49 protein-coding genes and 1 pseudogene (1 of these 50 running past the window's edge) are annotated in these 57,519 nt (G+C 70.6%); 14 read left to right on the forward strand and 36 right to left on the reverse strand.

The window, feature by feature from the left end; genetic code table 11:
* The 17 genes from AB0E85_RS09520 to AB0E85_RS09600 form a co-directional block, all read right to left on the reverse strand.
* Positions 1 to 33, reverse strand: the 5' portion of a protein-coding gene (locus AB0E85_RS09520) for a cytochrome P450 (RefSeq protein WP_361924328.1). It extends 1,521 nt beyond the left edge of the window; the window shows 33 of its 1,554 coding nt (coding positions 1-33); the start codon lies at positions 31 to 33; the stop codon falls past the left edge of the window.
* Positions 34 to 97: 64 nt separating this feature from the next.
* Positions 98 to 718, reverse strand: a complete 621-nt coding sequence (locus AB0E85_RS09525; protein WP_062925886.1) for an ATP/GTP-binding protein — start codon at positions 716 to 718, stop codon at positions 98 to 100.
* Entirely contained in the window at positions 699 to 1,097 is a 399-nt protein-coding gene (locus AB0E85_RS09530; protein WP_361924331.1) for a DUF742 domain-containing protein, read from the reverse strand. Before AB0E85_RS09530 ends, AB0E85_RS09525 begins: the two co-directional genes overlap by 20 nt.
* Positions 1,094 to 1,501: a roadblock/LC7 domain-containing protein gene (locus tag AB0E85_RS09535; protein WP_031141974.1), complete on the reverse strand. Its 408-nt coding sequence runs from the start codon at positions 1,499 to 1,501 to the stop codon at positions 1,094 to 1,096. Before AB0E85_RS09535 ends, AB0E85_RS09530 begins: the two co-directional genes overlap by 4 nt.
* Positions 1,498 to 3,141, reverse strand: coding sequence for an ATP-binding protein (locus AB0E85_RS09540; protein WP_361924333.1), 1,644 nt, complete (start codon positions 3,139 to 3,141; stop codon positions 1,498 to 1,500). Before AB0E85_RS09540 ends, AB0E85_RS09535 begins: the two co-directional genes overlap by 4 nt.
* Before the next feature lie 399 nt (positions 3,142 to 3,540).
* A complete protein-coding gene (locus tag AB0E85_RS09545) occupies positions 3,541 to 6,390 on the reverse strand; it encodes a DEAD/DEAH box helicase (RefSeq protein WP_361924335.1) in 2,850 nt (949 codons plus the stop codon).
* Between the two features lie 56 nt (positions 6,391 to 6,446).
* A complete protein-coding gene (locus AB0E85_RS09550; RefSeq protein ID WP_361924337.1) occupies positions 6,447 to 7,337 on the reverse strand; it encodes a diacylglycerol kinase in 891 nt (296 codons plus the stop codon).
* Between the two features lie 31 nt (positions 7,338 to 7,368).
* Positions 7,369 to 8,331 carry a twin-arginine translocase subunit TatC gene (tatC, locus tag AB0E85_RS09555; protein ID WP_361924339.1) on the reverse strand — a complete coding sequence of 321 codons (963 nt, stop codon included), beginning with the start codon at positions 8,329 to 8,331 and terminating at the stop codon, positions 7,369 to 7,371.
* A gap of 47 nt (positions 8,332 to 8,378) precedes the next feature.
* Positions 8,379 to 8,660, reverse strand: coding sequence for a Sec-independent protein translocase subunit TatA (gene tatA, locus AB0E85_RS09560; RefSeq protein ID WP_033311911.1), 282 nt, complete (start codon positions 8,658 to 8,660; stop codon positions 8,379 to 8,381).
* A gap of 258 nt (positions 8,661 to 8,918) precedes the next feature.
* Positions 8,919 to 9,113, reverse strand: a complete 195-nt coding sequence (locus AB0E85_RS09565) for a hypothetical protein (RefSeq protein WP_033311910.1) — start codon at positions 9,111 to 9,113, stop codon at positions 8,919 to 8,921.
* A 72-nt stretch (positions 9,114 to 9,185) separates the two neighbouring features.
* Positions 9,186 to 9,479: a hypothetical protein gene (locus tag AB0E85_RS09570; protein WP_107458206.1), complete on the reverse strand. Its 294-nt coding sequence runs from the start codon at positions 9,477 to 9,479 to the stop codon at positions 9,186 to 9,188.
* A 100-nt stretch (positions 9,480 to 9,579) separates the two neighbouring features.
* Positions 9,580 to 10,656: a WYL domain-containing protein gene (locus tag AB0E85_RS09575; RefSeq protein ID WP_361924342.1), complete on the reverse strand. Its 1,077-nt coding sequence runs from the start codon at positions 10,654 to 10,656 to the stop codon at positions 9,580 to 9,582.
* Between the two features lie 15 nt (positions 10,657 to 10,671).
* Positions 10,672 to 11,649: a WYL domain-containing protein gene (locus tag AB0E85_RS09580; protein ID WP_361924344.1), complete on the reverse strand. Its 978-nt coding sequence runs from the start codon at positions 11,647 to 11,649 to the stop codon at positions 10,672 to 10,674.
* 129 nt (positions 11,650 to 11,778) lie between these two features.
* A complete protein-coding gene (locus tag AB0E85_RS09585) occupies positions 11,779 to 12,150 on the reverse strand; it encodes an FKBP-type peptidyl-prolyl cis-trans isomerase (RefSeq protein ID WP_010045336.1) in 372 nt (123 codons plus the stop codon).
* 56 nt (positions 12,151 to 12,206) lie between these two features.
* Positions 12,207 to 13,187, reverse strand: coding sequence for an FKBP-type peptidyl-prolyl cis-trans isomerase (locus tag AB0E85_RS09590; protein WP_361924346.1), 981 nt, complete (start codon positions 13,185 to 13,187; stop codon positions 12,207 to 12,209).
* Between the two features lie 192 nt (positions 13,188 to 13,379).
* Positions 13,380 to 14,741, reverse strand: a complete 1,362-nt coding sequence (pafA, locus tag AB0E85_RS09595) for a Pup--protein ligase (protein WP_104778656.1) — start codon at positions 14,739 to 14,741, stop codon at positions 13,380 to 13,382.
* Between the two features lie 9 nt (positions 14,742 to 14,750).
* On the reverse strand, positions 14,751 to 16,010 hold the full coding sequence (locus tag AB0E85_RS09600; RefSeq protein WP_361924348.1) for an MFS transporter: 1,260 nt from the start codon (positions 16,008 to 16,010) through the stop codon (positions 14,751 to 14,753).
* A gap of 46 nt (positions 16,011 to 16,056) precedes the next feature.
* On the opposite strand from AB0E85_RS09600, the gene AB0E85_RS09605 reads away from it, so the two are divergent.
* Positions 16,057 to 17,109 (forward strand): LacI family DNA-binding transcriptional regulator, encoded by a 1,053-nt coding sequence (locus AB0E85_RS09605; RefSeq protein ID WP_361924350.1) that lies wholly within the window; start codon positions 16,057 to 16,059, stop codon positions 17,107 to 17,109.
* 392 nt (positions 17,110 to 17,501) lie between these two features.
* Here AB0E85_RS09605 and prcA read toward each other — a convergent pair whose 3' ends face one another.
* The 6 genes from prcA to arc all read right to left on the reverse strand — a co-directional run bounded on the left by prcA (position 17,502) and on the right by arc (position 23,646).
* Positions 17,502 to 18,245 (reverse strand): proteasome subunit alpha, encoded by a 744-nt coding sequence (gene prcA / locus AB0E85_RS09610; RefSeq protein WP_361924352.1) that lies wholly within the window; start codon positions 18,243 to 18,245, stop codon positions 17,502 to 17,504.
* A gap of 67 nt (positions 18,246 to 18,312) precedes the next feature.
* Positions 18,313 to 19,158 carry a proteasome subunit beta gene (prcB, locus tag AB0E85_RS09615; protein ID WP_361924354.1) on the reverse strand — a complete coding sequence of 282 codons (846 nt, stop codon included), beginning with the start codon at positions 19,156 to 19,158 and terminating at the stop codon, positions 18,313 to 18,315.
* Positions 19,110 to 19,712, reverse strand: a complete 603-nt coding sequence (locus tag AB0E85_RS09620; protein ID WP_361924356.1) for an endonuclease VII domain-containing protein — start codon at positions 19,710 to 19,712, stop codon at positions 19,110 to 19,112. Before AB0E85_RS09620 ends, prcB begins: the two co-directional genes overlap by 49 nt.
* Positions 19,713 to 19,736: 24 nt before the next feature.
* Complete coding sequence (locus tag AB0E85_RS09625) at positions 19,737 to 19,955, reverse strand: ubiquitin-like protein Pup (protein WP_361924358.1); 219 nt, start codon at positions 19,953 to 19,955, stop codon at positions 19,737 to 19,739.
* Positions 19,956 to 20,133: 178 nt separating this feature from the next.
* Entirely contained in the window at positions 20,134 to 21,645 is a 1,512-nt protein-coding gene (gene dop, locus AB0E85_RS09630) for a depupylase/deamidase Dop (RefSeq protein ID WP_344517937.1), read from the reverse strand.
* 234 nt (positions 21,646 to 21,879) lie between these two features.
* Positions 21,880 to 23,646: a proteasome ATPase gene (gene arc, locus AB0E85_RS09635; protein WP_062925901.1), complete on the reverse strand. Its 1,767-nt coding sequence runs from the start codon at positions 23,644 to 23,646 to the stop codon at positions 21,880 to 21,882.
* Positions 23,647 to 23,891: 245 nt separating this feature from the next.
* Here arc and AB0E85_RS09640 point away from each other — a divergent pair, with 245 nt between their 5' ends.
* Positions 23,892 to 24,197, forward strand: coding sequence for a ferredoxin (locus AB0E85_RS09640; protein ID WP_161369720.1), 306 nt, complete (start codon positions 23,892 to 23,894; stop codon positions 24,195 to 24,197).
* Positions 24,198 to 24,256: 59 nt separating this feature from the next.
* On the opposite strand, the gene AB0E85_RS09645 is transcribed toward AB0E85_RS09640, so the two are convergent.
* The 3 genes from AB0E85_RS09645 to AB0E85_RS09655 form a co-directional block, all read right to left on the reverse strand.
* Positions 24,257 to 24,835, reverse strand: a complete 579-nt coding sequence (locus AB0E85_RS09645; RefSeq protein ID WP_361924361.1) for a hypothetical protein — start codon at positions 24,833 to 24,835, stop codon at positions 24,257 to 24,259.
* Between the two features lie 318 nt (positions 24,836 to 25,153).
* Positions 25,154 to 26,056 (reverse strand): tRNA (adenine-N1)-methyltransferase, encoded by a 903-nt coding sequence (locus AB0E85_RS09650; protein WP_107458194.1) that lies wholly within the window; start codon positions 26,054 to 26,056, stop codon positions 25,154 to 25,156.
* Between the two features lie 53 nt (positions 26,057 to 26,109).
* Entirely contained in the window at positions 26,110 to 28,374 is a 2,265-nt protein-coding gene (locus AB0E85_RS09655) for a site-2 protease family protein (protein WP_361924363.1), read from the reverse strand.
* Positions 28,375 to 28,560: 186 nt separating this feature from the next.
* On the opposite strand from AB0E85_RS09655, the gene AB0E85_RS09660 reads away from it, so the two are divergent.
* Entirely contained in the window at positions 28,561 to 29,580 is a 1,020-nt protein-coding gene (locus tag AB0E85_RS09660; RefSeq protein WP_361924365.1) for a RecB family exonuclease, read from the forward strand.
* A gap of 54 nt (positions 29,581 to 29,634) precedes the next feature.
* Positions 29,635 to 30,306, forward strand: coding sequence for a response regulator transcription factor (locus AB0E85_RS09665; protein WP_062925905.1), 672 nt, complete (start codon positions 29,635 to 29,637; stop codon positions 30,304 to 30,306).
* A gap of 101 nt (positions 30,307 to 30,407) precedes the next feature.
* Here AB0E85_RS09665 and AB0E85_RS09670 read toward each other — a convergent pair whose 3' ends face one another.
* From AB0E85_RS09670 to metH, 4 genes are all read right to left on the reverse strand, one after another.
* Complete coding sequence (locus tag AB0E85_RS09670; protein ID WP_361924368.1) at positions 30,408 to 31,991, reverse strand: ABC transporter substrate-binding protein; 1,584 nt, start codon at positions 31,989 to 31,991, stop codon at positions 30,408 to 30,410.
* A 107-nt stretch (positions 31,992 to 32,098) separates the two neighbouring features.
* Positions 32,099 to 33,703 (reverse strand): ABC transporter substrate-binding protein, encoded by a 1,605-nt coding sequence (locus AB0E85_RS09675; RefSeq protein ID WP_361924370.1) that lies wholly within the window; start codon positions 33,701 to 33,703, stop codon positions 32,099 to 32,101.
* A 409-nt stretch (positions 33,704 to 34,112) separates the two neighbouring features.
* Entirely contained in the window at positions 34,113 to 34,814 is a 702-nt protein-coding gene (locus AB0E85_RS09680) for an HAD family phosphatase (protein WP_361924372.1), read from the reverse strand.
* Positions 34,815 to 34,989: 175 nt separating this feature from the next.
* Positions 34,990 to 38,505 (reverse strand): methionine synthase, encoded by a 3,516-nt coding sequence (gene metH / locus AB0E85_RS09685; RefSeq protein ID WP_361924374.1) that lies wholly within the window; start codon positions 38,503 to 38,505, stop codon positions 34,990 to 34,992.
* 302 nt (positions 38,506 to 38,807) lie between these two features.
* Between metH and AB0E85_RS09690 the strand changes: the two genes are divergently transcribed.
* The 6 genes from AB0E85_RS09690 to AB0E85_RS09715 all read left to right on the forward strand — a co-directional run bounded on the left by AB0E85_RS09690 (position 38,808) and on the right by AB0E85_RS09715 (position 45,846).
* Positions 38,808 to 39,581 carry an IclR family transcriptional regulator gene (locus AB0E85_RS09690; RefSeq protein WP_361924376.1) on the forward strand — a complete coding sequence of 258 codons (774 nt, stop codon included), beginning with the start codon at positions 38,808 to 38,810 and terminating at the stop codon, positions 39,579 to 39,581.
* Positions 39,582 to 39,853: 272 nt separating this feature from the next.
* A complete protein-coding gene (locus AB0E85_RS09695; RefSeq protein ID WP_361924378.1) occupies positions 39,854 to 40,648 on the forward strand; it encodes an MIP/aquaporin family protein in 795 nt (264 codons plus the stop codon).
* Between the two features lie 83 nt (positions 40,649 to 40,731).
* Complete coding sequence (gene glpK / locus AB0E85_RS09700; protein WP_361924380.1) at positions 40,732 to 42,270, forward strand: glycerol kinase GlpK; 1,539 nt, start codon at positions 40,732 to 40,734, stop codon at positions 42,268 to 42,270.
* Positions 42,271 to 42,278: 8 nt separating this feature from the next.
* Positions 42,279 to 43,895, forward strand: coding sequence for a glycerol-3-phosphate dehydrogenase/oxidase (locus tag AB0E85_RS09705; protein ID WP_361924382.1), 1,617 nt, complete (start codon positions 42,279 to 42,281; stop codon positions 43,893 to 43,895).
* A gap of 137 nt (positions 43,896 to 44,032) precedes the next feature.
* Positions 44,033 to 44,704, forward strand: coding sequence for a FadR/GntR family transcriptional regulator (locus AB0E85_RS09710; RefSeq protein ID WP_361924384.1), 672 nt, complete (start codon positions 44,033 to 44,035; stop codon positions 44,702 to 44,704).
* A 158-nt stretch (positions 44,705 to 44,862) separates the two neighbouring features.
* Positions 44,863 to 45,846 carry a PAC2 family protein gene (locus AB0E85_RS09715; protein ID WP_361924386.1) on the forward strand — a complete coding sequence of 328 codons (984 nt, stop codon included), beginning with the start codon at positions 44,863 to 44,865 and terminating at the stop codon, positions 45,844 to 45,846.
* Positions 45,847 to 45,914: 68 nt separating this feature from the next.
* On the opposite strand, the gene mshC is transcribed toward AB0E85_RS09715, so the two are convergent.
* From mshC to AB0E85_RS09735, 4 genes are all read right to left on the reverse strand, one after another.
* Positions 45,915 to 47,144 (reverse strand): cysteine--1-D-myo-inosityl 2-amino-2-deoxy-alpha-D-glucopyranoside ligase, encoded by a 1,230-nt coding sequence (gene mshC / locus AB0E85_RS09720; RefSeq protein WP_361924388.1) that lies wholly within the window; start codon positions 47,142 to 47,144, stop codon positions 45,915 to 45,917.
* A 94-nt stretch (positions 47,145 to 47,238) separates the two neighbouring features.
* Positions 47,239 to 48,069 carry an SCO1664 family protein gene (locus AB0E85_RS09725; protein ID WP_361924390.1) on the reverse strand — a complete coding sequence of 277 codons (831 nt, stop codon included), beginning with the start codon at positions 48,067 to 48,069 and terminating at the stop codon, positions 47,239 to 47,241.
* The gene (locus tag AB0E85_RS09730) at positions 48,033 to 48,620 is read right to left on the reverse strand and encodes a DUF3090 domain-containing protein (RefSeq protein ID WP_033311881.1); all 588 of its coding nucleotides are present in this window, start codon (positions 48,618 to 48,620) and stop codon (positions 48,033 to 48,035) included. Before AB0E85_RS09730 ends, AB0E85_RS09725 begins: the two co-directional genes overlap by 37 nt.
* A 78-nt stretch (positions 48,621 to 48,698) precedes the next feature.
* Positions 48,699 to 49,385, reverse strand: coding sequence for a histidine phosphatase family protein (locus tag AB0E85_RS09735; RefSeq protein ID WP_361924392.1), 687 nt, complete (start codon positions 49,383 to 49,385; stop codon positions 48,699 to 48,701).
* Between the two features lie 61 nt (positions 49,386 to 49,446).
* Here AB0E85_RS09735 and corA point away from each other — a divergent pair, with 61 nt between their 5' ends.
* On the forward strand, positions 49,447 to 50,442 hold the full coding sequence (gene corA, locus AB0E85_RS09740; protein ID WP_361924394.1) for a magnesium/cobalt transporter CorA: 996 nt from the start codon (positions 49,447 to 49,449) through the stop codon (positions 50,440 to 50,442).
* Between the two features lie 10 nt (positions 50,443 to 50,452).
* Here the strand turns inward: corA and AB0E85_RS09745 are convergent, their stop codons facing one another.
* Positions 50,453 to 51,241 (reverse strand): ferritin-like domain-containing protein, encoded by a 789-nt coding sequence (locus AB0E85_RS09745; protein WP_361924396.1) that lies wholly within the window; start codon positions 51,239 to 51,241, stop codon positions 50,453 to 50,455.
* A 339-nt stretch (positions 51,242 to 51,580) separates the two neighbouring features.
* Positions 51,581 to 52,636 (reverse strand): LLM class F420-dependent oxidoreductase, encoded by a 1,056-nt coding sequence (locus tag AB0E85_RS09750; protein ID WP_361924398.1) that lies wholly within the window; start codon positions 52,634 to 52,636, stop codon positions 51,581 to 51,583.
* Between the two features lie 225 nt (positions 52,637 to 52,861).
* Between AB0E85_RS09750 and AB0E85_RS09755 the strand changes: the two are divergent.
* From AB0E85_RS09755 to AB0E85_RS09765, 3 genes and pseudogenes are all read left to right on the forward strand, one after another.
* A pseudogene (locus AB0E85_RS09755) lies at positions 52,862 to 53,962 on the forward strand (pectate lyase); the annotation flags it as partial.
* 112 nt (positions 53,963 to 54,074) lie between these two features.
* Positions 54,075 to 55,061 (forward strand): aldo/keto reductase, encoded by a 987-nt coding sequence (locus tag AB0E85_RS09760; protein WP_361924400.1) that lies wholly within the window; start codon positions 54,075 to 54,077, stop codon positions 55,059 to 55,061.
* Entirely contained in the window at positions 55,058 to 57,460 is a 2,403-nt protein-coding gene (locus AB0E85_RS09765) for a helix-hairpin-helix domain-containing protein (protein WP_361924402.1), read from the forward strand. Before AB0E85_RS09760 ends, AB0E85_RS09765 begins: the two co-directional genes overlap by 4 nt.
* Positions 57,461 to 57,519 lie beyond the last annotated feature (59 nt).

A 57,519-nucleotide genomic window follows, 5' to 3' on the forward strand; every position in this document is an offset into this window, starting at 1 on the left:
CGTACCGGTCGGGGCGTGGGATTCAGGCGTCACAGTGATCGCTCCGAAACTGAGGTATTTCAGGTCTGGGGGGAAGGTGTGGGCCGGGTGATGCGGTTCAGGTGAGCGAGCCCGTCATGGCGAGCGAGTGCAGGAAGCGCATGAGGGTCATCAGGACGTCGCGGCTGGAGGCCCGCCGCCGCGCGTCGCACTCGATGATCGGGATGTCCGGTGTGAGGTCGAGGGCCGTGCGCAGCTCCTCGACGTCGTAACGAGGGGCGTCGGGGAAGGAGTTGATGGCGACCACGAAGGGCACGCCGCGCTCCTCCAGCCGCCCCATGACGTCGAAGCTGACCTCCAGCCGCCGGGTGTCGACCAGCACGACCGCGCCGAGCGCCCCCTCGAACAAGCCGTTCCACAGGAACCAGAAACGCTGCTGGCCGGGCGTGCCGAAGAGGTACAGCACCAGCTGGTCGGTGATGCTGATCCGGCCGAAGTCCATGGCGACGGTGGTGGCCGTCTTGGACGCGGAGCCGAAGTTGTCGTCGACACCGATGCCGGCCTGCGTCATGGTCTCCTCGGTGGTCAGCGGTGTGATCTCGCTGACCGACCCGACCATGGTCGTCTTGCCGACGCCGAAGCCGCCCACGATCACGATCTTGGCCGCGGCCTGCGCCGTGTGGGGCAGCTGGTCCTCGGTCCGGGGGCCCGGGATGGTGTCAGAGCCGTTGAAGTCCATTCATCACCGCTTCGAGGAGGGAACGGTCGGAGCGCGCCTTGCGGACGATCGGGGCACGCGCCTGTACCAGTTCCGCCGTCAGCAACTCGGTGAGCAGCACGCCCATCGCGCTGAACGGCAGGTGGAGGTAGGCCGACAGCTCGGCCACGGACAGGGGGGCGGCGCAGAGTCGGAGCAGCGCCGCCTGCTCGGGAGAGGCTGACGGCGGCGGGTCCGTGGCACGCGCCACGATTAAGGTCACGAGGTCGAGCTCGGCCCGTTCACCGTCCGGGCCCGCCACCACGTACATCCGCTCCGGGTTGCCGGGCTTGTCCTCGCCGGCTTCGGGCGTGGGCGGTTCCGGGAGGACATCGCGCCTCTGGCGTTGCGGAGGCGTCATACGATCTGCCCGTTCCGCCGGGGCGGACTGGTGAGATGGCCGCCGATCCGGACGACCAGGTCGCGCATCATCGCGCTCATCCGTCCGGGCTCGCACCGCACGTCGGACAGCACCGCGAGGAAGGCGTTGGCGCCGGCGGACATCAGGTAGAAGTAGCCGCGGTCGATCTCGATCATGACGAGCTTCATCTCGCCGTCGCCGACGGTGAGTTCCTGGCAGACGCTGCCCGCGAGGGACTGAAGGCCCGCGCAGGCCGCGGCGACCCGGTCGGCCGCGTCGGGTTCGCCGCCGTAGCGGGCGATGCGCAGGCCGTCGGCGGAGAGCACCACGATCATCTCGATGCCCGGCACGCCGTCGGCGAGCTGCTTGAGCATCCAGTCGAAGTTGCCTCGCTGCTGGATCACTTGAGGTCCCCCTCGTCGTCGGCCTCGGTGGGAGCCGGGTCGTTGATCAGGTGCAGGTACTTGTGCGGGTTCCGGATGAAGTCGGTCGGGTGGGTGCCGGGTTCGATTCCCTGCTTGAGTCCCTCCCAGAAGGCCTCCAGACCCTTGCCGGGGGCGTCGGGCGCCGACATGTCGCGCAGGGGCTTGGTCTCGGGCTCCTGAGCCGCCGCCCAGGGGTTGTACTCGCCGCGCTCGGCGGCCTCGCGGTCGGCCTTCTCGTTGGCGGCCTGCTGGGCGAGCCGCTCGGCGAGGGGCATCTTCACCCGGCTGCGGCGCTGCGGCAGTCCGTTCGCCGTCCACTCGGTGACCTCGGGGACGTCGTCGTCCTCCAGGGAGACCGTGGCGGGGATCTTCGGACTGGTGGGGCGGCGCCTCTTGGGGGCGCGCTTCGGGCCCTCGGGGATGCCGACGGTCATGGGGATGCCGGTGGCGCCGATGCCGTGGGCGAGTCCGACACCGGGCTCGTGGGTGATCATCTCGCTCGGCACGATGAGGATGGCGCGGACGCCGCCGTACGCGGAGGCGCGCAGCGAGACCTGCATGTTGTACGCCGTGCACAGGCGGCCCACGACGGCGAGGCCGAGGCGCGGGTGCTCGCCGATGTCCTGGAGGTCGATGCCGGCCTTGGCGGCCTCCAGCATGCCCTCGATCCGGGCGCGGGCCTCCTCGTTGAGGTTGACGCCGCCGTCCTCGATCTCGATGCAGACGCCGGTCTGCACCTCGGTGGCGGTGACGTGCACCTTGGTCTGCGGCGGCGAGTAGCGCGTGGCGTTGTCGAGGAGTTCGGCGGCGGCGTGGATGACCGGCTCGACGTAGATGCCCTTGACGCTGACCTTGGCGATGGAGGACAGCTGGATGCGCCGGTACTCCAGGATGCGGGACATGGCGCCGCGCAGGGTGCTGTAGAGGGACACCGGCTGGGGCCACTGCCGGCCGGGGCGGCCGCCGCCGAGGACGGAGACGGAGTCGGCCAGGCGGCCGATCAGGGCGTTGCCGTGGTCGATGCGCAGCAGGTCGTCGAAGACCTCCGGGTTGCGGCCGTGGTCCTCCTCCATCTCCCGGAGTTCCTCGGCCTGCTGGTGGATGATCGCCTGGACGCGGCGGGCGACACTGACGAAGGAGCGCGCGGCGGCGTCACGCATGGTCACTTCGCGGTCGACGATCTTGAGGACGGTCAGCAGCGTCTCCGCCTGCGGGGCGGGGAGGTCGCGGAACGCGGGATGGGCGAGGCCGAGCTTGCGGATCACCTCCCTGGGCGATTCTCCGGTGCGCAGCAGATCGAGCGAGGCGGGCACGATCTCCCTGGAGAAGCGGACCAGTTCGTTCTCGTGGGCGGCGATCCGCTGTTCCAGATGCTCGGTGTGGCGGGCGTGCTCCGCACGCTGGTTGCGCAGCGCGCGGCCGCGGCGCACCGCCTCGGCCGCCGTCGCGAGCACGAGTGCCGTGGCGATGCCGCCGCACCAGCCGACGGCGCCCCGGGCCGGCTCCGCCACCAGGGCGACGGCGGCTCCGGTCGCCGCGGCCATGACTATGGCCGGCAGCAACAGCACGCGCGCGTAGGGAAGTTCACGGCGACCGGGAGGGGATTGAACACTCACCATGTGGGCCTTCTGACAGGAGTCGACTGAGGTTCGGGAGGACTTGCAGGGGGGTATGTCATGAAGCTGTCGGGATCTTCCACACATTGGGGAACAAGCGCACGAATTCATCTCAAGCCGGTGCGCTGCGGGCGAGCTTAGTCCGACCGGATCATCGCTGTGTCATATTCAGCAACTGCCGGAAACCGGACGCGAAGGGATAGTACGCTCAGTCGTTTACACGCTGCGACATCGTTCGAATGCGCTACGTGACGGCGTACAGGCATACGAAAGCCCACTCACCGTGACGGGTGAATGGGCCTCAGTACGACGTCTTTCTCGGGGGCGCGGGGCTGTGTCATTGTGCGGCTCCGCCGCGTGGGCGCGAACAACCGCCGACGGCGGTCACCCGCGCAGCAACCGTCACCCCACCGACGAGTAGGCGACAACACCCCGCAGCAACAGATCCACGGCCTTACGGGCGTTCTTCACCACAGAGGATCCCTGCGGAGCCGCCGCCGCGATCTGCCCCAGCACGTCGATGACCTGCTTGCACCACCGCACGAAGTCGCCCGCCGGCATCTCCGCCTCCCGGAGCACCTCGTCGAGCCCCTTCCCGGAGGCCCACTCGTACGCGGCCCAGGCGAAGCCGAGGTCGGGCTCACGCTGCCCGACCCCCTCGGTCTGGGTGATCCGGAACTCCTCCTCCAGCGCGTCCAGCCGCCCCCAGATCCGCACCATCTCGCCCAGCGCGGCCTTGGCCTTCCCGGACGGCACCTTCGGGGCCATCGCGTCGTCGGCGACACGGGACTCGTACACCAACGCCGAGACACACGCGGCGAGTTCGGCCGGTCCGAGCCCCTCCCAGACCCCCTCGCGCAGACACTCGCTGGCGAGCAGGTCCAGCTCGCCGTAGAGCCGCGCGAGCCGCTTGCCGTGCTCGGTGACCTCGTCGGCGCGCAGGTAGTCCAGCTCGGTCAGCAGCGCCACGATGCGGTCGAACGTCCGGGCGATCGTGTTCGTACGGCCCTCGATCCGACGCTCCAGCTGCGAGGTGTCGCGCAGCAGCCGGTGGTACCGCTCAGCCCAACGGGCATGATCCTCACGGTCGTTGCAGCCGTGGCAGGGGTGCGCGCGCAGGGCGGTCCGCAGCCGGGCGATCTCCCGGTCGTCGGCGGCCTGGGAGCGCTGCTTGCGGTGCCGCTCGGCGGGGATGTGCCCGGCCTTGGTGCGCAGCGCCGACGCGAGGTCCCGACGGGACTGCGGCGAGCGCGGGTTGAAGGACTTGGGGATCCGCATCCGCTCCAGCGGCTCGACCGGCACCGGGAAGTCCATGGACGCCAGTCGCTTCACCTGCCGCTCGGCGGTCAGCACCAGCGGGCGCGGCCCGTCGTGGTGATCGAAACCGCGGTGGCCGTTGGAACGGCCCGCCGGGAGCCCCGGGTCCAGTACCAGCGCCAGGCCGGCGTACTTGCCGGTGGGTACGTGGATGACGTCACCGGGCTTCAGCTTCTCCAGCGCGACGGCGGCCTCCGCGCGCCGCTGGGCCACGCCCTGCCGGGCGATCTCGTTCTCCCGGTCCTTCAGCTCACGGCGCAGCCGCGCGTACTCCGTGAAGTCGCCGAGGTGGCAGGTCATGGAGGCCTTGTAGCCCTCCAGGCCCTCCTCGTTGCGCTGCACCTGTCGGGAGATGCCGACGACCGACTTGTCCGCCTGGAACTGTGCGAACGACGTCTCCAGCAGCTCACGCGAACGGTGCCGCCCGAACTGCTCGACCAGGTTGACCGCCATGTTGTACGACGGCTTGAAGCTGGAGCGCAGCGGGTACGTGCGCGTGCCGGCCAGGCCCGCGAGGTGCTCGGGGCTCATGCCGCGCTGCCAGAGCACGACGGCGTGGCCCTCGACGTCGATGCCGCGCCGTCCGGCCCGGCCGGTCAGCTGGGTGAACTCGCCCGGGGTGATGTCCGCGTGCTGCTCGCCGTTCCACTTGACGAGCTTCTCCAGCACCACCGAGCGGGCGGGCATGTTGATGCCGAGAGCGAGGGTCTCGGTGGCGAACACGGCCTTGACCAGGCCGCGCACGAACAGCTCCTCGACGACCTCCTTGAAGGTCGGCAGCATGCCCGCGTGGTGGGCCGCGATGCCGCGCTCCAGGCCCTCCAGCCACTCGTAGTATCCGAGGACGTGCAGGTCCTCCCTCGGGATGGACGCCGTGCGCTCCTCGACCAGGGCGCGCACCCGTTCGCGCGCCTCGTCGTCGTTGAGCCGGAGCCCCGCGTACAGGCACTGCTGGACGGCGGCCTCACAGGCGGCGCGGCTGAAGATGAAGGTGATGGCGGGCAGCAGCCCCTCGGCGTCGAGCCGCTCGATGACCTCGGGCCGGCTCGGCGTCCAGATGCGGGAACGCTGGCGGCGCTCGCGCTCACGGTCGGCCTCGCGCATGGACCGGCCGCGCCGGCGGTCCTGGTACGACGGCCGGCTCGCCTCCATGCGCGCCATGCGCGTCAGGTCGGGGTTGACGGCCTTCCTGTGGCCCTCGCCCTCCTCGAAGAGGTCGTACATCCGCCGCCCGGCCAGCACGTGCTGGAACAGCGGCACGGGCCGGTGCTCGGAGACGATCACCTCGGTGTCGCCGCGGACGGTGTCGAGCCAGTCGCCGAACTCCTCGGCGTTCGACACGGTCGCCGAGAGCGAGACGAGCGTGACCGACTCTGGGAGGTGGATGATCACCTCTTCCCAGACGGCACCGCGGAACCGGTCGGAGAGGTAGTGCACCTCGTCCATGACCACGTAACCGAGGCCCAGGAGGGTCTGGGAACCGGCGTACAGCATGTTCCGCAGCACCTCGGTGGTCATCACGACCACCGGCGCCTCGGAGTTGACGCTGTTGTCGCCGGTCAGCAGGCCCACCTTGTCCGTGCCGTAGCGGCGGCACAGGTCGGCGTACTTCTGGTTCGACAGCGCCTTGATGGGTGTCGTGTAGAAGCACTTCTTGCCCTGCCTCAGGGCGAGGTGGACGGCGAACTCGCCGACGATCGTCTTGCCGGAGCCGGTGGGCGCGGCGACGAGCACGCCCTTCCCTTCCTCGAGTGCCTGGCAGGCCTCGATCTGGAAGGGGTCGAGACCGAAGTCGTACATCTCGCGGAAGCCCGCGAGCGCGGTGGCCTGCTCGGCTGCCCGCAGGCGGGCTGCCGCGTACCGCTCGGCCGGTGAGAGGTCCTCTGTCATCGTGCTTTCGAGCGTACCGGGCCGCACTGACAACAGGACGATCATTATCCGGATCCGTTCCTGTGAAACCCGGAATCGGCGCAGCTCAGGGGCGGCGGACCTCAGGGGCCGACGACCCGCACGCCCCCGCGTACGCAGCGCGCGCTCAGCGGCAGCGGGCCGAGCGGCTCGCCGTCGGCGTAGCCGGTGACGTCCTCGGCGGTGATCTCGACCCGGGCCGCCCGCAGCACGGTTACCTTCGGATGGCCGACGTGCGTCCCCCGGTACACCCTCGGGAACACCCGCAGCAGCGTCGCCCGGGAGCAGTCCCCCACGACGGTGATGTCGAACAGCCCGTCGGTCAGGTCGGCGCCGGGGCAGATCCGCATGCCTCCGCCGTAGGAGGGGCCGTTGCCGACGGCCACGAGGGTCGCCTCGACCTCCCGGACCTCTCCGTCGTCGAGCCGTATCCGGTACGGGACGGGCCGGAACCCGGCGAGTTCGGCGACCATCGCCAGGTCGTACTTGAGGCGGCCGGTGGGCCACCGCATGCGGTTGCCGCGGTCGTTGACGCGGGAGTCGAAGCCGGCGGCCAGGACCGTGCCGAACCAGCGGTCGCCCACCCGTCCGAGGTCGATGTCGCGGATCCGGCCGCACTTGAGGGCGTCGGCGATCATGCGGCCCGCGGCGGCGGGATTCCGCACGGGCAGGCCGAGGGCGCGGGCGAAGTCGTTGCCGGTGCCGACGGCGACCAGGCCGAGCGGGGTGCGGGTGCCCGTTACGGCCCGCAGTGCCAGGCCCGCCATGCCGTCACCGCCGACGGCGATCAGCGCGCCCGTGCCGCCCTCGACGGCCGTCCGCGCGCGGACGAGGGCGTCCGCGGCGTCCTCCCCGAGGACCGTCCGGACCGAGAAGCCGGCCGCCCGCAACGCGGAAGCGGCCGGCTGCGCCGCGTGGGCGCCCCGGCCGCGGCCCGCGGTGGGGTTGACGAAGAGGGTGATCTCGCTGGTCACGCGACCGACCCTACGATCTGCCTGCCGATCTTCAGGTCACGTCGTCATAACCGTTGACCCGGTCCGAGCGCTCCGAGCCAGCCTGCTCGGGCAGCGCGGCCCGGCTGGTGGTGACGGGCTCGATCTCGCCGATGTCGTCGGGGGTGAGGTCCAGCTCGGAGGCCTCGTCGTCGGCGGGGCCCAGGGCCTCGCGACGGCTGCGCCGGCGGTCGTTGAGCAGGGAGAAGGCGACGGCCGCGAAGTACAGGATCCAGATCGGTGCCGCGAGCGCCAGCATGGTCAGCGGGTCGGTGCTGGGCGTGGCGATGGCCGCGAACACCGTGATGCCCATGATCATGCCGCGCCACCAGCCGAGCATGCGCTTGCCGGTGAGCACCCCGGTGAGGTTGAGCATGACCAGCAGCAGCGGCAGCTCGAAGGAGAGGCCGAAGACGAGGACCATCCGCATGACCAGGTCGAGCAGGTCGTCCAGCGGAAGGAGGTTGGACGTGCCGCCCGGGGTGAACTCCAGGAGCACCTTCGCCGTGGTGGGGAGCACCGTGTAGGCGAAGTAGGCGCCGACGATGAACAGCGGGGCGCCCGTGGCGACGAAGGCGTAGGCGTACTTCCGCTCGTGCCGGTGCAGTCCCGGCGCGACGAAGGCCCACAGCTGGTACAGCCAGGCCGGCGAGGCCAGCACGACACCGGCCATCAGCGACACCTTCAGCGCCAGCGTGAAGGGGGTGAGCAGGCCGTTGATGGTGATCTGCGCACAGGGCTTCGTGCCGGCCTGCGACTTGGCCAGCTCCGCGAAGGTCTTGTCACAGCCGACCGAGTCGAGGATCGGCTTGGTGATCAAGTTGATGATGTCGTTGTAGAAGAAGGCGGCGACGACCGTGACGGCGACGATCGCCAGCATCGCCTTGGCGAGCCGGTTGCGGAGCTCGCGAAGGTGCTCCGCGAGGGGCATCCGCCCCTCGGGATCCTTCTCCTGCTTGCGGGCAGACTTCAGCAACCCACGTTCCCATCTCGTGCGGCGGGCCGGAGGTCACCGGCCCTGCGTCAGCGCTTGGTCGTGTCCGTGGGCTCGTTGACCGGACGCGAGCTGGTCACGTCGCCGGGCGCTGCCTGGATGGTGCGCTGCGAGGGCTCGTCGTTGTTGGGCGGGCCGGCCGGGGTCGTGGAGGACTTGTTCTCGTCCTTCATCGCCTTGGCCTCGCTCTTGAGGATGCGGGCGGACTTGCCGAGCGACCGAGCCATGTCCGGAAGCTTCTTCGCGCCGAACAGCAGGATGATGACGACGAGGATGAGAATGATCTCGGGGGCTCCGAGCCTTCCGAACATAAGTCTTTACCTTCTCACCGAGGCGGCTGTGGTGGGATGCTGTCCGACCGGTCGGACACATGTCCGAACGATCGTGCTGGCAGCGATCGTAACGCTCGGGGGTGAACGTGAGGCAATCCCTCTGCATCCCCCGTACGTACTCCCGTCCGCGACCAGTGCCTCGTTAACCGGGCCGCGACCAGCAGAGTACCTGTCCGAACCGCCGGGATGACAGGGCGAAGTGTCCCAAAAGCAACTCATGGCCGCCGCCCGCGGAACTCACAGAGCGTCCACCGACCTGGCCGCACTCCCCGCCGCCCGCTCCAGATCCTCGGCGGCCCGGTTGATACGGCGCGCCGAGTCCGTCACCTGCCTGCCCAGGCGCTGTGCCTCCACGAACACCCGCACGGCGAGCACCCCGAGCACGACGAGACCCACGAACCCCACGGCAACCGCGAACATCGGCCAGAACATGACGCCGAGCCTAGACCGTCCCGGTCGGGCGGACGGCCGGCCCCCTGGACGGTGGTGCGGTCTGAGGATCCCCTAGACGGTGGAGTGCAGCCTGAGGGTCCGCACACCGCCGCCGGTGAGCAGCTCCACGATCCGCTCCCCCGCGGGCTTGCGGACGGACGCGCCGCACTCCGGGCAGGTGAAGGAGTAGAAGGTGGTGCGGCTCGTGGCGCCGATGGCCAGGCGCAGGGCGCCCGCGGCGAGCTCGAAGCACCCCCGGCAGTCGGGGCAGCCCGCCTTGAAGACGACCGGGGTCACACTTCTCATCCCGGCGAACGCGGACTCCACCGTCATGCCCCGCACACCGGACGTCGCCGACTCGCTCAAGCCCTCGCTCCTCTTTCTGGGTGGTTCGCCTCCGGGGCGCCACGGCCGGTGTCGCGGCCCGGCCGTACCGGCCGCGGGCCCTCGGACGGACGCCGGTGGCTCACCCGGGTCCGTCGCCGGACCCGTCCGGAACCGCGTGCACCGCCTGAGGCCCGCGGGCGCCGGCCTCCACGGCGCGAGCCGTCCGCTCCGCCTCGATCCCGTCGTACGCCGCCAGTGCCTCCCGGGCCGCCTGCCGGGCGCTGTCGGCGAGTTCCGGCGGCGAGACGATCCGGCCGTCCCGCCCGAGCCGCAGGGCCAGGCGCCGGAGCGACGCCGGATCGGGGGTCCGCAGGGTGATACGCAACCCGCCGTCCGGGAGCTCATCCGCACTGTCGTGCGGGTAGTACTCCGCGACCCAGCGGCCGCCGGGCCCGACCTCGACCACGACCTCCGGGTCCTCGGCCGCGGGCTGCACCAAGGCCTCGGACAGGTCCCTCAGCTCGATCTCGGGCGGCGCCGACGGCTCGTCCAGGATCTTGATCTCGGCCACCCGGTCGAGCCGGAAGGTGCGGCGCGCCTCGGAGCGGCGGCACCAGGCCTCGACGTACGTGTGCCCGACGCTGACCAGGCGGATGGGGTCGATCTCCCGCTCGGTGACCTCGTCGCGCGCCGGCGAGTAGTAGCGGATCCACAGCCTGCGGCGCTCGGCGATCGCCCGGTCGACGTCCGCGAAGACGCCGCCCTCGGACTCGAAGGTCACGGACAGACGCGAACTGGCGCCCGCCGCCTCACCGGCCGCGGTCTCCACCTTGGCCGTCGCCCGCAGCAGTGCCTGCCGGTCACTCTCGCGCAATCCGGGGAGCGTGGAGACCGCCCGGGCGGCGACGAGCAGGGCCGTGGCCTCGTCGGCGGCGAGCCGGAGCGGCTCGGCTGCCTCCGCCGCCAGGGCGGCCGGGTTGTGCCACCAGATGCGCTCACCGTCGGTGTCGATGTCGAGCAGGTCGCCGCCGCGGAAGCTGGTGCCGCACATGGGCAGCACGTCCAGGTCGGAGACCAGCTCGTCCTCGCTGATGCCGAAGGCACGCGCGACGTCCTCGACCCGGGCTCCGGGGCGCTCCTTCAGATACGTCACCAGCGAGAGCATCCGCCGGGTCTGGTCGATGGCGTTCACGGGCCTGACCGGTTTGCCTGCCACTGTTTCCGCTCCCCCTCAGCCCTTGGCCACGGCCCGCAGCCGGTCCACCACGTCGGCCCGCAGCTCGGCGGGCTCCAGGACGACCACGTCCGGTCCGAACTCCACCAGCCAGGCGTCCAGCCCGTGGCCGTACGGAATCTCCAACTCGTCCCAGCCGTCGCCGAGTTCCCGGACGGCGGTGGCTTTCGCCCGAAGGGGGTAGCCCGCGCCCGCACGCAGCCGGATCCGCGCCGAGCGGTCGGCGATCTCCCCGGCCCAGCCCGCCACGGTCTCCCGGACGGTGACGACGTCCGGCACGGGAGCGGTGTAGCGCCCGCCGCGCGAGCGGACCTTGCCGGTGATCCGCGACAGCCGGAAGACCCGCTCGGCGCCCCGGTCGCGGTCCCAGCCCGCCAGGTACCAGTGGCCCCGCCAGCACTCCAGCGCCCACGGCTCGACGTGCCGCTGCTCGGGGTGGGCGGCCGAGGCCTTGCGGTAGTCGAAGGCGACGGGCCGGCGGTCCCGGCACGCCAGCATCAGCGGCTCGAAAGCGGCCTCGTGCACGGGGATGCGCGGCTCCAGCGCCCCGTGCGACCCGTACGGGTCGACGTCCTCGGGAAGACCGGCCGCGCGCAGCTTTTGCAGGGCGCCGCTGGCCGCTCCGGCGAGCCGGGCCTGCTGCCACACCTTGGCGGCCAGCCCGAGGGCGGCGGCCTCCTCGGCGTCCAGGGTGATGGGCGGCAGGCGGTTGCTGTCCCGGCGGGCCATGTAGCCGATCTCGCCGTCGAGGCTCTCGACGGTCTCGATGACCAGCCCGAGCTCGCGCAGATCGTCCTTGTCGCGCTCGAACATGCGGTTGAAGGAATCATCGGAGCCGGACGCGCCGTTGCCCGGCCCGAAGGCCTCGACGTAGGCCTCGATGGAGTCGCGCAGCTCACGCTTGCTGAGCGGCCGCCGGGTCCCGAGCAGACACAGCGCCAGATTCATCAGCCGCTCCGCCTTGGCAATGGCCATCGACGCGCTTCGCCTCCCTATGGTGCTTACGAGCGATGACCGTACCGCCACACGGTGGCACGGCAAAAGCCGAGGGCCCATGCCCGAACAGGCATGGGCCCCACATGATCGAGTCTGTTCGGAGCTTGTTCAGACCCCGAGCAGGTCGACCACGAAGATCAGCGTCTCGCCCGGCTTGATCAGAGGGGACGGGCTCTGGTTGCCGTAGGCGAGGTGCGCGGGGATGGTCAGCTGGCGGCGGCCGCCGACCTTCATGCCCTGCACGCCCTGGTCCCAGCCCTTGATGACCCGGCCGCCGCCCAGCGGGAAGCGGAACGGCGTGCCGCGGTTCCAGCTGGCGTCGAACTCCTCGCCGGTGCTGAAGGAGACACCCACGTAGTGCACGGTGACGGTCTGGCCGGCCTGCGCGACCGGGCCGTCGCCCTCCCAGATGTCCTTGATCTCGAGGTCCGCCGGGGGCTCGCCGCCCGGGAAGTCGATCTCGGGCTTGTCGATGCTCACTTCATCTCTCCTTGTTACGTGACCTGCGTCGGGAACAGTCTCACAGAACGGCCGGGTCAGACCGTGCCGAGGATGTCCACGGTGAAGACCAGCGTGTTCTTGGACAGCTCGCTCTGCGGGCTCGCGCCGTAGCCGAGCGAGGGCGGGATCACCAGCAGCACCCGGTCGCCCACGTGCTTGCCGACGAGGCCCTTGTCCCAGCCTGCCACCACGGAGCCGTTGCCGATCTGGAAGGCGGTGGCGCCGCCGTGGTCCCAGGAGGAGTCGAACTTCTTGCCGTCCTCCCACTTGACGCCGGTGTACTGGGCGATGAGCCCCTGGCCGGCCTCGACCTTCTTGCCGTCGCCCTTGATCAGCACCTGCTCCTTGAGGTCCTTCGGAGCCTTCTCCCCCTTGGGGACGGTGATGACCGCGGCCTTCTGCGACGGGGACTTCACCTCCGGCATGCCCGGCTCGGAGGGCGCCTGCTCACCCTTGACCTCGGCCTTGGTGTCGACGCTCGCGGCACCGACCGGGTCGACCACCCAGATCAGCACGTCCTTGGCGGAGATCCCGGAGGAGGTGTTCAGGCTCTGGCCGATCAGATCGCCCGCGGTGCCCTGCACCAGGATCCGGCTGCCGGGCTTCTTGCCCTTCACCGCGTCGAGGACCTTCTCGGGGAGCTGCTGGCTCGGCTTGCCGATCTGCTCGATGGACTGCCGGCGGGGAGCCTTGTCACCCGTCGCGCCCGCGGCCCAGGTGCCGCCGAGCTCCTGGCCCCCGTCCCACTTCTCGACGGTCCAGTCCAGGCGGACGAAGTCGGAACCCTTGATCGGGGTCCCGCTGCCCGCCGAGACCGTCTTGACCACGGTCTCGTCGGACGGCTTGCCGTCCTTGGGCACGGAGATCTCGGGCTTCGCCCCGACCTTCCCCTTGATCTCGGCGACGCCTCCCGCCGTGTCGCCGTTGTTCCCGTCGTCCGATCCGCACGCGGCGGTGAACAACAGGGCGGGAACGGCCAGCAACGCGGCCACGCGTCGTTTCGTGTTGTAGTTCATCAGTCCAACTGGGATCGGTGGTGTGGGGGCAATGTCCGCCACTCTACGGCGTACCCGCTCCGCACCCGCCTCACCGCGCGACACGGCCCCGCCCGGGCCGCTGAGGAACGGCCGGACACGGCCGGGAAAAGACCGATGCCCGGAGGTGTGAAAACCCCCGGGCATCGGCTTCTCGCACTGGCCGGCGCCGGCTCACATTCCGGCGATCAGCTTCTCCACCCGGTCGTCCACGGAACGGAACGGGTCCTTGCACAGCACGGTCCGCTGTGCCTGGTCGTTGAGCTTGAGGTGGACCCAGTCGACCGTGAAGTCACGGCGCTGTTCCTGGGCCCGCCGGATGAAGTCGCCGCGCAGCCGGGCCCGAGTGGTCTGCGGCGGGACGGACTTGCCCTCGAAGATCTTCAAGTCGTTGCAGATACGGGCCGCCTGGCCCTTCTTCTCGAGCAGGTAGTACAGGCCACGACGGCGGTGGATGTCGTGGTAGGCGAGGTCTATCTGCGCGACCCGCGGATGCGACATGGTCATGTTGTGCTTGGCGCGGTACCGCTCGATGAGCTTGTACTTCATGACCCAGTCGATCTCGGTGCCGATGCGGTCGAGGTCCTCGGACTCGATCGCGTCCAGGGTGCGGCCCCACAGCTCCAGGACCTGCTCGACGGTACCGGTGCGGATGCCCCGGCGCTCGCAGAAGTCCAGGGCCTTCTCGTAGTACTCGCGCTGTACCTCCAGGGCCGAGGCCTCACGTCCGCTGGCCAGGCGCACCTTGCGCCGGCCGGTGATGTCGTGACTGACCTCGCGGATCGCCCGGATCGGGTTCTCCAGGGTGAGGTCCCGCATCACCGTGCCCGCCTCGATCATGCGCAGCACCAGGTCGGTGGCGCCGACCTTGAGCAGCATGGTCGTCTCGGACATGTTGGAGTCGCCCACGATGACGTGCAGGCGGCGGTAGCGCTCGGCGTCCGCGTGCGGCTCGTCACGCGTGTTGATGATGGGCCGGGAGCGGGTCGTCGCCGAGGAGACGCCCTCCCAGATGTGCTCGGCCCGCTGGCTGACGCAGTACACGGCCCCGCGCGGCGTCTGCAGCACCTTGCCGGCACCGCACAGCAACTGCCGTGTGACCAGGAACGGAATGAGAATGTCCGCGAGCCGGGAGAACTCCCCGTGCCGGGCCACCAGATAGTTCTCGTGGCAGCCGTAGGAGTTGCCCGCCGAGTCGGTGTTGTTCTTGAAGAGGTAGACGTCGCCCGCGATTCCCTCCTCGTGCAGGCGTCGTTCGGCGTCAACCAGGAGTCCTTCGAGAATGCGCTCGCCTGCTTTGTCGTGGGTGACCAGTTCGGTCACGTTGTCGCATTCCGGTGTCGCGTATTCCGGATGCGATCCCACGTCGAGATAGAGGCGGGCGCCGTTTCGCAGAAAGACATTGCTGCTGCGGCCCCATGACACGACACGGCGGAAGAGGTACCGCGCCACCTCGTCAGGAGACAGGCGGCGCTGTCCCCTGAACGTGCACGTGACGCCGTACTCGTTCTCCAGCCCGAAAATGCGGCGGTCCATGAGGGAACATTACGCCCGATCCCCTGAACTGAAACGGGGTTCGACGGCACGGTTTGGATCATTTTCCGAACCGGCCGCAACAACCGCTCCCTGGCCGGGAGCTGCGACTACCCGCCCTGTGGCGGTCAAAACCAGCAGGGACACGCCACCCGCGACGGCCGGCACCGCGAAGCCCCACAGAGCCCCGCCCGTCTCGACCACCGGCCCCGCGACGCCCGTTCCGACCGAGTGACCCACCGTGAACGTCGTCACCAGCCAGGAGAACGCCTCCGTGACCGTGCCGCGCGGGGCGTGCCGGTCGACCAGGACGAACGCACAGGCGATGGCGGGCGCGAGGAAGACCCCGGCGAGCGCGGTGAGCGCCACCATGGGCACGGCGTCCGGCATCAGCATCAGCGGGAGGTAACACACCACCAGAAGAGCCACCAGCACCCGCAGTCGCCGCGCGGGCTCACCCGCCCACTGCCGGGCGCCGTAGACGGTGCCACCGACCAGGGCCCCGAAGCCCAGGGCCGCCATCAGCCAGCCGTACACGGCGTCTCCGCCGTGGTCGTCCGCATAGGGCACCGACGCGACCGTGATGGACCCGAGCGCCATCCCGATGAACAGGAACGCCGCAAGCAGCGCGAGCAGTCCCGGCGAGCGCAGCGCGCCGAGCCAGTGCGCCTCCCGCGGCGCCGACCGCCAGGCCCGCGAGGGCTCCGACACCACGACGGACAGCGCCCCCAGCACCCCGACCACGTTCAGCACGAGCAGCGCGGCCTGGGCCGACCACAGGGACACGCACAACGTCACCAGCAGCGGCCCGACGGTGAACATGATCTCCTGCGCCACGGCGTCCATGGCGTACGCCGTGTGCACCTGGTCCTCCCGCCGCAGCACGGACGGCCACAGCGCCCGCAGCCCGCCCTCCAGAGGCGGTGTGAAGAGCCCGGCACCGGCCACGGCGGCATAGGCGAGCGGCAGCGACCCGAGGCCGGAGAAGGCGAAGACGGCCATCGCCAGCCCGGACAGCACGGCAGCCGGCAGCTGCACACGAGGCTGCCCCCGCAGGTCGACGATCCTGCCCAGCACGGGCTGCCCCACCGCATTGGCGACGCCGTAGACGGCCGCCAGCGCCCCCGCCAGGGTGTACGTACCGCCCTCGGCCCGGACGAACAGCACGATCGCGATGGGGGCAGTGGCGCAGGGCAGCCGGCCCACCAGCGTGCCGACCAGCAGCCGGGCGGCGTGTCGCGCCCGGAGGATCTCCAGATATCCCGTGGCCATGTCCCCGCCCTAGGTTTTACGTATAACGTCGGCTTCCATACGTACCATGTCCGCTGTTCACGAGTCCAGACGAAGGAGCAGCCCGACGGTGGCACGAGGCAGCACACGCCCCACGAGCCGGGACGTCGCCCAGGCCGCCGGCGTCTCCCAGGCGGCCGTCTCCCTGGTCCTCGGCGACAAATGGCGCGGCCGCGTCTCGGAGGCCACGGCCGAGCGCGTCCGCGAGGCCGCCCGCGACCTGGGCTACCGCCCGAACCTGGCCGCCCGCAACCTGCGCCTGGGCCGCACCCGCACCGTCCTCCTCGTCGTCCCGGCCCTCACCACCGAGTTCTTCGCCGGCGTCTACACGGGCGCCGCCCGCGTCGCCGCCGAGCACGGCTTCGGCGTGGTCCTCTACCCCTCCCCCGAAGGCATCGGCCCCGCCCGCGACCCCTTCGCCTCCGCACAGGCCGCACTGGACGGCGTCATCGCCTCCTCCATGGCCGCGGACGCCCTGACCGCCATCCGCGGCGAGGCGCTGCCGCTGGTGATGCTGGACAGCGACCCCCACGGCAGCCTGGGCGCGGCGACGGTCAACCTGGACATCGCCGACGGCGTCCGCCAGGCCGCGGACCACCTACTGGCCCTGGGCCACCGCACCTTCCTCCACCTGGCAGCGGACGTCCCCTCCTGGACCTTCGAGATCCGCGCCCGGGAGCTGGCGGCGAGGCTGTCGGAGGTACCGGGCACGTCGATCCGCACGGCCCACTCCCCGATCTCCATCGAGGGAGCCGTGGCCGCCGCCGAAGCCGGCCTCTCGGCTCCCGGACCCCGCCCCACCGCCGTGATCTGCGACGACGACCAGCTCGCCGCCGGCACGTACAAGGCGGCCCGCCGCCTCGGACTGCGCATCCCGGACGACCTGTCGGTCACGGGCATCGACGACCTGGCCCTGGCCACGGCCATGGACCCGGAACTGACGACGGTTCGCCTGGACGCGGAGCTGTTCGGTGAGCGGGGCATGGGGGCCCTCCTGGCGGTCCTGGAGGGCCGCGAGCCCGAGAGTGGGGACATCCCGGTCCAGCTCGCCGTACGAAGCTCTACGGCACCGCCTCGTTGACTGTGCCGCTGCGTCGGTGCTGAAGGCGGGTGGGTCCGCAGCCCGGCGTAGCGGGGTGCCGCCTGCGCCCACCCTCCCCCAAGCTCTCGGCTTCGCTCGAGCAGGGGGGACCCCCATCGCCCCCAGCGGCACGCATGCCCGCAGCCAGGCGGGACGAGCCCGCACCCGCGTACGGCGAGAAGGGGACGTGTCGGGGGGTGTCCGCCCGCAGCGGTTGGCGCGTCAACGCCAGTCAGTCGGTAAGTGGGTCCATCGCGCCGTTCCGAGGACGGACACCCCCGACGCGGCCCCGACCCACCCCCGGCGGAAGGCGCAAGCACCCGCGCCCCCGCACACAGCGACGCGCCCCGGCCACAAAACCGCCGGCCAGGGCGCGTCACACCACGTAAGAACTACTCGGCGTCCTCCGACGCCCCCTCCGCCTCACCGCCGGCGGCCCCCGCATCGAGCAGCCGCGACAGCTGCCGCCCGCTGATCCGCTTGAACTTCCGCTTCTGCGGACGCGTACGGTCCAGCACCGCGACCTCCAGCCGCTCCGCGGGAATCTCCCGCTCACTGCCGTTGGTGTCCCGGGACAGCGCCTGCACCGCCAGCTTCAGCGCCTCCGCGAGCGTCATGCCCTCCTGGTGCCGCTGATCCAGATAGCTGCTGATCTGCTCGGCGTTGCCGCCCACCGCGACCGAGCCGTGCTCGTCCACGATGGAACCGTCGTGCGGCAGCCGGTAGATCTGGTCACCCTCGGGCGTCTCCCCGACCTCGGCGACGACCAGCTCCACCTCGTACGGCTTCTCCGCCGCGCTGGAGAAGATCGTGCCCAGCGTCTGCGCGTACACATTCGCCAGACCCCGGGCCGTCACGTCGTCACGGTCGTAGGTGTAACCGCGCAGGTCGGCGTAGCGCACACCACCGATCCGCAGGTTCTCGTACTCGTTGTACTTGCCGGCGGCCGCGAAGCCGATCCGGTCATAGATCTCGCTGAACTTGTGCAGCGCACGGGACGGGTTCTCGCCGACGAACACGATGCCGTCGGCGAACTGCAGCACGACCAGGCTGCGACCACGGGCGATGCCCTTACGGGCGTACTCCGCCCGGTCGGCCATGGCCTGCTGGGGTGAGACATAGAACGGCGTCGACACCGGTTATCCATCCCTCTCTTGAAGATTCCGTCGGTTCACTGGACCACCCTCACGAAGACGATCGCCGCTACAGCAGCGCGGCCCGCGGCCCGTCGGGCTGCTCCAGCCGCCGCTCCAGGATCGAGCGTGCGATCTCGGACGCCTCGGTCTCGGTGAGCCGGCGGAAGCCGTCGTCGGTGATCACGGTGATGATGGGATAGATCCGGCGGGCGACATCGGGACCGCCGGTCGCCGAGTCGTCGTCAGCCGCGTCGTAGAGCGCCTGGACCACCAGCGTCGTGGCCTCGGCCTCACTGAGGTCGTCCCGGAAGAGCTTCTTCATGGCGCCGCGCGCGAAGATCGACCCGGAGCCGGTGGCCGCGTAGTTCTGCTCCTCGGAGCGGCCGCCCGTGACGTCGTAGGAGAAGATGCGGCCCCTGTCGCGGTCCACGTCGTACCCGGCGAACAGCGGCACCACGGCCAGGCCCTGCATGGCCATGCCGAGGTTGGAACGGATCATCGTCGACAGCCGGTTCGCCTTGCCCTCAAGGGACAGCTGCGCGCCCTCGACCTTCTCGAAGTGCTCCAGCTCCAGCTGGAACAGCTTCACCATCTCCACGGCCAGGCCCGCCGTGCCGGCGATGCCCACCGCCGAGTACTCGTCGGCCGGGAAGACCTTCTCGATATCCCGCTGCGCGATGACGTTGCCCATGGTGGCCCGCCGGTCACCGGCGAGGACCACACCGCCGGGGAACGTCACGGCGACGATCGTGGTCCCGTGCGGTGCCTCGATCACGCCCTGGGTGGGCGGCAGTTGCCGATTGCCGGGCAGGATCTCCGGCTGGTGCTCGGAGAGGAAGTCCATGAAGGAGGAAGACCCTGGCGTCAGGAAGGCAGCCGGTAGACGCCCGGTGCTACGAGTGTTGGCTTCCACGCGATTCCTTCCAAGTAAGCGGCGGCCCGGCGGACGGCGTCGGGATCGTCTCCCAACTTGCCGATGGCCGAATTGCAGTTGAAGCACAGTACGCCACGGACCCTACCCGTCTTGTGGCAGTGATCCACATGGGCGGCCGGGGCCTTTAGGCAGATGATGCAGAGCCCCATCTGGGAGGCGACCATGTCGTCCCGCTCGGCTTCGGTGAGGCCGTAGTGGCGCTTCAGGTGACCTGCACGACCCTTCACCGCCTTGCAGGCTTTACAGAGGGTCGCCAGGCCGTCCGAAGCGCTACTGTTCCGCGTCCACTCACTGTGCGGCTTGATCTCACCACAGGTGCGGCAGTACTTATGCCCTTCGGGCACCTCCACCCTGGGCCGAACGTTGCGCCCCTTGGCCACCTGCCTCTGCTGGTGGTAAGCGGCCGCACATTCTCGGCAGTAAGCCTGCAAGCCGTCACGCATGGACTTGTTCTTGGCGAACGCTGCTCGCGGCTTCTGCTCCTTGCACCGCGAGCAGCGTCTCACGCCTTCTTCATTCAGCAAGCCGAACATCCCCCAAAGCCTTCGATTCGAAGGCTACTGGCCGCCTTTCTGAACGAAACTTCGAACGAAGTCCTCTGCGTTCTCCTCGAGTACGTCGTCGATCTCGTCCAGAACCGAGTCCACGTCGTCGCTCAGCTTCTCCTGACGCTCCTTGAGGTCCTCGGAGGCCTGCGCGTCCTGCGCCTGCTCCTCGACCTCCTCGGTGGACTTCGTGGCCTTCTGCTGTCCGCCGCCGGTGTCCTTGGTCGCCATATCCCTCACCCCGCTCGGTTCGCCCGACACAGTTGCTCGGTCAAGATCAGACCCTACTCGCCGGGTCTGACAATGGCCCCGCAGTTGCTCCAACGTACGGGGACCACCTCGATGATTCCCGGACCAGGGACTTTCCACCCTGTCCGGCTGGTTACGGACGAGTACCCGTTCATCGGGGTCACCCGCCCGACAGGACCCTGACCAGGTCTTCCGCGGTGCGGCAGCGGTCCAGGAGCTCCTTGACGTGATTACGCGTTCCGCGAAGCGGTTCCAGGGTTGGGACGCGCTGGAGCGAGTCCCGGCCCGGCAGATCGAAGATCACCGAGTCCCAGGAGGCCGCCGCGACGTCGTCGGCGTACTGCTCCAGGCAGCGGCCGCGGAAGTACGCCCGGGTGTCCTCCGGCGGCACCGTGCGGGCCCGCTCGACGTCGGCGTCGGTCAGCAGCCGCTTCATGCGGCCGCGGGCCACCAGACGGTTGTACAGGCCCTTCTCGGGCCGCACGTCGGCGTACTGGAGGTCGACCAGGTGCAGTCGCGCCGCGTCCCAGTCAAGGTTGTCCCGGCGCCGGTAGCCCTCCATGAGCTCCCGCTTGGCGACCCAGTCCAGCTCTCCGGCCAGGCTCATCGGGTCGTGCTCCAGACGGGTGAGGGTGTCCTCCCAGCGGGACAGGACGTCCTTGGTCTGGTCGTCGGCGTCGGCCCCGAACCGCTCCTCGACGTACTTGCGCGCCAGCTCGTAGTACTCCATCTGCAGCTGGACCGCCGTGAGTGTGCGGCCGCTGCGGAGGGTGACCAGGCGCTTGAGGGACGGGTCGTGCGAGACCTGGTGGAGGGTGCGGACGGGCTGGTCGACGGCCAGGTCGACGGCGATGAAGCCGTCCTCGATCATCGACAGGACCAGTGAGGTGGTGCCCAGCTTGAGGTAGGTCGAGATCTCCGACAGGTTCGCGTCGCCGATGATCACGTGCAGGCGCCGGTACTTCTCGGCGTCCGCGTGCGGTTCGTCGCGGGTGTTGATGATGGGGCGTTTGAGTGTCGTCTCGAGGCCGACCTCGACCTCGAAGTAGTCGGCCCGCTGGCTGAGCTGGAAGCCGTGCTCGTGCCCGTCCTGGCCGATGCCGACGCGGCCGGCTCCGGCGAAGACCTGGCGGGAGACGAAGAACGGCGTCAGGTGGCGCACGATGTCCGAGAAGGGGGTCTCCCGCTTCATCAGGTAGTTCTCGTGCGTGCCGTAGGACGCGCCCTTGTTGTCGGTGTTGTTCTTGTACAGGTGGATCGGCTGGGCACCGGGCAGCTGGGCGGCCCGTTCCGCGGCTTCGGCCATGATCCGTTCGCCGGCCTTGTCCCAGAGGACGGCGTCCCGGGGGTTGGTCACCTCGGGGGAGCTGTACTCGGGGTGTGCGTGGTCGACGTAGAGCCGTGCACCGTTGGTGAGGATCACGTTGGCCAGGCCGATGTCCTCGTCGGTGAGCTGGCTGGAGTCGGCGGCCTCGCGGGCGAGGTCGAAGCCTCGCGCGTCCCGCAGCGGGTTCTCCTCCTCGAAGTCCCATCGGGCCCGGCGGGCCCGGTGCATCGCGGCCGCGTAGGCGTTCACGATCTGGGACGAGGTGAGCATGGCATTGGCGTTGGGGTGGCCGGGGACGGAGATCCCGTACTCCGTCTCGATGCCCATTACTCGCCGTACGGTCATGCGGCCCTCCTTGCCCGGCGGCACCCTCGGTCGTGGGCGCCACTCAGATACCGCTGGCGCTCGGTTGCGTGTGCGGTGCCCGTCCCCGCACTGCGCGACTCGGCGGTACGCAAGAGCCTAGAACGCCTTTGCGCTGGTGGGGAGATCATTTGCGTCATTGCGTTGCTCCAGCCGTGGCCTGAAAAACAGTCGGCTGCGGGTACCCGCCGAGGGCACCCGCAGCCGCCCTGCCTTTTACAGGTACTGACCGGTGTTCGCCACCGTGTCGATGGAGCGTCCGGTGTCTGCGCCCTGCTTTCCGGTGATGAGGGTGCGGATGTACACGATCCGCTCGCCCTTCTTTCCGGAGATTCGGGCCCAGTCGTCGGGGTTGGTGGTGTTCGGCAGGTCTTCGTTCTCCTTGAACTCGTCCACGCAGGCCTGGAGGAGGTGGGAGACGCGGAGGCCCTTTTGGTTCTTCTCGAGGAAGTCCTTGATCGCCATCTTCTTGGCGCGGCCGACGATGTTCTCGATCATGGCGCCGGAGTTGAAGTCCTTGAAGTAGAGGACTTCCTTGTCACCGTTGGCGTAGGTGACTTCCAGGAAGCGGTTCTCCTCGGACTCGGTGTACATGTGTTCCACCGCTGTCTGGATCATGCTCTGGACGGTGGTGGCCTTGCTGCCGCCGTGCTCTCCGAGGTCGTCGGAGTGCAGGGGGAGGCGCTCGGTGAGGTACTTGCCGAAGATGTCCTTCGCCGCCTCGGCGTCGGGACGCTCGATCTTGATCTTCACGTCCAGGCGGCCGGGCCGCAGGATGGCGGGGTCGATCATGTCCTCGCGGTTGGAGGCGCCGATCACGACCACGTTCTGCAGGCCTTCCACGCCGTCGATCTCGGCGAGCAGCTGGGGGACGATGGTGTTCTCCACGTCCGAGCTGACACCGGAACCACGGGTGCGGAAGAGGGACTCCATCTCGTCGAAGAAGACGATGACGGGCGTGCCCTCGCTGGCCTTCTCACGAGCACGCTGGAAGACCAGGCGGATCTGCCGCTCGGTCTCGCCGACGTACTTGTTCAGGAGCTCGGGGCCCTTGATGTTGAGGAAGAAGCTCTTGCCGGCGGCCTGGCCGGTGACCTCGGCGACCTTTTTGGCCAGCGAGTTGGCGACGGCCTTGGCGATGAGTGTCTTGCCGCATCCGGGGGGTCCGTAGAGCAGGACCCCCTTGGGCGGGCGCAGCTCGTGCTCCTTGAACAGGTCGGGGTAGAGGTACGGCAGCTCGACCGCGTCGCGGATGGCCTCGATCTGGCCGCCGAGACCGCCGATCTGCTCGTAGCCGATGTCGGGGACCTCTTCGAGGACGAGTTCCTCGACCTCGCTCTTGGGGACGACCTCGTAGACGTATCCGGAGCGGGGCTCCAGGAGCAGGGCGTCGCCGGGGCGGATGGTGACGTCCAGCAGCGGCTCGGCGAGCCGCACCACCCGCTCCTCGTCGGTGTGCCCGAGCACCAGGGCCCGCTCGCCGTCTTCGAGGATCTCCTTGAGGGTGACGATGTCGCCTACGCGCTCGAACTCCATGGCCTCGACCACGTTGAGCGCTTCGTTGAGCATCAGTTCCTGGCCGCGCCGGAGCTCTTCGAGCTCGACGCTGGGGCTGACGTTCACCCTGAGTTTGCGGCCGCCGGTGAAGATGTCGGCGGTGCCGTCCTCGTTGGCCGTCAGGAAGACACCGAAGCCGGCCGGCGGCTGTGCGAGCCGGTCGACCTCCTCCTTGAGGGCCACGATCTGGTCGCGGGCTTCACGGAGCGTGTTGGCAAGTCGCTCGTTCTGCGCGGACACGCCGGCCAGGTTGGTCTGCAGCTCGACGATCCGCTCTTCGAGAATCCTCGTGTGTCGCGGAGAGTCGGCGAGCTTGCGTCGCAGGACGGCGATCTCCTGCTCAAGGTAGGCAATCTGCCCGGCCGGGTCGTCGGACCCGCGTCCCGGGCGGATGCCGCGGTTCATGTCGTCGTCGTGGGCTGCCACGGTCCTCACCTCCTCCAAGGGGAGCTGGACGCTTCCAGACCCTACCTGGGCGGGTGTCGATTGAAACCCCTAGATCACAAAGACGGTCGGGGTGTGTCCGATCTTCACCCTTGCGCTCTCCCTCACGCCAGGGGAATACCCAGCGAACATGATTGGAACCCAGCCGGAGGTAGGGTCGAACTGTTCAACACCCGCCGGAGCTGGCCGGATTCCCGATGTGGCTCGGCGGAGAAACGGCAGGAGAGATGAGCGTGCAGCAGGTGGCCGGGGCCGATGGTGCGGAGCTGGAGGTCTGGATCGACCAGGACCTGTGTACCGGTGACGGCATCTGCGCCCAGTACGCGCCGGAGGTGTTCGAGCTGGACATCGACGGTCTGGCCTATGTGAAGAGCGCCGACGACGAGTTGCTTCAGGACAAGGGGGCGACAACGCCCGTTCCGCTGCCGCTTCTCACGGACGTGATCGACTCCGCGAAGGAGTGTCCGGGCGAGTGCATCCATGTGCGGCGGGTTTCGGACAGGGCCGAGGTGTACGGACCGGACGCGGAGTGACCACTTCTCTACGTTCCGTTACTGCTGTCTGATATCTCACACGCGCCGTCGCAGGGGCCTCAGACGCTGCGGGCGCCGGCCGGGGCCGAGCGGACGAACGAGCCGCTGTGCCAACGCCATTTCGCGTCGCTCTTCACGTCGGGGCAGCAACGCGGTACGTCGGTCGAGGAGTAGCCGAGGAGCGTGGCCGTGACGGCGCCGCCGGAGACGGCGAAGTCGGTGACGGTGGTGCCGTCCTTGGGGTCCAGCAGGGTGGCGACGACGCGCGGCTTGCCGCCGTCGGCGCCGCGCGTGAGGACGTACACGCCGTCGGGCGGGGTGCCCATCGGGGAGTCGCAGTGGACGACGGCCACCGTCTCGGGCCGGCCGTCGCCGTCGAGGTCTCCGGAGGCCTTCTTCTTCACCACGGCCTTGACCGGGCCGCACTCGACCGGGAACGTCACGGCGGCCGGGTCGGGTGGAGTCGTGTGCGCCGGAGCGCTCTTGGTCTGTGGGGCGGCCGGCTGGGCCGCTGTCGCCGCGCCGGGCTGGAGGACGGAGGAGAAGGCCACGACGCCTGCGACGGCTGTCGCGGTGGCGAGCCAGTGGATGGGGCGGGTGTGGGTGTGGGCGAGCTCCGGGACGGCGGAAGACTGCACTAGGAGGGTCTCCTGAGGCTGTGCCGGTGGGGTGGCTGCATGGTGCCACACGTCACAGCGCGAGGGAACGGCGGGGTGTGCGCGTCTCCTGCCGGGGAAGTCAGAAGGGTTACGGTTCCTGCCGCTGTGTCAGCGGGCCGGTGTGGGCGGGGCGTGTGCTGCGGCGGCTCCTGGCCGCTGGGGCCTTCTCGGCAGGTCAATGGCGTTCCGGCGGGGTTCACCCGGGGCGGCAACGCAGAGGCGCCGTGGCGGAGTTCCGGTACGGGTCCGGGAACTCCGGCACGGCGCCGGTGCGTTGGATGTGGTGGCGGGCTTGCCTCAGCGGCCGGAGCCGCCGTCGGCGTTGGGGCCCGCGTAGTCCTCGCCGTAGGCGCCCTTGGCGGGGCGGCGGCGGCGCATGGGCGGCTCGACGCCGTCGGCGAGGCGGCGGGCGGTGAGCAGGAAGCCGGTGTGGCCGATCATCCGGTGGTCCGGGCGGACGGCCAGGCCCTCGATGTGCCAGTTGCGGATCATCGACTCCCAGGCGCTCGGCTCGTTGAAGCTGCCGATCTCGCGGATGGACTCGACGGTCCGGGCGAGCTGGGTGGTGGTGGCCACGTAGCAGCACAGGATGCCGCCGGGGACGAGCGCCTTGGAGACGGCCTCCAGGCATTCCCAGGGGGCGAGCATGTCGAGGATGACGCGGTCGACGTCGGCGTCGGACAGGTTGTCCTGGAGGTCGCCGACGGTGAGCTGCCAGGCGGGGTGCGGGCCGCCGAAGTAGCGTTCCACGTTCGCCTGGGCGATCTCGGCGAAGTCCGCCCGGCGCTCGTAGCTGTGCAGCATGCCCTGGTCGCCGATGGCCCGCAGCAAGAAGCTGCTGAGCGAGCCGGAGCCGACGCCCGCCTCCACGACGCGCGCGCCGGGGAAGATGTCGGCGAAGGCGAGGATCTGCCCCGCGTCCTTGGGGTAGACCACGGCGGCGCCGCGGGGCATGGACAGGACGTAGTCGGGGAGCAGGGGGCGCAGCGCGAGGTAGGCGACGTTCCCCGTGGTACGGACAACGCTGCCCTCGGGAGCACCGATCAGTTCGTCGTGGGGGAAGGAACCCTTGTGGGTGTGGAAGTTCTTCCCGGCCTCGAGCGTGAACGTGTAGTGGCGGCCCTTGGGGTCGGTCAGCTGAACCTGGTCCCCGACCTTGAAGGGCCCGCGCCTGCGGGCGGCACCGGTCGGTTCGGACATGTGACCAGCCTACCGGCCCCGGAGAGGGCCTCCGACCACTCGGGCGCCAGAGCCTAGGACGGCCTCGCCATCGCTTTCACGAAGGCGCGCTCCACGTCGGCCGCTGACAGGACGCCGTAGATCGCGCCGGTCTCCTCCACCACCAGGTATTCGGTGGCCGGGGTGGCGCGCAGGGCGTCCAGGAGTTCCTCGCCGGACAGTTCCGCTGAGATGCGCATGCCGTCGGTGAGGTCCTGGGCGAGGCCGCTGACGGCGACCCAGGGGCGGCGGTGCTCGGGCACGCCCGCGATGGCGGCCTCGCGGACGAGGGAGAGGGGCTGGCCGTCGGCGTCGACGACGACCAGGGCGCGGGCCCCGGCGGCGTTGGCGCGGCGCAGGGCCTCCGAGAGCGGGGTGTCGGTCTCGACGGGGACGGCGCGGCGGGTGAGGGCCCGGGCGCGCAGCTCGGGGAGGTGCTCGCGCAGGCGCGCCATGCGCAGGCTGTTGCCCGCGCCGGTCCAGATGATCGCGGCGAGGATCGCGGCGAGCAGGGCGTCCAGGACCGTGTCCATGCCGACGTTGTCGGCGGCGTCGGTGCCGAGGGCGCCGGACTGGGTCAGCAGGGGCAGTCCGATGAGCACGGAGACGGCCAGGGCGCGGCCGACCCAGGCGGCGGCGATGGTGCCCTTCATCGGCTTGCCGGTGATCTTCCAGACGACGGCGCGGAGCATGCGGCCGCCGTCGAGGGGGAGGCCGGGCAGGAGGTTGAACGCGGCCACGATGAGGTTGGAGATCATCAGGCCCGCGAGCAGGACGCCGGGGACGGTGCCGGGTTCCACGGTCTGCGCGGCGCCGTAGAAGGCGCCGGCGAGGACGAGGGAGAGCAGGGGGCCGACGAACGCCAGGATGAATTCCCGGCCGGGGGTCTCGGCTTCCTTCTCGATCTCGGAGACGCCGCCGAAGAACTGGAGCTGGATGCGGCGGACGGGGAGTTTGAAGCGGAGGGCGGCGACGGTGTGGGCCAGTTCGTGGACGAGCACGGAGGCGTAGAAGGCGACCGCGAAGAAGAGGGAGACCAGGTAGCGGGCGGCACCGAGCTCGGGCAGCACGCGCTCCAGCTGTCCGCCGAACACCCAGGTGATCAGCGCGGCGACGAGGAACCAGCTCGGTGCGACGTACACGGGCACGCCGAAGGGCCGCCCCATGAGCAGCCCGCCGCGGGGCTCCGGGCGCTGGGGAGCGGGGCCCTTGCCGTCGGCGGAGTGGGCGAGGGGCCGGTCGCCGGGGGCGGGGGCGTGAGTGCCGGGTCGGTGGCTCGGGTGGCCGGGGGCGGAGGGCTGCTCCCGGTGAGGCGCATCGCCGGCGCCCGGGGCGTGGCCCGCGGCCGGGGCCTTGCGCAGCGGGTCAGCCTCGGGCCGGCCGGGGGCGGGCGCGGCGTGCGGGCCGCCCGCGTATGCGCGGTCGGGGTGCGTGCCGGCCTCCGGCGAGCCGCCACGGTCAGCCTCGGCGGGGGCCGACGGTGCCGGCGCTGCGCCGGCATCACCGGCTGCCGCGCGCGGGCCATCGGCGTAGGCACGGTCCGGGTGCGTGTCCGCCGCCGGCGAACCGCCACCGGCGCTCTGGGCGGGGGCCGGCGAGGCAGCCGCTACGTCGGTGTCACCGGCTGCCGCGCGCGGACCGTCGACATGGGCGCGGTCCGGCTGCGGGCCGGCCTCCGGCGAACCGTCACCTCCGGCCTCGGCGCGGTCCGGGCGCGGGCCGGCCTCCGGCGAACCCTCACCCCCTCCGGCCTCGGCGTGGGCCGGTGCCGTGTACGGGCCGTCGGAGTGCGGACTGGCCTCCGGCCCACCGTCACCGGCGCCCTCGGCGCGGGACGGCGTCGACCGCGGCGACTCGGCGGCAGCGGCGCGGGCGGGCCCCGCGTGCGGGCGGTCGACGTCGGCGCGGTCCGGGCGCGGGCCGGCCTCCGGCGAACCGTCACCGGCGCTCCCGGCGGGAGCCGGCGCGTCGGCGCGGGTGGGTGCGGCGTCGGGAGTCCGCGGGTCCGGCGCAGCGTCGGCGTGGGGCCGGGGCGGCGCCGTGTCGTTCCCCGGGATGTGCGGAGGGTTTGCCGGTGTGGCGCCAGGCACTGCCGGGCCGGCCGGCTCTACTCCCCGCGTGGGCCGCTCGGGAGCGGGGTCGTGCTGGTCCGTGGGCTGCTCGGGGGCGGGGCCGTGTTCGTCCGTGGGCTGTCCGTCGGCGGGGGCCGGGTCGGTGGCCCGGGGCGGGAGCCCCTCGTGGCGCTCGGCCGACTCGTCGTTGCCGGACCGCGGCTGCCCGCGCCCGCCGCTCTCGTCCACCGGTGTCCCCTCGTCGAAGCGTCTCCCGCGCCTGCCGGACGGGAGGGTCTCGAGTCGATGGTATGCGGCCGTCGAGGTGCGTTCCGCCCCGGCACCCCTGTGTTTCCCGTACGTCGACCTCCCCTCCCGGGTTCCCCCACGAACGCGGCTGGGTCACTGTCAGTGGCGGGCCGTATGGTCTGGGGCATGGAGACGAGCAGCGAGGGCGCGGCGGCGTCCGGGAGCAGTCCTGCCGCGGCGGCGGATCCGTCGCTTCCGGCGGGGCCCGCGCAGGCGGCAGTGGACACGGCGGCGGAGGCGCGGACGGTGGCGGAGGCGGCGGCCGAGACCGCCGCCGTGAGCGACCTCGTGACGGGCTCCGCCGCCATACCGCCCGCCTCGCTGTCGCCCTCACGTGCCAGTGACTTCATGCAGTGCCCGCTGCTCTACCGCTTCCGGGTCATCGACCGGCTGCCGGAGAAGCCGAGCGAGGCGGCGACCAGGGGCACCCTGGTGCACGCGGTCCTGGAGCGGCTCTTCGACGCCCCCGCCGCCGAGCGCACGCCGCCCCGGGCGAAGTCGCTGATCCCGGGCCAGTGGGACCGGCTGCGCGAGACGCGGCCGGAGGTCGTGGAGCTGTTCGCCGACGATCCGCAGGGCGAGCGGCTGGCGCGCTGGCTGGGCGAGGCGGAGCAGCTCGTCGAGCGCTGGTTCACCCTGGAGGACCCCAGCCGTCTGGAGCCGGCCGAGCGGGAGCTGTTCGTCGAGGCGGAGCTGGAGTCCGGGCTGCGGCTGCGCGGCATCATCGACCGGGTCGACGTGGCGCCCACGGGTGAGGTCCGGATCGTCGACTACAAGACGGGGAAGGCGCCCAGGCCGGAGTACTCCGAGGGCGCCCTGTTCCAGATGAAGTTCTACGCCCTGGTGGTGTGGCGGCTGAAGAACGTGGTCCCCCGGCGGCTCCAGCTGGTCTATCTCGGCAGTGGCCAGGTGCTGACGTACGACCCCGTCCTCGCCGATCTGGAGCGGGTGGAGCGCAAGCTGCTGGCACTGTGGGAGGCGATCCGGCTGGCGACCGAGACGGGCGACTGGCGGCCGCGCCCCACGAAGCTGTGCGGCTGGTGCGATCACCAGGCCCACTGCCCGGAGTTCGGCGGCACTCCCCCGCCGTACCCGCTGCCGGTGGGCGCGGCTGAGGTGCCGGCGCGGCCCGGTGAGGGCGGCTGAGTCCGGCGGGCCCGTGCAGGGCAGAATGGGGCCGGACTAGCGAAGGAGACTCACGTGGCCATCCGCGTCCTACTGGTCGACGACCAGCCGCTGCTGCGCACCGGCTTCCGGATGATTCTGGAGGCGGAGCAGGACATCGCGGTCGTCGGGGAGGCCGGTGACGGACTGCAGGCACTCGACCAGGTGCGTGCGCTACAGCCCGATGTGGTTCTGATGGACATTCGCATGCCGCGGATGGACGGTGTGGAGGCGACCCGGCAGATCACCGGGCCCGGGCGGGACGGCCCGGCGAAGGTCTTGGTGCTGACCACCTTCGACCTCGACGAGTACGTGGTGGAGGCGCTGCGCGCCGGTGCCAGCGGGTTCCTGCTCAAGGATGCGCCGGCCAACGAGCTGGTGCAGGCCATCCGGGTCGTCGCGGGGGGCGAGGCGATGCTCGCGCCGAGCATCACCCGCCGGCTGCTCGACAAGTACGCCACGCATCTGCCGTCGGGGGACGAGCCGGTGCCGGACGTGCTGCACACGCTCACCGACCGCGAGGTCGAGGTGCTGAAGCTGGTGGCGCGCGGGCTGTCGAACGCGGAGATCGCCGCCGACCTCTTCGTCAGCGAGACCACGGTCAAGACGCACGTCGGGCATGTGCTGACCAAGCTGGGTCTGCGCGACCGCGTGCAGGCGGCGGTGTACGCGTACGAGAGCGGGCTGGTGCGTCCCGGCGCGCAGTAGCGGCCGGGAGCAGGTACGCGAGAAGGGCGCCCCCCGCGAGTGGGGGGCGCCCTTCTGGGCTCCTGAGCGTCAGGCGTCCTTGCTGAAGCTCCCAGAAAGCGTCAGGCGTCCTTGCTGAGCTCCCAGAAGCGGAAGACCGTCGAGGCGTCGAGGCAGTACTCCAGGCCGTAGACGCCGTCGCGGACGACCGCGTACTGCTTGGCCTGCCAGACCGGCAGGACGGGGAGTTCGTCGGCGACGATGTCCTGCAGTTCGCCGTACTCCTTGTCGGTGGCGGCCCGGTTGGTCAGGGCAGCGGTGCGCGGGATGAGCGAGCTGGTGATCGTGCCGTTGTCGTAGTTGTTGTTCAGCACGTTGCCCTTGCCGAAGAAGGGGGCCGTGAAGTTGTCGGCGTCCGGGTAGTCCGGCACCCAGCCCTTCACGTAGACGCCGTACTTGCCGGCGGCGATGTCCTTCTCGTACTGGGCGAACGGGACGGACTTGACGCTCGCGTCGAACAGGCCGCTGGCGTTGAGCTGGCCGGCGATGGCGTTCAGCTCCTGGTCGGTGGCGGGGCCGTAGCGGGAGGGGGTCGACCAGAGGGTCAGCTTCACCTTGCCGGTGATGCCGTCCTCGCGCAGGGCGGCCTGGGCCTTGGACCGGGAGGGGCGGGCGCCGTAGGTGTCGAAGAAGGCCGTGTTGTGGCCCGCGATGCCGGCCGGGATGATCGAGTACAGCGGGGTCGCGGTGCCCTGGTAGACGTCCTTGATGAGGGCTTCGCGGTCGAGCAGGTGGGCGATGGCCTTGCGGACGCCGAGCTTGCCGGTGACCGGGTCGTCCATGTTGAACACCAGGTGCTGGACCTCGGCGCTGCTGCCCTCGACGACCTCGACGCCGGTGCCGTCGTCGGCCTTCTCCGAGTCGGCGATGTCGCCCGCGGTGAGACCGCGGTAGGCGATGTCGACGTCCCCGTTCTGGATGGCCTGCTTCAGGGCGGTCTGGTCGCCGTCGAAGAACTTGAGCGTCACGCCGGTGTTGCTCACCTTGGCGGTGCCCTTGTAGTTCTCGTTGACGGAGAAGACCGCCTGCCCGTCGTCGAACGAGTCGAGCTGGTAGGGGCCTGAGCCCACCGCCTCGCCGTCCTTGCGGAGGCCGTCGGCGTCGTACTGGGTGTGGTCGACGATGGAGCCGGCGCCGGAGGCGATCTTGCTCGGGAAGGTGGCGTCGGCCGTGTTGAGGCGGAAGACGACCGTCTTCGCGTCCGGCGTCTCGACCTTGTCGAGCATGGGGAACATGATCGCGGGCCCGTCGGGGTCGTTGATCTTCAGCATGCGGTCGAAGGAGAACTTGACGTCCTCGGAGGTGAGCTCGTCACCGTTGCTGAACTTGAGTCCGTCCTTCAGCGTGCACTTGTAGACCGTGGTCTGCGTGTCGGTGAACGCGCAGCTCTCGGCGGCCTCGGGCTGCGGTTCCGTCGCGCCCTTGGGGAAGCTGAGCAGGGACTGGAAGACGTTGTTGAACAACAGCCAGGAGCCGGGGTCGTAGCCGGAGGCCGGGTCGGTGGCCAGGACGTCGTCGGACATCCCCACCACCACGTTGGAGCCGTCCCCCGCGGAGTCCCCGCTCTCCGTTCCACAGCCGGTCAGCAGTCCGGAGGCGAGGCCCGCCACGATGGGCAGGACCGGCCACTGGTTGCGTATGTTCACGTGTGTGCCTTGTCGTCGGTTCTCGAGAACTCCCGGAGCGTCTCCCTGGCTCCGGGGCACGGCTCCCCGGGGCCGCGGTCACAGGCCCCGGGGATCCAGCGGGTGCGTCAGCCGCTCACGCCCCGCCCGAGCTCCCACAGCTGGAGCGTCGAGGCGGAGTTGAGCGCGTAGGCGGTACCCGTGATGTCGTCGCGTGCGGCGACGTACTGCTTGCCCTGCCACAGCGGCAGCACCGGCACGTCACCCGCGACGATGTCCTGAATGTCCGTCAGGCTTGAGGAGGCGGACAGCCGGTCCGCCTCACGGCGGGACTCCGGGATCAGGGTGTTGCGGATCCGGCTGTTGTCGTACGGCGAGCCGAGCGTGTTGTCGGCGTCGAGGAACGGCGCGAGGAAGTTGTCGGCGTCCGGGAAGTCCGGGAACCAGCCCATGCCGTAGACGTCGTACTCGCCCTTCTTCTCAGCCGGGCGGAAGGTGTCCCACGGGGTGCCCTTGATGCCGACGTCGAACAGGCCGCTGGAGTTCAGCTGGTCGCGCAGGACCTCGAACTCCTTCTTGGTGGCCGGGCCGTAGTGGTCGGTCGTGTAGTGCAGGGTGAGCTTCACCGGGGTGGTGATGTTCGCCTGGCTGAGCAGGGAGCGGGCCTTGGTGACGTTCGGCTCGCCGTACTTGTTGAAGAACGAGTTGGAGTGGCCGGTGACGCTGGCCGGGACCAGCGAGTACAGCGGCTCGGCCTGGGAGCCGTAGACCTTGGAGACCAGCGCGCTGCGGTTGACGACCTGGGCCATCGCCTGGCGTACGGCCTTGGACTTCACCGTGGGGGCGTCGGTGTTGAAGCCTAGGTAGCGGATCTCCAGGCCGGGCATCTCGACGAGGTCGACGTCGGTGTCCGCGTCGCCGGAGAGCTCGCGGATCTGATCGGGCGACATGGTGCGGGTCATCAGGTCGATGTCGCCGTCGTCGAGGGCCTTGCCCATGGCGTCGGCGTCCTTGTACGAGACCATGTCGACCTTGTCGTTGTTCACCTCGAGGGCCCCCTTGTACTCGGGGTTCTTGGTGAACTCGGCCTTGACCAGCTCGCCGTCCTCGACGTCGGCCTTGAGGGTGTACGGGCCGGAGCCCTCCAGGTCGAAGCCGTCGCGCAGCTTGTTCTTCGGGTAGTCCTCGGGGTCGACGATGCCGGCGACGGGGGTCGACAGCTTGTACGGGAACGTCGCGTCGGCGGTCTTGAGGTGGAAGATGACCTCGCGGTCGCCCTGCGTCTCGACGGTGTCGATGGTGGACAGCAGTGCGAACACGCCGCTGTCGGCCTTGAGGGAGCGGGCGCGGTCGATGGAGTACTTCACATCGGCCGCGGTGACAGCGTTGCCGTCGGCGAACTTCAGGCCGTCGCGCAGGGTGCAGGCGTAGCGCTCGTTGCCGGTGTCGGTGAAGCCGCAGCGCTCGGCGGCCTCGGGTACCGGCTCGCCCTCGCCGCGCGGCTGGATCATCAGGGTCTGCACGGTCTGGCGCAGGATGTTCCAGGTGCCGACGTCGTAGGCGTACGCCGGGTCGAGGGGCGCGGGGGCGTCCTTCGAGGCGGTGAACCGGTCCGTGGTGCCGACGACGATCGCGCCGCTGTCGCCGCTCCCGCTGTCGGACCCGCCGCAGGCGGCGAGCACCGGCGCGAGCAGGCCGATCACGGCCGGCAGCACCAAAGTCTTGCGGTTCATGCTCGAGTTTCTCCAGAGCTGTCGACTCCGTGTACCCGGCATGCAGGGGTGGCGCAGCGGATCACGGAGGTGGGGCGATGTTCTCGCATCGAGATTAGTCCGGACCGGCAGGAGGGTTCGCAGCCACCGGAGTTGAGCACCCATCACGCTGCGGAACCAGGCGCGGACAGACCGAAAACCCGACAGTGGAAGCTTTGGTGCAGCGTTCCACCAATCGGGACACAAGGGCGCGCCGATGGCCCCCCGGAGGGGGTGCGCAGCACATGACGGGTCGACTGTCGACCCCGGTTCGCGTGGGGAACGTCACACGCGTAAACGGGTTCGGGGGCACGGGAATTCGATCGTCGGGAGGGGGTCGAATTCGTCTTCGGAATTACCGCCCTAACCTCGCTGCACGCTGGGTGAACGCCTAGCGCATTTCCGTCATCAGCCCGTGCAGAAATGTCAGGTCGACCTCTTCGAGGGAGGTGACGACCGTGCGGCGCAGGGCCGGGGCGATGGGGGCCACGGAGGGCACGGCCACGACCTGGCAGCCCGCGGCCTCGGCGGCGGCGACTCCGGTGGCGGTGTCCTCGATGACGGCGCACCGGGCCGGGTCCGCGCCGAGCCCCGCGGCGGCGGCGAGGTACGGGTCCGGGTGGGGCTTGGTGCGTGGCACCTCGTCACCGGCCACCGTCAGGCTGAAGTGGTGGGCTCCGAGCGAGGTCAGGACCCGGTCGATGATGCGCCGGTGGGAGGCGGAGACGAGGGCGGTGGGGATCTCGTACTCGTACAGCTCGGCGAGCAGCCGTCCGGCGCCCGGCATCAGCGGCAGGGCGCTGTCGATGCGGGCCTCGAAGCCGTTGTTCAGGAGCACGGTGAGCTCGTCGAGGGGGATGTCGGCGCCGGTGGCCTCGATGAGGAAGCCCGCACTGCGGGTCATGGGGCCGCCGACCACGACATGCCGCCAGGACTCGTCGAGGGTGTGGCCGAGGGAGGCGAAGACCTCGACCTCGACGTCCCACCAGAAGCCCTCGGTGTCCACCAGGGTGCCGTCCATGTCGAGCAGCACGGCTTGCAGAGCTGAGCCTTCGGCCGTAAGGGTGCCGAGCGCGGGGACCGTACTGGTCATCCACGTACCTCCTTGAGGGACGTTCAGGCCGGTTCCCAGGAGGGGAACCGGCCTGCGGTGGACCGACCAGTCTACGTCGTGCGCGGACGAAACGCTTCTTTTGGCCCGTGCGCCTCTCTCGGCCCGTGCGCCGGGAGGCGCCTGTGCGCCTGACTCGGCCCGCGCCGGGACGGGCTCAGCGGGCGTTGAAGTACTTGGCCTCCGGGTGGTGGATCACGATGGCGTCCGTGGACTGCTCGGGATGCAGCTGGAACTCCTCGGACAGCTGGACGCCGATGCGCTCCGGCTGGAGCAGGTCGGCGATCTTGGCGCGGTCCTCCAGGTCGGGGCAGGCGCCGTAGCCGAGGGAGAAGCGGGCGCCCCGGTACTTCAGCTCGAACATGCCCTGCATCTCGTCCGGGTCCTCGCCGGCGAAGCCGAGTTCGGAGCGCACCCGGGCGTGCCAGTACTCGGCGAGCGCCTCGGCCAGCTGCACGGACAGCCCGTGCAGTTCGAGGTAGTCGCGGTAGGCGTTGGCCTCGAAGAGCCGCGCGGTCTCCTCGCCGATGCGCGAGCCGACGGTGACGACCTGGAGGCCGACGACGTCGGTCTCGCCGGACTCCTCCGGGCGGAAGAAGTCGGCCAGGCACAGGCGGCGGCCGCGGCGCTGACGCGGGAAGGTGAAGCGGGTGCGCTCGTTGCCCTGCTCGTCGAGGATGATCAGGTCGTCGTCCTTGGAGACGCACGGGAAGTAGCCGTAGACCACGGCCGCCTCCAGCAGGTTCTCCGTCTGGAGCCGGTCCAGCAGGCCGCGCAGCCGGGGCCGGCCCTCGCTCTCGACGAGCTCCTCGTAGGACGGGCCCTCACCGGTGCGGGCCTGCTTCAGGCCCCACTGGCCCTTGAACAGGGCGCCCTCGTCGAGCCAGCTCGCGTACTCCTTGAGCTGGATGCCCTTGATCACGCGGGTGCCGCGGAAGGGCGGGGTGGGCACGGGGTTGTCGGTGGCGACGTCGGAGCGGACGTGCCCCTCCTCGGGGCGCTCCTCGACGGCGGCCGGGGCGGCGGCCCGCACCCGGCGCTGCTTGAGCTCGGGCAGCTTCGCGCCGGGCACGCCCCGCTTGACGCCGATGAGGGCGTCCATCAGGCGCAGCCCCTCGAAGGCGTCACGGGCGTAGCGGACCTCGCCCTCGTAGATCTCGTGCAGGTCCTGCTCGACGTAGGCGCGGGTGAGGGCGGCGCCGCCGAGGATGACCGGGTAGCCGGAGGCCAGGCCGCGCTGGTTCAGCTCCTCCAGGTTCTCCTTCATGATCACGGTGGACTTGACCAGGAGACCGGACATGCCGATGACGTCGGCCCGGTGCTCCTCGGCGGCTTCCAGGATCGCGGAGACCGGCTGCTTGATGCCGAGGTTGACGACGTTGTAGCCGTTGTTGGACAGGATGATGTCGACGAGGTTCTTGCCGATGTCGTGCACGTCGCCGCGGACGGTGGCCAGCACGATGGTGCCCTTGCCGGCCTCGTCGGTCTTCTCCATGTGCGGTTCGAGGTGGGCGACGGCCGTCTTCATGACCTCGGCGGACTGAAGGACGAACGGCAGCTGCATCTGGCCGGAGCCGAACAGCTCGCCGACGACCTTCATGCCGTCCAGCAGGGTTTCGTTGACGATGTCGAGCGCGGGCCGCTCCTGGAGGGCCTCGTCGAGGTCCGCTTCGAGGCCGTTGCGCTCGCCGTCGATGATGCGGCGCTTGAGGCGCTCGTCGAGCGGCAGGGCGGCCAGTTCCTCGGCCTTGCCCGCCTTGAGGGACTTGGCGGTGGCGCCCTCGAACAGCTCCATGAGCTTCTGGAGCGGGTCGTAGCCCTCGGCGCGGCGGTCGTGGATGAGGTCGAGGGCGGTCTGGACCTCCTCCTCGCTGAAGCGGGCGATCGGCAGGATCTTGGAGGCGTGCACGATCGCCGAGTCCAGGCCCGCCTTGACGCACTCGTCGAGGAAGACGGAGTTGAGCAGGATGCGGGCGGCCGGGTTGAGGCCGAAGGAGATGTTGGACAGGCCGAGCGTGGTCTGCACCTTCGGGTGGCGCCGCTTGAGCTCGCGGATGCCCTCGATGGTGGCGATACCGTCCTTGCGGGACTCCTCCTGGCCGGTGCAGATGGTGAAGGTCAGGCAGTCGACGAGGATGTCCTCCTCGTGGATGCCCCAGTTGCCGGTGAGGTCGTCGATGAGCCGTTCGGCGATCTCGACCTTCTTCTCGGCGGTGCGGGCCTGGCCCTCCTCGTCGATGGTGAGCGCGATGAGGGCGGCGCCGTGCTCCTGGGCGAGGGCGGTGACCTTGGCGAAACGGGACTCGGGGCCGTCGCCGTCCTCGTAGTTCACCGAGTTGATCACCGCGCGGCCGCCGAGCTTCTCCAGGCCGGCCCGGATGACGTCGACCTCGGTGGAGTCCAGCACGATGGGCAGGGTGGAGGCGGTGGCGAAGCGGCCGGCCAGTTCCTCCATGTCGGCCACGCCGTCGCGGCCGACGTAGTCCACGCACAGGTCGAGCATGTGCGCGCCCTCGCGGATCTGGTCGCGGGCCATCTCCACGCAGTCGTCCCAGCGGGCCTCCAGCATGGCCTCGCGGAACTTCTTCGAGCCGTTGGCGTTGGTGCGCTCTCCGATGGCCAGGTAGGAGGTGTCCTGCCGGAAGGGCACCGACTGGTAGAGGGAGGCGGCGCCGGGCTCGGGCTGCGGGGCGCGCTCGGTGGGGGCGGTGTCCCGGACCCGCTCGACCAGCTGCCGCAGGTGCTCGGGGGTGGTGCCGCAGCAGCCGCCGACGAGGGAGAGGCCGTAGTCGCGGACGAAGGTGCCCTGTGCCTCGGCCAGCTCGGGCGCGGTCAGCGGGTAGTGGGCGCCGTCCTTGGTCAGCACGGGCAGGCCCGCGTTCGGCATGCAGGACAGCGGGATGCGCGAGTGCCGGGACAGGAAGCGCAGGTGCTCGCTCATCTCGGCCGGGCCCGTGGCGCAGTTCAGGCCGATCATGTCGATGCCGAGGGGCTCCAGGGCGGTCAGGGCCGCGCCGATCTCGGAGCCGAGCAGCATGGTGCCGGTCGTCTCCACCGTCACCGACACGATCAGCGGGACGGAGTGGCCGGTGGCCTCCATGGCCCGGCGGGCGGCGATGACGGAGGCCTTGGTCTGGAGCAGGTCCTGCGTGGTCTCCACGAGCAGCGCGTCGGCGCCGCCGGCGAGCAGGCCCTCGGCGTTCTGCTGGTAGGCGTCCCGGATGGCGCCGAAGGTGGTGTGGCCGAGGGTGGGCAGCTTGGTGCCCGGTCCCATCGAGCCGAGCACCCAGCGCTGCTGCCCGGTGCTGCGGGTGAACTCGTCGGCCACCTCGCGGGCGATCCGGGCGCCTGCCTCGGACAGCTCGGTGACGCGCTCGGGGATGTCGTACTCGCCGAGGGCGGTGAGGTTGGCGCCGAAGGTGTTGGTCTCCACGCAGTCCACGCCGACGTCGAAGTACGCGGCGTGCACCGAACGGACGATGTCCGGGCGCGTCAGGTTGAGGATCTCGTTGCAGCCTTCGAGATTCTCGAAGTCCTCGAGCGTGGGGTCCTGTGCCTGGAGCATGGTGCCCATGGCTCCGTCGGCCACGACCACGCGGGTGGCCAGGGCTTCTCGGAGCGCGGACGCACGGGTCCGGCTGTCTGCGGAAGGGGTCGGCGGCAACGAGGCCATGAAAAGGGCTCCCTCGGATGCGACGGCTGTCGGCTTTGCGGCTTCCCGGACAGCCGGAGGGCATCCGGGATGGGCGCACCGCGCCAGCGTAACCGGGAGTGGGCTTGGATGGGCAGCGCGTCCACGGGCCGGACGCCGGTGGTGCAGGATCGGCCGATGGGTGACGGATCGGCCGCCGGTGGCTGAAAAATGGCGGCCTGCCATTAGCGAGAGGTCGACATCGACCGGTAGTGTTCGACATTGCCGAACGAGGGCTGTGGTGCCGCTCGTCGGCGGTCGAAGGGGACGGAGGCAGTACGGCGATGGCACGGAACATCCAGTCGCTCGAACGGGCGGCCGCGATGCTGCGGCTGCTCGCGGGCGGCGAGCGGCGGCTCGGCCTGTCGGACATCGCCTCGTCGCTGGGCCTGGCCAAAGGCACCGCCCACGGCATCCTGCGCACCCTCCAGCAGGAGGGCTTCGTGGAGCAGGACGACGCCTCCGGGCGCTACCAGCTGGGCGCCGAACTGCTGCGCCTGGGCACCACCTACCTCGACGTGCACGAACTGCGGGCCCGCGCCCTGGTCTGGGCCGACGACCTGGCCCGCTCCAGCGGCGAGAGCGTCTACCTGGGTGTCCTGCACCAGCAGGGCGTGCTGATCGTGCACCACGTCTTCCGGCCCGACGACAGCCGGCAGGTCCTGGAGATCGGGGCCATGCAGCCGCTGCACTCCACGGCCCTGGGCAAGGTGCTGTCGGCCTACGACCCGGTGGCGCACAGCGAGGCCCTGGAGGCCGACCGCAAGGCGTTCACCGACCGGACGGCGTGCGAGCCGGAGGACTTCGAGCACCTCCTCGACGTCACCCGCGCGCGCGGGTACGCGGCCGACGTGGAGGAGACCTGGGAGGGCGTCGCCTCCCTCGCCGCACCGATCCACGACCGGCGGCGCATGCCGGTCGGGGCGGTGGGCATCACCGGCGCCGTGGAGCGGCTGTGCCGGTCCGACGACGACAGGGCGCTGCGGCCCGAGCTGATCGCCGCGGTGCGGGACTGCGCCCGCGCGGTGTCGCGGGATCTGGGCGCCGGGCGGTTCTGACGCGCACGTCGGCATCCGCCGAGGACCGGGTCGTCGTACGGCGTCCCGGTCCTCGGCATGTCCGCGCTCACCTGCGGAGAAGATCACGGAGACCGCGGCGATCAGTAACGATCAGATTTTCGAGTCCACAGCCCTTGACGTGCTCGTAACGCCGAAGCAAGACTCCCGTCCATCGGTCGACATTGTCGAACAGCTACCGGCAATACGCGCTAGAGTGTGACAACGCCAGGCCGGTATCGAACTTCCCTGGACGTAGGACAAAGGAGTCGCGGGTGTCCAGCTCCGACATCTTCATCGGCGAGACCATCGGTACCGCCATACTCATCCTCCTCGGCGGCGGCGTCTGTGCCGCCGTCACGCTGAAGGCCTCCAAGGCACGCAACGCCGGCTGGCTCGCCATCACCTTCGGGTGGGGCTTCGCGGTGCTCACGGCCGTCTACACCTCGGCACCGCTGTCCGGTGCCCATCTGAACCCGGCCGTGACGCTGGCCATCGCCATCAAGGACGGCGACTGGAAGAACGTCCCGGTCTACTGGGCCGGACAGGTTCTCGGCGCCATGATCGGTGCCGCCCTGGTCTGGGTCGCCTACTACGGTCAGTTCCACGCTCACCTCACCGACCGCGAGATAGTCGGCGGCCCGGGTGCGCAGGACACCAAGGTCAAGGCCGTCGAGGCCCAGGAGAAGGGCGCGGGCCCCGTGCTGGGCGTCTTCTCCACCGGCCCCGAGGTCCGGGTCGCCTGGCAGAACATCGCCACGGAGATCATCGGCACGGTCGTGCTGGTGCTCGCCGTGCTCACCCAGGGCCTGAACGACAAGGGCAACGGCCTGGGCACCCTGGGCGCCCTGGTCACCGCGCTCGTCGTGGTCTCCATCGGCCTCTCCCTCGGCGGCCCGACGGGGTACGCGATCAACCCGGCCCGCGACCTCGGACCGCGCATCGTGCACGCCCTGCTGCCGCTGCCCAACAAGGGCGGCTCCGACTGGGGCTACGCCTGGGTCCCCGTGGTGGGTCCGCTGATCGGCGGTGCCATCGCGGCAGGCATCTACAACGTCGCATTCGCCTAGGAGCGATTCCCCGCTCCGGCGGGAAACTTCCAGCACGCGCCGTACGTAAAGCCCCATAAACCCGGAATTACCAGGAGCACACAGTGACCGACGCGCACACCGCCGGCCCCTTCATCGCCGCCATCGACCAGGGCACCACCTCCAGCCGCTGCATCGTGTTCGACCGGGACGGCCGGATCGTCTCCGTCGACCAGAAGGAGCACGAGCAGATCTTCCCGAAGCCGGGCTGGGTCGAGCACAACGCCACCGAGATCTGGACGAACGTCCAGGAGGTCGTCGCCGGGGCCATCGCCAAGGCCGGCATCACCCGCGACGACATCAAGGCCATCGGCATCACCAACCAGCGCGAGACGACCGTGCTGTGGGACAAGAACACCGGTGAGCCCGTCCACAACGCCATCGTCTGGCAGGACACCCGCACCGACGCCCTCTGCCGCGAGCTCGGCCGCAACGTCGGCCAGGACCGCTTCCGCCGCGAGACCGGTCTGCCGCTGGCCTCCTACTTCGCCGGCCCGAAGGCCCGCTGGCTGCTCGACAACGTCGACGGCCTCAAGGAGCGCGCCGAGGCGGGCGACATCCTCTTCGGCACCATGGACACCTGGGTCATCTGGAACCTGACCGGTGGTACCGACGGCGGCAAGCACGTCACCGACGTCACCAACGCCTCGCGCACGATGCTCATGAACCTGCACACCATGCAGTGGGACGAGAAGATCTGCGAGTCCATCGGCGTCCCGCAGCAGATCCTCCCCGAGATCCGCTCCTCCGCAGAGGTCTACGGCGAGATCACCGGCGGGAAGCTGGGCGACCTGCTCGGCGGCATCCCGGTCGCCTCCGCGCTCGGCGACCAGCAGGCGGCCCTGTTCGGCCAGACCTGTTTCGCCGAGGGCGAGACCAAGTCGACCTACGGCACCGGCACCTTCATGGTGATGAACACCGGTGACAAGATCATCAACTCCTACAGCGGCCTGCTCACCACGGTCGGCTACAAGATCGGCGACCAGAAGACGGTCTACGCCCTGGAGGGCTCGATCGCGGTCACCGGTTCGCTGGTGCAGTGGATGCGCGACCAGATGGGCCTGATCTCCACCGCCGCGGAGATCGAGACCCTCGCCCTGTCGGTCGAGGACAACGGCGGCGCCTACTTCGTGCCGGCCTTCTCCGGCCTGTTCGCCCCGTACTGGCGCTCCGACGCCCGCGGTGTGATCGCCGGCCTGACCCGGTACGTCACCAAGGCGCACCTCGCGCGCGCCGTCCTGGAGGCCACCGCCTGGCAGACGCGCGAGATCGCCGACGCCATGACGAAGGACTCCGGCGTGGAGCTGACCGCCCTGAAGGTCGACGGCGGCATGACCTCCAACAACCTGCTGATGCAGACCCTCGCCGACTTCGTGGACGCACCTGTGGTGCGCCCGATGGTCGCCGAGACCACCTGCCTCGGCGCCGCCTACGCCGCCGGTCTCGCCGTCGGCTTCTGGAACAGCACCGACGACCTGCGCGCCAACTGGCGCCGGGCCGCCGAGTGGACCCCCCGCATGGACGCGGAAAAGCGCGCCCATGAGTACAAGAACTGGCTCAAGGCCGTCGAGCGGACCATGGGCTGGCTCGAGGACGAGGAGTAAGAAACAGCATGACCACCAAGTCCACCCTGCAGACCGTGCCTGCCCTGGGGACGCACCCGGCCTCCGGCTCGAACCCGAGCCGAGCCGAGACCAGGGAGCAGCTCTCCAAGGCGTCGTACGACCTTCTCGTGATCGGCGGCGGCATCCTGGGCATCTCCACCGCCTGGCACGCCGCGCAGTCCGGCCTCAGGGTGGCTCTGGTGGACGCCGGTGACTTCGCCGGCGCCACGTCCTCCGCCTCCTCCAAGCTGCTCCACGGCGGTCTGCGCTACCTCCAGACCGGCGCGGTGAAGCTGGTGGCGGAGAACCACTTCGAGCGCCGTGCGGTCTCCCGCCAGGTGGCTCCCCACCTGGCGAACCCGCTCACGTTCTACCTCCCCGTGTACAAGGGCGGGCCGCACGGCGCGGCGAAGCTCGGCGCGGGCGTCTTCGCCTACTCCGCGCTCTCCGCGTTCGGTGACGGCGTCGGGCACCTGCTGTCGCCGGCCAAGGCCGCGCAGGACGTGCCCGAGCTGCGCACCGAGAACCTCAAGGCCGTGGCCGTCTACGGCGACGACCAGATGAACGACGCCCGCATGGCGCTGATGACGGTCCGCGGGGCCGTCGAGGCGGGTGCGGTGGTCCTCAACCACGCCGAGGTGACGGGCCTGCGCTTCACGCAGGGCCGGGTCACCGGCGCCGAGCTGAAGGACCGCCTGTCCGGCGACGAGTTCGGCGTCAGCGCCCGGCTCGTGCTGAACGCGACCGGCCCGTGGGTCGACCACCTGCGCAGGATGGAGAACCCGAACGCGGCGCCCTCCATCCGCCTGTCGAAGGGCGCGCACCTGGTCCTGAAGCGCACCTCCCCCTGGAAGGCCGCGCTCGCCACCCCGATCGACAAGTACCGCATCACCTTCGCCCTCCCCTGGGAGGACATGCTGCTGCTCGGCACCACCGACGAGGTGTTCGAGGGCGACCCGGCGGACGTCTCGGTCACCGAGCAGGACATAACCCAGATCCTCGACGAGGCCGCCTTCTCGGTACGCGACCAGCAGCTGAGCCGCGACCTCATCACATACTCCTTCGCCGGTCTGCGGGTGCTGCCGGGCGGCCCCGGCGACACCGCCAAGGCCAAGCGCGAGACGGTCGTGACCGAGGGCCGGGGCGGCATGCTGTCCGTCGCGGGCGGCAAGTGGACCACCTTCCGCCACATCGGCCGGACGATCATGCAGAAGCTGGAGTCGCTGCCGGGCCACCCGCTGGGCGACGACTTCGAGCCGATCAGCGCGCTGCCGAAGAAGCTGCCGCTGCCCGGCATCGCCAACCCGCGTGCGGTCGCCCACCGGCTGCTCACCGACCGGCCGGCCCCCGGCCCGCGCATGGCGGCCGACACCGCCAAGCACCTGGCGACGCACTACGGCTCGCTGGCCTTCGACATCGCCCGGCTGGCCAACGAGAGCCCCGAGCTCGCCGAGCGCGTCCACCCCGACGCCCCGGAGATCTGGGCGCAGGTCGTCTGGGCCCGGGACCACGAGTGGGCCGAGACGCAGGACGACGTGCTGCGCCGCCGCACGACGCTGACGATCCGCGGTCTCGCCACGGACGACGTCCGCGCCAAGGTGCAGGACATGCTCGACAAGAAGTAGCCCCTCGTCCGGGGGAACCGGGGGGACCTCATCCCGGAAGGGGCGGCTCCACGCCGACGGAGCCGCCCCTTCCGCGTCCCCGCACCCCCATAATGACCTGATACGTCGGAGGTCTTGAGCGCACTGGGAGGCCGGCCATGGCAGTCACCGACGAGGCGATCGAGAAGATCAAGGGAATGATCGTCTCCGGGGCGCTGCGCCCGGGCGACCGGCTTCCCAAGGAGAGCGAACTCGCCGCCGACCTCGGGCTGTCGCGCAACTCCCTGCGGGAGGCCGTGCGCGCCCTGTCGCTGATCCGGATCCTGGACGTACGGCAGGGCGACGGCACGTACGTCACCAGTCTCGACCCGCAACTCCTGCTGGAGGCGCTGAGCTTCGTCGTCGACTTCCACCGCGACGACACCGTCCTCGAGTTCCTCGCCGTACGCCGCATCCTGGAGCCGGCCGCCACCGCGATGGCGGCCTCGCGGATCAGCGAGCAGCAGCTGGACGCGCTGACGGCCCAGCTGGACAGGCTCGGCGAGGCCCCGTCCGTGGAGGATCTCGTCGCCTGCGACCTGGAGTTCCACCAGGGCATCGTGCACAGCTCCGGCAACTCCGTGCTGTGCTCGCTGCTCGACGGTCTGTCGGGTCCCACCACCCGGGCCCGCATCTGGCGCGGCCTCACCCAGGAGGACGCCGTCGCCCGCACCCTGCGCGAGCACCGGGCGATCCTCGCCGCCCTGCGCGACCGGGACGCCGAGGCGGCCCGCTCGTGGGCGACCGTCCACATCGCGAGTGTGGAGCAGTGGTTGCGCTCCACGCTGTGACCAGGAGCGCACGGACCGCTCGGGCGAACCCGGGGTGTTCGGGGGCGGATCGCGGGGCAGTGATGGTGGCACTCCCCCTGCGAGGGGGCTGCGGGCGCCCCCGCGGCACGCCGTAAGGTTGGGTGGTCAAGCGAGGGCACGTCGGAAGGAGGCGCTGGGTGATCGAGCTCGAGGGGGTTCCCGAGCTGGTCGACCCGGTCATGGTGGCCGCGTTCGAGGGCTGGAACGATGCCGGCGACGCCGCCTCCACCGCGGTCGCGCATCTGGACCGGGAATGGAAGGGCGAGGTCTTCGCGGCGCTGGACGCCGAGGACTACTACGACTTCCAGGTCAACCGCCCCACGGTGTTCATGGAAGCGGGCGTCCGCAAGATCACTTGGCCCACGACCAGGCTGTCGGTGGTCCGGGTCGGCGGTGAGAAGCCGCGCGACCTCGTCCTCGTGCGGGGCATCGAACCGTCCATGCGGTGGCGTTCCTTCTGCAACGAACTGCTGGGCTTCGCGCATGAACTGGGCGTGGAACTGGTGGTCGTCCTGGGCGCCCTGCTCGGGGACACCCCGCACACCCGTCCGGTTCCGATCAGCGGCACGACGTCCGACCCGGATCTGGCCCGCCGTATGGATCTGGAGGAGACCAAGTACGAGGGCCCCACGGGCATCGTCGGCGTCCTCCAGGAGGCCTGCACGCACGCGGGCGTCCCGGCCGTCTCACTGTGGGCGGCGGTGCCGCACTACGTGTCGCAGCCGCCGAACCCGAAGGCCACACTGGCCCTGCTGAACCGCCTGGAAGACCTGATCGACGTGCGCATCCCGCTGGGCGAGCTGCCCGAGGACGCGCGCGCCTGGCAGGTCGGTGTGGACCAGCTGGCCGCCGAGGACAGCGAGGTCGCCGAGTACGTCCAGTCGCTGGAGGAGGCGCGGGACACCGCCGAGCTGCCGGAGGCGTCCGGCGACGCCATCGCCCGGGAGTTCGAGCGCTATCTGCGGCGCCACGACGGCGCCGGACCGCCCGGGGCCGGCGGTCACGCCACGGCGGACGGCACCGACAGCACGTCGTACCTGCGGGACAACCCCAGCGGCCGCACCCGCCCGCCGAAGCCGCCCAAGCCGGGCACGGACGAAGACGAGTCGTCGGAGGACTGAGGGCCCGCAGCACGAACGCCGCAGGGGCGTCTCCCGCCGGGGAGACGCCCCTGCGTCTGTTTCTCGGGCTAGAGCGCCACGCCCAGCAGCGCGTCCACCGCCCGGGAGACCACGCCGGGCGCGCCGATGTCCGTGCCGCCGCCGCGCTCCTGGAGCGCGGCCCAGCGGTCGACCGCGGCGAGTGCGGCGGGGGCGTTCAGGTCGTCGGCGAGGGCTTCGCGGATCTCGTCGACGAGCGCCTCGGCCGGGGGCCCGTCGGGCCGGGAGACGGCGGCCCGCCAGCGGCCGAGCCGCGCGACGGCGTCCTGGAGGACCTGGTCGGTGTACTCCCAGTCGGCGCGGTAGTGGTGGGCGAGCAGCGTGAGCCGGATGGCGGCCGGGTCGACGCCGTCGTACCGGAGCTTGGAGACGAAGACCAGATTGCCCTTGGACTTGGACATCTTCTCGCCGTCCAGGGCGACCATGCCGGCGTGCACGTACGCCTTGGCCATGGGGAACTCGCCGGTGAGGGCCTGGGCGTGCGAGGCGCCCATCTCGTGGTGCGGGAAGGCCAGGTCGGAGCCGCCGCCCTGGATGTCGAAGCCCATGCCGAGGTGGTCGAGGGCGATGGCCACGCATTCGATGTGCCAGCCGGGCCGTCCGCGCCCGAGCGATCCGCCGTCCCAGCTGGGCTCGCCCTCGCGGGCAGCCATCCACAGCATCGGGTCGAGGGGGTTCTTCTTGCCCGGCCGGTCCGGGTCGCCGCCGCGCTCGGCGGACAGCAGCCGCATCGCAGCGGCGTCGAGGTTCGAGACCTTGCCGAAGTGCGGGTCGGACTCGACGGAGAAGTAGACGTCCCCGTCCAGTTCGTAGGCCGCGCCGGCGTCCCGGAGCCGTTCGACGAGCGGGACGATCCCGGGTATGGCCTCGACGGCGCCTATGTACTGCCGCGGCGGCAGCATCCGCAGGGCCGTCATGTCCTCGCGGAAGAGGGCCGTCTCCTTCTCGGCGAGGGCGGCCCAGTCGACGCCGTCGCGCTGTGCCCGCTCCAGGAGGGGATCGTCGACGTCCGTGACGTTCTGGACGTAGTGAACCTGCCGCTTGGTGTCGAGCCACACGCGCTGCACGAGGTCGAACGCGTTGTAGGTCGCCGCGTGTCCCAGGTGCGTGGCGTCGTACGGGGTGATGCCACAGACGTAGATACGGGCGACGGGACCGGGGTCGAGGGTGACGAGGCCGCCGGTCGCGGTGTCGTGGATCCTCAGGTCGCGGCCCTGACCAGGCAGGGCGGGGACCTCGGAAGCGGGCCAGGCATGCATGCCCTGAGCCTAACCGGACTGAAGTTCCATATACGAATGGGAGCGGTCCACTCGGCCGAGAAGGCGCTCTTGCGGTGGTCCGGCGGCTGTGCTGCTACACGGGTGGCCAGGGAATCGCCGGCCACTCCCCGCTCGGCTCCGGGTGGGTTCCCGAGGCGAGCAGGGCGCCGACGCGGGCCCGGGTGGCGTCGATCTCGGCGGCGGTGATCAGCGGTTCGAGCCGCGCGGTGAGCGGCCCGCCCTCGGCCAGGCCCTTCCTGACGCCTTCGAGGACGTCGGTGGCCTCCTGGGTGAGGGGCTCCCCCGCCCACCCCCACAGCAGGGTCCGCAGCTTGTTCTCGGCGTTGAAGGTGACCCCGTGGTCGATGCCGTACAGCCGTCCCTCACCGGTGGGCAGCAGGTGACCGCCCTTGCGGTCGGCGTTGTTGATGACCGCGTCGAGGACCGCGAGCCGCCGCAGCCGTTCGTCGTCGGCGTGCACGAGCAGCGCGGTGCGCCCCTCGCCGACCTCGGCGAAGCCGACGGCCTTCCAGCCCGGCCCGGGTTCCTCGCCGTCGACCAGGGCGAGCAGTTCCGCCTCGGGGGTCACCTCCACCCACAGCTGGCACATGCCTTCGCCGTAGGGCCCGTCGCGCAGCACGGTGGGCGGCACGAGGCCCCAGCCGGTCGCCTCGGAGACCTCGTACGCGGCGACCTCGCGTTGGGCGAGCGTCCCGTCGGGGAAGTCCCACAGGGGCCGCTCCCCCGCGACCGGCTTGTAGATGCACGCCGCGTCCTGGCCGTCGTGGGACACCGTGCAGTACAGGGCCGCGTTGGAGGCCTCACGGATGCGTCCGCGCACGGTCAGTTCGCCCCGGGCGAGCAGCTCGGCGGCGTTCACCGGAGGTGTCACGCTCCGCGGCGGTATCCGTTCTGGCGCGGACATACGTGTCCTTCCGGGTCGAGCGGGAGGCTGCACAGCGGGCACGGCGGCCGCCCGGCGTTGACGACGTCGAGGGCGCGCTTGGCGAAGGCCCTGGCCTGCGCGCCGGTGAGCCGGACCCGCAGCATCGGCGGACCGTTCTCCTCGTCCTGGAGCAGCCGCTCCTCGGCCTCGGCGAGGTCCTCCTCGGATTCCGCGTCGAGCTCCACGAGCGCCTGCGCCTCGACGATCATGAGCTGCTCGTCGCCGTCCCAGGCGAGGGCCATGGTGCCGACCCGGAACTCCTCCTCGATGGGGGTGTCCAGCGGGGCGGTGTCGGTGTCCGAAGGCGCGACGGCGGGGACGTGGGCGCTGCCGCCGCTACGGCGTACGACCTCGTCGAGCAGTTCGTCCATGCGCTCGGCGAGGGCGGCGACCTGGGTCTTCTCCAGGGCCACGCTGGTCACCCGGGAGCCGGCGGAGGCCTGGAGGAAGAACGAACGGCGCCCGGGCAGTCCGACCGTACCGGCCACGAAACGCTCCGGATGGTCGTAGAGGAACACCTGACGGGACACGTCCTGTCTCCATTGGAATCGTGGGAACCGTGTGACCACGGCACTGCTGCGACCGCTTCACCCTACTGCGGCGAACGATCACGGTGCGCCCGCACCACCCCCCACTTCGGCCTCACCGGCCGACGGCTCCTCGCGCGGCACGAGGGACGTGAAGTCGCCGGTGTCACCGAGCCGGACGAGAAACGGCCGCAGTCGTGTGTAGCGGATCGCCGTGATGGAACACGGTTCGACGGAGATCCGCTGGAAGAGGTCCAGGTGAAGTCCGAGGGCGTCCGCGACGAGCGACTTGATGATGTCGCCGTGCGAGCACATGAGGTAGACGGCGTCGGCGCCGTGGTCGCGCTCCACGCGTGCGTTCCACTCGCGCACGGCCTCGGCGGCGCGCGTCTGCATGGCCCGCATGGACTCTCCGCCGGGGAAGGCCGCCGCGGAGGGGTGTGCCTGTACGACCTCCATCAGGGGCTCGTCCTTGAGCTCGGCGAGCTTGCGTCCGGACCAGTCGCCGTAATCGCACTCGCCGATGCGCTCGTCGGTGTGCGGGCTCAGCCCGGGCCGGGCGTCGAGCAGCGGCCGGATCGTCTCCTGGCAGCGCTGGAGCGGACTGGTGACGATTTCGGCGAGGGGCAGTGCGGCCAGCCGCCCGGGGAGCGCGGCGGCCTGTGCGGCGCCACGGTCGTCGAGGGCGACGCCGGGCGTCCAGCCGGCGAGCAGTCCCTCGGTGTTGGCGGTGGAGCGTCCGTGCCTGACCAGGATCAGCGTGGGCATGCGCTCCAGCGTAGGCGCACGCGCGCGTGTGGTGTCGTTCGAGTGACGGGAGACTCGCTTCGTGATCGTCGACTGTGCCATCTACCGCGAAGGACAGCGGACGGAAGGTCCCGAGGACCTCTCCGACGCCCTGGGTGAGGCCCGCACGGCGGGCGGGTTCGTGTGGATCGGGCTGCACGAGCCGACGGAGGACGAGTTCGACCATGTGACCCGTGAGTTCGCGCTGCATCCGCTGGCCGTCGAGGACGCCCTGAAGGCCCACCAGCGGCCCAAGCTGGAGGTGTACGACGACTCGCTCTTCGTGGTGCTCAAGCCGGTGGCGTACGAGCCGCGGAGCGACACCGTCTCCTCCGGCGAGATCATGATCTTCCTGGGCGATTCGTTCGTGGTGACCGTCCGGCACGGCGAGGGCTCCCCGCTCAAGGCCGTGCGCCGGCGGCTGGAGCAGGAGCCGGAGCTGCTCGGCAAAGGCCCCACGTCCGTGCTGTACGCGGTCGCCGACGCCACCGTCGACCACTACCTGGACGTGGCGACCGAGTTGCAGACCGACCTGGAGGGGCTGGAGGCGGAGGTGTTCTCGCCGGACGGCGGGGGGTCCCGGAACACGGCGTCCCGGATCTACGACTTCAAGCGGCAGGTCCTGGAGTTCCGCCGGGCGACCGGGCCGCTGGCCCCGCCGATGAGCCGGCTGGCGGGCACGGCGTCGACGGGGGTGGCCGTGCCCTTCGTGGACGACCGGGCCCGGCCGTTCTTCCGCGACGTCAACGACCACCTCACGCGCGTGAACGAGTCCGTGGAGAACCTGGACCGGCTGGTGTCGGACATCCTTTCGGCGCATCTGGCGCAGATGAGCGTCCGGCAGAACGACGACATGCGCAAGATCTCGGCGTGGGCGGCCATGGCCGCGATCCCCACCATGCTGGCGGGGGTCTACGGCATGAACTTCGAGCACATGCCGGAGCTGCGCTGGGTCTGGTCCTATCCGGCGCTGCTCGTGGTGATGGCCGTCCTGGAGGTGATGGTCTTCCGGCTGTTCAAGCGCCGCGGGTGGTTGTAGCCGGGCCGGCTCAGGCGAACTCGGGTTCCGGGGAGGCGGGGCCGCCGAGGGCGTTGCGTCGCTCGGGCGTCGTCAGCGACACCATCCGGCGCCAGCCGCCCATGCGTTCGTAGGCGTACACCGCGTGGATGCCCGCCACGAGCACCGCCGACTTGGCCTTGGACCAGCCGAGGATGCGGCCCATGTGCGCCATCACGGCGAGGCTGACGTCCCGGTAGATCCGGATCTCGGCGAGTGCGCACTCGCGCAGGGTGCGCTGGATGGCCCGGCCGTGGCCCGCGTAGGCGAAGCGCAGCAGTTCCTCGTGGCAGTAGGCGAGGTGGTTGTCCTCGTCGTTGGAGATCTGCTTGACCGCGCGGCCGATGTCGGGGTGGTCGGCGAAGTGCTTGCGGAGCAGGTCCATCTGCTCGGAGGCGCGCTGCTCGGTGACCCTGCTGTGCGAGAGGTAGGTGACGATGTCCTGGACCGTGAGCCGCTCGTCGCGGTTCAGCCGGGCGTGGGCGAGGCCGATGCCGTTCTTCTCCAGGAGCATGGTGTAGTCGGTCTCCGGCGGGACCGGGACGGGGTCGATGCCGCGCTTCTTCATCAGGGCGTTGAAGATCCGGCCGTGCTTGTCCTCGTCGGCGCCGTGCCGGCTGATCTTGGGAGCGAGTTCACGCTCGGCCTCGGGCACGAGCTCGGCGATGCGGGCGTTCTCCCAGCCGCCCTGGGTCTCGCCGCTCGCGGCGACGGAGCAGAACAGGGCGAAGGACTCGTCGTTGTCGAGGATCTCCTGGAACAGGCTCTTGGCCGAAAGCATCGTGGGCACCTCTCCCGCGCGCGTGGGCGTTCTGCGGCGTTCCGCAGGTCTCCGCGAAGAACGAGTCAAGTGCGGGGTGGAGGGTGCTGCAACAGGTGTGAGGGACAACTCCGCCGAATGGAGGACACGCGGGGTGGCGCGCCGGACCGGGTGGGAGACGGTCTGCCGTAACCGCCGGCGGCCCGGCGCGTTGTTCTGCGTGACGGCCGTGGCGGGGAAGACCCCCGAGCCCCCACCACGGCCGCTGAAACCTCCAGTGTCTGCCGTTGGGATCAGGCCGCAGGAAATCGACGGTGCTGATCAACCCCGCGTCTGCGGCGTGATCCAGATCGACAGGCCCTAGGCGAGTCCGGCCCGCTCCAGGGCCTCCGTGCCGGCCCGCAGGGACGCGAGCCGCTCGTCGAGCGTGAAGCCCGCCGGTGCGAGGGACAGGGTGGTGACCCCCGCCGCGGCGTAGGCCTTCATCCGGTCCGCGATCCGGTCCACGGAACCGAGCAGGGTCGTCTTGTCGATCAGGTCGTGCGGGACGGCGGCCGCGGCACCCTGCTTGTCGCCGGAGAGGTACTTGCTCTGGATCTCGGCGGCTTCCCGCTCGTAGCCCATGCGCTGGGCGAGCTGGTTGTAGAAGTTCTGCTTGGGGCTGCCCATGCCGCCGACGTACAGCGCGGTGTAGGGGCGGAAGGTGTCGGCGAGCGTGGCCACGTCCTTGTCGTCGCCGACGGCGAGCGGCAGGGTCGGGCAGACGTCGAACCCGTCGAGGGTCTTGCCGGCCTTCTGGCGCCCGGCACGCAGGTACTTGATCGTGGTGTCCTCCAGGTGCTCGGCGGAGGGGAAGATCAGCAGGGCGCCGTCGGCGATCTCGCCGGTCTGCTCCAGGTTCTTCGGGCCGATCGCGGCGATGTACAGCGGGATGTGCTCGCGCTGCGGGTGGACGGTCAGCTTGATCGGCTTGCCCGGGCCGCCGGGCAGGGGCAGGGTCCAGTGCTGCCCCTCGTAGGACAGCCGCTCGCGGGTCATGGCCTTGCGGACGATCTCGACGTACTCGCGGGTGCGGGCGAGCGGCTTGTCGAACTTGACGCCGTACCAGCCCTCGGAGACCTGCGGGCCGGAGACGCCGAGGCCCAGGCGGAAGCGGCCGCCGGAGAGGGAGTCGAGGGTGGCGGCGGTCATGGCCGTCATCGCGGGCTGGCGGGCCGGGATCTGGAAGATGGCGGAGCCGACGTCGATGCGCTCGGTCTGGGCGGCGACCCAGCTCAGTACGGTGGCGGCGTCGGAGCCGTAGGCCTCGGCGGCCCAGCAGACGGCGTATCCGAGGCGGTCGGCCTCCTGGGCGACGGCCAGATTGTCCGCGTCCATTCCGGCACCCCAGTAGCCGAGGTTGATACCGAGCTGCATGCCGCATCCCCTTACTGATCAGTAACGTGCTTGCTGCGCAGACCTTAGCGCGGGGGCCGGGGCCGGGTACACGGCCACGGTCCGCCTGTCGTCCAGATCCGTGAACAGGAATCATGGACACGACCATTGACGCGTCCACGACGAGTCCCTACCTTTCGCGGGAAAGCGCTTTCCGTCCTCCACCTTCCGCAGTCGAACCTTCCGCAGTCGAACGGAGAGACACCGATGAAGCGAGCACTTCCCCTGAGGATCCACGCGACCCTGGCCACGATGGCCCTCGCCGCCGCGACCGGCACGCTCGTGTCGATGCCCGAGGCCGCGGCGGCGACCGGCAGCGCCACCGGCTACGCGACCCAGAACGGCGGGACCACCGGCGGCGCCGGAGGCCAGACGGTCCGGGCGACCACGGGAACGGCGATCCATCAGGCCCTCTGCGGCCGTGCGAGCACCAGCACCCCCATCACCATCGAGGTCGCCGGGACGATCAACCACGCGAACACCAAGAAGGTCTCCGGCACCGGCTGCGACACCGCCGACGGCGTGATCGAGCTCAAGAAGGTCAGCAACGTGACCCTCGTGGGCGTCGGCAGCGGCGCCCTCTTCGACCAACTGGGCATCCACATCCGCGAATCGAAGAACATCATCGTCCAGAACGTGACCGTACGGAACGTCAAGAAGTCGGGCTCCCCCACGTCCAACGGCGGGGACGCCATCGGCATCGAGCGCAACGTCCGCAACGTCTGGATCGATCACACCACCCTGGAGGCGTCGGGCGGCGAGTCGCAGGGCTTCGACGGCCTGTTCGACCTCAAGGACAACACCCAGTACGTCACCCTGTCCTACAGCGTTCTGCGCAACTCGGGCCGCGGCGGTCTGGTCGGCAACAGCGAGAGCGACCGGTCGAACGGCTTCATCACGTACCACCACAACCGCTACGAGAACATCGACTCCCGCGCCCCGCTGCTGCGCGGCGGCATCGCGCACATGTACAACAACCACTACGTGCGCCTGAACGACTCCGGCATCAACGCGCGGGCCGGAGCCCGCGCCAAGGTGGACAACAACTACTTCGAGGACTCCAAGGACGTCCTGGGCACCTTCTACACCGACCAGGCCGGCTACTGGCAGGTCGGCGGCAACATCTTCGACAACGTCACCTGGTCCGCCCCGGGCAGCGAGAACCGCCCGGCCGGCCCCGACCCGACATCGAACACCACGGTCGCCGTCCCCTACTCCCACGCTCTCGACGCGGCCGGCTGCGTGCCGGCCGTCGTGAGCCGGACGGCGGGCGCGAACAAGGGCCTTCAGGTGTCGGACGGCAGGTGCTGACCGAGGACGAAGGGCCGCGGCCGGCTCGGGGCAACGGACCGGCCGCACCCGTAAATCCGTCGTCCACAGGCACCCACAGCGAAGGTTCTGGCCAGTAATCTCGGCGTTCATGGAGCAGAGGCATCTCGGCCGCACCGGCCTTCGTGTGTCACGGATCGGGCTCGGCACCCTGACCTGGGGGCGGGGCACCGACGAGCACGACGCCGCGGACCTGATGAAGACGTTCTGGGAAGCGGGCGGGACCCTCGTCGACACCGCGGACGTGTACGGCGACGGAGACGCCGAGTACCTGCTCGGCAGGCTCATGGACGGCCTGGTGCCCCGCCGTGACCTGGTCATCTCGACCAAGGCCGGCAGCGTGCCGGACCCCGAGCGCCGCTTCGACGGCTCCCGCGGCCATCTGCTCTCCGCGCTGGACGGTTCGCTCTCCCGGCTCGGCACGGACTACGTCGACCTGTGGCACGTGCACGCGTTCGACCCCGACACCCCGCTGGAGGAGACCCTCCAGGCTCTCGACCTCGCGGTCTCCAGCGGGCGGGCCCGCTATGCCGCCGTCTCCAACTTCTGCGGCTGGCAGCTGGCCAGCGCCGCGACCTGGCAGCTGGCGGCCCCCGGAACCCGGACCCGGCTGGCCGGTACGCAGCTGGAGTACTCCCTGCTCCAGCGCGGGGTCGAGCGCGAGGTGCTGCCGGCCGCGCTCGAACTGGGTCTGGGTCTGCTGCCGTCGTCGCCGCTCGGGCGCGGGGTACTGACGGGGAAGTACCGGGGCGCCACGATGCCACCGGACTCGCGCGGCGCCTCGGAGCACCTCGCGCCGTTCGTCGCGCCGTACCTCGACGACACGGCGAGCCGCATCGTGGACGCCGTGGCGACGGCGGCCGACGGGCTCGCGGTGACGCCGCTCCAGGTGGCCCTGGCGTGGGTCCGCGACCGGCCCGGGGTCGCCGCGCCGATCGTCGGCGCGCGCAACGCGCAGCAGCTCACGGCGGCGTTGTCAGTGGAGACCCTTAGTCTTCCTGACGAGATCTGCCGGGCGCTCGACGATGTGTCGGCGCCCGTGCACCGCTATCCCGATCACGACTGGAGCACGCTGTGAGCACGGAGCCCGAGACCACGGAGGACGCGGAGCCGGGGCTGCCGGGTGCCGGGAGCACATCGGCCGACGGGGCCGGGGCCGGGGGTGGTGAGGCGGACGCGGGGCGGGCGGCCGAGGCCGGGAGGCGTGACGCCGGAACCGGGGAGGCGGCTGACACCGAAGGCGGTGACTGCGGAACCGAGGAAGCAGCCGACACCGACGATGGTGACGCCGGTACCGGGCAGCGGGCTGACGCGGACAGCGCCGAAGCCGATCTCGGGCAGGCGGCCTCGGCGGAGGGGGCCCAGGCCGGTGCCGGGGAGGACGCCGAGGGCGGTGCCGCCGGAACCCCGCAGGTGTCCGAGGCCGAGGCCGAGTTGCGGGCCCAGCAGGTCGAGCGGGAGCGCATCGAGCAGCGCAAGGCCGACAAGAAGGCGCCGATCGCGAGCGGCACCAAGCTGAGCGGCAAGGCCGCCGACCTGCTGGCGGCCGTACGGGCCGTCGAAAGCGGCGAGAAGCCCGCGGCGACGGTGTTCGAAGAGCCGCCCCCCGCCCCCCGCCGCTCCGCCCCCGAGCCGGAGCGGCGACCGCGGCCGGTGGCGCCCGAGCCGGTCTCCGCGCCTGCGGGCCCCGCTCCGGAGGCGGTCCAGGCCGTGCGCCGGGTGCTCGGTGAGGGCGGTGCACCGGAGGTGCTCGCGCCGCAGGCCGCCGCGGTTCTCGGCGAGGGCGCGGACGAACAGCTGCGCGCCGACCCCTGGCAGTTGCTGCGCATCGCGGGGGTGCGGCCCGAGCAGGCCGACGGTTTCGCCCGGGCCCTGCTCGGCTCGGAGTGCGGCCCGGACGACGAGCGGCGGGGGCGGGCCGTCACCGGCTGGCTCCTGGAGCAGGCGGCGCTGGCCGGGCACACCGTCCTGGAGATGCCCGCACTCCTCGCGGCCCTCGCCCAGCGGGGCGTGCCGGAGCCCGACGGCGCCGTGCAGGACGCGATCGCGGAGGGCGAGGCCCTGGTCTTCCAGGACGCCCTGGAGGGCGAGGCCGGTACCTCTGCCCCCGCGGACGGGGAAGGCGCGGAGGAGGAGGACGAGGAGCGTCCGGTCCGCGTCCTGGTCGGGCTGGAGCGGTACGCGATGGCGGAGGAGAGCCTGGCCGACGGGCTGGCCCGGCTGGTCAACTCGGCGCCCAAGCAGGACGGTTCGGCCGAGGAGTGGGAGCGGGCCGCCTCCTCGGCCCGGGGCTCGGCGGCGGAGCTGATCCGCGCGGTCGCCGGTCAGGGCCTGGTGCTGCACACCGGCGGGGAGGCGTCCCTGGCCGAACCCGCGGCCCTGCTGACCGCCGCGCGCTCGCTCGGCCTGCGGGTCTGGGCGGCCACGCACGGGCCGGTCGGCCGCAACCGTTTCGCGGCCCTGCTGCGGCGGTCCGGCCAGGCGGCGGACGCCCCCGGGCAGGCCGGCGAGGCAGCCGCCGACTCCCCCGTCGCCACCGTCTCCGGGTTGCTCGCCGGCCTCGAAGGGCCCGGCCGGGACACGGACGGGGCCCTCGATCTCGATCTGCTGGTCGTGCTCGACGCGCCGCAGCTGGATGTCGAGACGGCGGCTCTGCTGACCGAGTCGCTGCCGGACGGGGCGCGGCTGGTGCTGGCCGGCGATCCTGCGGTGCTGTGGTCCGCGGGGCCGGGACGGGTGTTCGCGGATCTGCTCGCTGCGCGGATCTGCCCCCAGGTGGCCTCGCGCCGACCGGATCCGGGACCGTTGGGTGAGCTGGTCTCCGGTATCGGCATCGGCGAGCTGAACCAGGTCGAGGCCCCCGGCAAGGAGGTCGTGATCGTGCCGGTGCGGGACGCGGGCGAGGCCGTGCACCGGACGGTGCAGCTCGTCGTGGACTCGGTGCCGCGCGCGATCGGCGTACCGGCCGAGGAGACCCAGGTGATCACTCCCGGGCACGGCGGGGCCGTCGGGACGCGTGCGCTCAACGCGGCGCTGAAGGAACGGCTCAATCCGGGCCCGGGCCGCTTCGGCGGCTTCGACCCCGGAGACCGGATCGTCCACTCCCCCGCCCCGGGGCGCGCGCTGCCGGGCCGTGTGGTGACGGCGGACGCCGAGGGGCTGCATCTGTCGTGCGAGGGCGAGACCGTCGTCGTACCGAGGGAACGGGTGGAGCAGTCCGTGCGGCACGGGTGGGCGCTGACCGCGCACCAGGCCGTGGGGAGCCGGTGGCCCGCGGTGGTCGTGGTGCTGCCCGGCGATGCTGCGCAGGCTCTCAGCCGGCCGTGGGTGTACACGGCGTTCGGGCGGGCCGACCGGCATCTGTCCGTGGTGCACGGGGTGGATCAGGCACTTCCCCGGGCCGTGGCCGAGGTTCCGGCGAAGCCGCGGACGACGCGGCTGCCGGTACTGCTCGCGCCGCAGATCAGCGGCACGTGACGGTATCGGAAGATCACACGTATTAACTCCAGTCACCAATAATCAAATCTCGTTTTGCG

It is taken from the genome of Streptomyces sp. NPDC029044, from assembly GCF_040637495.1.
In the GTDB taxonomy this organism is placed as follows: Bacteria; Actinomycetota; Actinomycetes; order Streptomycetales; family Streptomycetaceae; genus Streptomyces.

Coding starts and splice junctions, on each gene's coding strand:
- AB0E85_RS09525 (WP_062925886.1), bottom strand. CDS start 718: ATGGACTTCAACGGCTCTGACACCATCCCGGGCCCCCGGACCGAGGAC.
- AB0E85_RS09530 (WP_361924331.1), bottom strand. CDS start 1,097: ATGACGCCTCCGCAACGCCAGAGGCGCGATGTCCTCCCGGAACCGCCC.
- AB0E85_RS09540 (WP_361924333.1), bottom strand. CDS start 3,141: ATGGTGAGTGTTCAATCCCCTCCCGGTCGCCGTGAACTTCCCTACGCG.
- AB0E85_RS09545 (WP_361924335.1), bottom strand. CDS start 6,390: ATGATCGTCCTGTTGTCAGTGCGGCCCGGTACGCTCGAAAGCACGATG.
- tatA (WP_033311911.1), bottom strand. CDS start 8,660: ATGTTCGGAAGGCTCGGAGCCCCCGAGATCATTCTCATCCTCGTCGTC.
- AB0E85_RS09565 (WP_033311910.1), bottom strand. CDS start 9,113: ATGTTCTGGCCGATGTTCGCGGTTGCCGTGGGGTTCGTGGGTCTCGTC.
- AB0E85_RS09580 (WP_361924344.1), bottom strand. CDS start 11,649: ATGGCCATTGCCAAGGCGGAGCGGCTGATGAATCTGGCGCTGTGTCTG.
- AB0E85_RS09590 (WP_361924346.1), bottom strand. CDS start 13,187: ATGAACTACAACACGAAACGACGCGTGGCCGCGTTGCTGGCCGTTCCC.
- pafA (WP_104778656.1), bottom strand. CDS start 14,741: ATGGACCGCCGCATTTTCGGGCTGGAGAACGAGTACGGCGTCACGTGC.
- AB0E85_RS09600 (WP_361924348.1), bottom strand. CDS start 16,010: ATGGCCACGGGATATCTGGAGATCCTCCGGGCGCGACACGCCGCCCGG.
- AB0E85_RS09605 (WP_361924350.1), top strand. CDS start 16,057: ATGTCCGCTGTTCACGAGTCCAGACGAAGGAGCAGCCCGACGGTGGCA.
- AB0E85_RS09620 (WP_361924356.1), bottom strand. CDS start 19,712: ATGTTCGGCTTGCTGAATGAAGAAGGCGTGAGACGCTGCTCGCGGTGC.
- AB0E85_RS09625 (WP_361924358.1), bottom strand. CDS start 19,955: ATGGCGACCAAGGACACCGGCGGCGGACAGCAGAAGGCCACGAAGTCC.
- dop (WP_344517937.1), bottom strand. CDS start 21,645: ATGACCGTACGGCGAGTAATGGGCATCGAGACGGAGTACGGGATCTCC.
- AB0E85_RS09640 (WP_161369720.1), top strand. CDS start 23,892: ATGAGCGTGCAGCAGGTGGCCGGGGCCGATGGTGCGGAGCTGGAGGTC.
- AB0E85_RS09650 (WP_107458194.1), bottom strand. CDS start 26,056: ATGTCCGAACCGACCGGTGCCGCCCGCAGGCGCGGGCCCTTCAAGGTC.
- AB0E85_RS09660 (WP_361924365.1), top strand. CDS start 28,561: ATGGAGACGAGCAGCGAGGGCGCGGCGGCGTCCGGGAGCAGTCCTGCC.
- AB0E85_RS09675 (WP_361924370.1), bottom strand. CDS start 33,703: ATGAACCGCAAGACTTTGGTGCTGCCGGCCGTGATCGGCCTGCTCGCG.
- AB0E85_RS09680 (WP_361924372.1), bottom strand. CDS start 34,814: ATGACCAGTACGGTCCCCGCGCTCGGCACCCTTACGGCCGAAGGCTCA.
- metH (WP_361924374.1), bottom strand. CDS start 38,505: ATGGCCTCGTTGCCGCCGACCCCTTCCGCAGACAGCCGGACCCGTGCG.
- AB0E85_RS09690 (WP_361924376.1), top strand. CDS start 38,808: ATGGCACGGAACATCCAGTCGCTCGAACGGGCGGCCGCGATGCTGCGG.
- AB0E85_RS09705 (WP_361924382.1), top strand. CDS start 42,279: ATGACCACCAAGTCCACCCTGCAGACCGTGCCTGCCCTGGGGACGCAC.
- AB0E85_RS09710 (WP_361924384.1), top strand. CDS start 44,033: ATGGCAGTCACCGACGAGGCGATCGAGAAGATCAAGGGAATGATCGTC.
- mshC (WP_361924388.1), bottom strand. CDS start 47,144: ATGCATGCCTGGCCCGCTTCCGAGGTCCCCGCCCTGCCTGGTCAGGGC.
- AB0E85_RS09725 (WP_361924390.1), bottom strand. CDS start 48,069: ATGTCCGCGCCAGAACGGATACCGCCGCGGAGCGTGACACCTCCGGTG.
- AB0E85_RS09735 (WP_361924392.1), bottom strand. CDS start 49,385: ATGCCCACGCTGATCCTGGTCAGGCACGGACGCTCCACCGCCAACACC.
- AB0E85_RS09745 (WP_361924396.1), bottom strand. CDS start 51,241: ATGCTTTCGGCCAAGAGCCTGTTCCAGGAGATCCTCGACAACGACGAG.
- AB0E85_RS09750 (WP_361924398.1), bottom strand. CDS start 52,636: ATGCAGCTCGGTATCAACCTCGGCTACTGGGGTGCCGGAATGGACGCG.
- AB0E85_RS09760 (WP_361924400.1), top strand. CDS start 54,075: ATGGAGCAGAGGCATCTCGGCCGCACCGGCCTTCGTGTGTCACGGATC.